Source organism: Streptomyces sp. NPDC051104 (assembly GCF_040682835.1).
Taxonomy (GTDB): Bacteria; Actinomycetota; Actinomycetes; order Streptomycetales; family Streptomycetaceae; genus Streptomyces; species Streptomyces cynarae.
Genome location: NZ_JBFBBS010000001.1, coordinates 920,035 through 965,624, shown reverse-complemented (window position 1 = coordinate 965,624; position 45,590 = coordinate 920,035). Strand labels below are relative to the sequence as shown.

Genomic DNA, 45,590 nt, shown 5'->3' with positions numbered 1-45,590 from the left:
TGGACGGCGTACCGCCGTTCGTCTGGCACGGCTCCATCCGCTCCCCGGAGATCGCCGAGCAGGCCGCCTTCTACGGCGACGGCTTCTTCCACAACAACATCTTCTGGCCCGCCGACCACACCAAGCGCATGGTCGAGTTCTATCGGGAGCGCTTCGCCCACTACGGGCACGGCACCCCCGAGCAGGCGATCGTCGGCCTGGGCGGGCAGGTGTTCATGCGGAAGAACTCCCAGGACGCGGTGCGCGAGTTCCGGCCGTACTTCGACAACGCGCCGGTGTACGGGCACGGGCCGTCCCTCGAGGACTTCACCGAGCAGACCCCGCTGACCGTCGGGTCGCCGCAGCAGGTGATCGAGAAGACGCTGGGCTTCCGCGAGTACGCCGGGGACTACCAGCGGCAGCTGTTCCTGATGGACCACGCGGGACTGCCCCTGAAGACCGTGCTGGAGCAGCTCGACATGCTCGGCGAGGAGGTCGTGCCGGTCCTGCGGAAGGAGCTCGCTGAAGACCGGCCGGCCGGGGTGCCGGACGCGCCGACGCACGCGTCGCTGCTGGCCGCCAAGGAGGCCGGGGAGAGCGCGCAGGAGACCACCGCGGAAGGGGTGAGCGCCGTATGAAAAAGCTGGTCGTCGTCTCGGCCGGGCTGAGCGTGCCGTCGTCGACGCGGCTGCTCGCGGACCGGCTGGCCGCCGCGGTGGAGCGCAGGGCACCGGTGTCGGTGCGGGTCGTGGAGCTGCGGGACCTCGCCGTGGAGATCGCGCACAACTTCACGAACGGCTTTCCGGGCCGGGCGCTGGCCGCCGCGCTCGAGGCCGTGACGGAGGCGGACGGGCTGATCGTCGTCACGCCGGTGTTCTCGGCGTCGTACAGCGGGCTGTTCAAGTCGTTCTTCGACGTGGTGGACAAGGACGCGCTGGTGGGCAAGCCGGTCCTGATCGCCGCCACCGGCGGCTCGGCCCGTCACTCCCTGGTCCTGGACCACGCGCTGCGTCCGCTCTTCTCCCACCTGCGCGCGGTGGTCGCCCCGACGGGCGTCTACGCCGCGTCGGAGGACTGGGGCGCGGAGGGCCTGCCGGAACGGATCGAACGGGCGGCGGGGGAGCTGGCCGGGCTGATGCGAGCGGGGTCCCTCCGGGAGGAGCCGGATCGGGCGGTGACGGTCCCTGCCCCTTCCGCACCCGAGCCGCGCGGGTCCCTTTCCGAGCCCGCCGGGTCCCTGACGGAGCCCGCCGGTGCCCTGCGGGAGCCCGCGGGAGCGGGGAGCGCGGCCGGGGCGGCGGACGGCGACGGTACGTCCCCCGGGGACGGCCGTGGCGCGACCGTCTCGCACGGCTTCCGGGTGGTCCCGTTCGAGGAGCAGCTGGCCGCCCTGCGCGGCTAGGTGTAGTGACCCGCGTGAACAACCCCGCGGGTCCATACACCTGGGGCCTCTCGTCCGGATCATGCCGTGGGTGTGGATGTGGGTGTCGGTGTGGGCCGCCGCCGTCGTGCCGTGCCGGCCCACCCTTCCGCGTCGGCCGGTCTCCGGACCGGGGGGAGGATCCGGGACCGGCCGGGCGGACCCCCACTCGGCCTCGCCCCGGACCGGCGGGCCGGGCGGGCTCGGGGGTTCGGCGGGGCCGGTGGCTCGGCACGGGGTGTCCGGCGGCGGGACCCGTCGACAGGCACCCGCTGCCGCTGCGTCGCGGCCCGCCTCGATGGCTCTCCGCGTCCCCTCTCCGGAGGGTCACGCGGTGAAGTGACTCAGCCGACACAGTGGCCCGACCAGGTAAGTCACCGCAGCCGAGGCGGTGAGAGGCGGGTAAGAAGCCCCTTCCTCGCTCCACCACCCGCTGGTGCACCGCCGTGACCTTGGCAGACTGGGGGCGTGACCCAGACAGTGCTGCTCGCCGAGGACGACCGCGCCATCCGTCATGCCCTGGAACGCGCGCTGACACTGGAGGGGTACCAGGTGACCGCCGTGGCTGACGGCGTGGAGGCCCTCGCGCAGGCCCACCGCTGCCGCCCCGACGTGCTCGTCCTCGATGTGATGATGCCCGGCATCGACGGCCTCCAGGTGTGCCGCGTGCTGCGCGCCGAGGGCGACCGCACGCCCATCCTGATGCTCACCGCACTGGTCGAGACGGCCGACCGCATCGCCGGCCTGGACGCGGGCGCCGACGACTACGTCGTCAAGCCGTTCGACGTCGAGGAGGTCTTCGCCCGGCTCCGGGCGCTGCTGCGCCGCAGCAATGGAGGCTCCTTCGAGGCACTCAAGGAAGAGGACAAGACCCCCACCGGCCAGGTGTCCGTCGCCGGGCTGCGCATGGACGTGCAGGCGCGCCGGGCGTGGCGCGGCGAGCGCGAGCTGGAACTGACCCGCACCGAGTTCGACCTGCTGGAACTGCTCGCCCGCAACGCGGGCATCGTGCTGGACCACGCCACGATCTACGACCGCATCTGGGGTTACGACTTCGGCCCCGGATCCAAGAACCTCGCCGTCTACGTGGGCTATCTGCGGCGCAAGCTCGACGAGCCGGGCGCACCGGCGCTCATCCACACGGTTCGCGGCGTGGGGTACGTACTGAGGGAGGATTAGGTGCCTCCACCACGCCGTTCCGGCGCCGACGTGGGCGTCGGGTTCTGGATGCGCCTGTGGCATCGGCTGCCGCCCGGACTGCGCGGCCGGCTGCGGCTGCGGGCCCGGCTGCGCAAGGTGTCCTCGCTGCGGACGACCTTCACGGTGTCGTTCGCGGCCGTCGCCGCCGGCGTCACCGTCCTCGTCGGCTTCCTGAGCTACGACGCCGCCGCCCGCCTGGTGCGCGTGGACCAGCAGACCGTGTTCACCCAGGTCGTCGCCGACCTGCGGGACCAGGTCGGCCAGAAGCAGCTGATGCCGGACGACTTCGCCATCTCCGACAAGGACCACGAGACCCCGCGCGACGACATCATCCGGCCCGCCCGCACGGTCGTGCAGGTGCTCGGCCCCGGCGGCGCGGTCGTCGACCACTCCAACCCGCCGCTGCCCGTGGGCGCCGACGACCGCAAGATCGCCGCCAGTGCCAAGGCCGCCAAGCTGCTGGAGCACAAGAACGTCGACGTCGGCGGCGACGTCTACCGGGTCGCGACCGTGGCGCTCGGCCACGGCCAGGGCGGAGTGCAGGTCGCCCAGGAGCTCAGCTCCACCGAAGACCTGCTGCGCAGCCTCCAGCAGCGCACGGCCCTGCTGATGGGAGCGGTCGTGATCGCGGCCGGCCTGTTCGGCTGGTGGCTGGCCCGGCGGATCACCCGGCGACTGGTCGTCCTGGCCGGGGCCGCCGAGGACGTGGCGCGCACCCGGCGGCTCGGCATCCAGGTGCCGGTCACCGGGAACGACGAGGTGGGCCGTCTCGGCCGCTCCTTCGACCGCATGCTCGGGCGTCTCGCCCAGTCGGAGGACGACCAGCGACGCCTGGTGCAGGACGCGGGTCATGAGCTGCGCACGCCGCTCACCTCGCTGCGGACGAACATCTCCCTGCTGCGCCGGATAGACGAGCTGCCGCCCGCCGCCCGCGAGGAGCTGGTCGCCGACCTCGCGGAGGAGTCCCGCGAGCTGACCGACCTGGTGAACGAACTGGTCGCGCTGGCGGCCGGGCAGTCGGACACCGAGCCGGTGCAACGGCTGACGCTGGCCGACGTCGCGGAGGACGCGGCGACGATCGCCCGGCGGCGTACGGGGCGTGAGATCGTCGTCCGGGCCGGTGGGGACACGACGGTCGACGGCCGTACCACGGCTTTGCAGCGGGCGGTGTCGAACCTGCTGGAGAACGCGGCGAAGTTCGACCGGGACGCCGAGGCGCCGATCGAGATCGTCGTGACCGGTCCCGAGCATCCGTTCCGGCTGGAGGACACGGACGAGCCGGAGAGCGGGACTCCGCTGGGGATCGTACGGGTGGAGGTGCTGGACCGGGGGCCCGGGATCGAGGAGGCGGATCTCATGCGGATCTTCGACCGGTTCTACCGGGCCGCGGACGCGCGGAGTCTGCCGGGGTCGGGACTGGGGTTGTCGATCGTGCGGGAGGTGGCCACCTCGCACGGGGGCGCGTCGTTCGCGTACCCGCGTGAGGGGGGCGGGGCGGTCATCGGGTTCACGGTGGGCGGGGGAGCCAGGGCCGGGGGCGACTGACGGGGTCACCCGACGTGCACGCGTGGCCGGCGCGCGCGGTTCGGTTCCGCTTCGCGCAGGACCTCCCGGGTGACCGGGGCCACCTCGCCCTGGCCGAAGAGGAAGAAGCGCAGGAAGTTGGCGAACGGGTTGCCCTCGGTCCACTCGAAGTAGATGTGCGGGATGCAGCCGGTGCTCTCCCGGACGTGCAGCATCAGGGCCGCGAGGGCGTTGGGGATCGAGGACGACTCCAGGGTGAGCACCCGGTAGCGGCCGTGCATGACCTCTCCGCGGACCGTCATGCTCGACTCGAACTCCGAGGGGTCGCGGACGGTCACCTCCACGAAGACGAAGTCCTCCTGCGGCGGGAGGTCGTTGTCGTTGCGGATCTGCTCGATCTTGTCCCGGTACTCGACGAGGTCCCGGTTGTCGGGCTCGTTGGCGATGAAGCGGATACGGCGGCTGGCGATGTCTCTAACGAAACGTTCCGCCATGGCGTCGAGCGTCACGCTGGTCACACGCAGCTCGAAGGCACGGGCGAGCCGCGACAGCAGCGAGACCAGGATGATCCCGGCGATGAAGCAGGCGCCGATCTTCACACCGTCCGGCCGCTCGATGACGTTCACGACCGTCGTGTACAGGAACACCGCGGAGATCGCCGCGAAGACGACCACCAGGCGGCGCTGGCGGGCCTTGTGGGTGGCGATGGTCACCGCGATCGCGGCGGAGCTGATCAGCACCAGGACGCCGGTGGCGTAGGCGCCGCCCTGGGCGTCGACGTTGGCGTCGAAGATCCAGGTGACCAGGAAGGCGATCAGGATGAAGACGATGACCATGGGGCGCACCGCACGGGCCCACTGCGGGGCCATGCCGTAGCGGGGCAGGTAGCGGGGCATCAGGTTGAGCAGCCCGGCCATGGCGGACGCGCCCGCGAACCACAGGATCGCGATCGTCGAGATGTCGTAGACCGAGCCGAAGGCGCCCCCCAGGTGCTCGTGCGCGAGGTAGGCCAGCGCGCGCCCGTTGGCGGGGCCGCCCAGCTTGAACGCGGGTGCCGGGATCAGCAGCGTCGTGATGAAGCTGGTCGTGATCAGGAAGACGCTCATGATGACCGCGGCCGTGGTCAGCAGTTTCTTGGTGTCCCGGATCCGGCCGGTGGGCCTGTCCTCGCTGTCGCCGGGGTCGCCCTGGACGTGGGGCATGACGGCGACACCGGTCTCGAAGCCGGACAGGCCGAGCGCCAGTTTCGGGAAGACGATCAGGGCCAGCCCGACCATGACGAACACGTTGCCGTGCTGGGCGGTCAGGGCGCCGGTCCAGTCGGTCACCACGTGCTCGGCGGTCAGGACGTGCCACAGGCCCACCACCACGACGACGGCGTTCAGCGCCAGGTACACGCCGACCAGGGCGACCGCGACGCCGATGGCCTCCAGGAAGCCCTTGAGGAAGACGGCACCGAGGAGGGCGATCAGAAGCAGGGTGATCAGTATCTGGTGGCCCTGCAGGGCGTTGGTGAGGTGGGGGTTCTGGACCAGGTGGGTGGAGGCGTCGGCGGCGGAGAGGGTGATGGTGATCAGGAAGTCGGTGGCGGCGAAGCCGAGCAGGGTGAGGACGAACAGCTTGCCCTGCCAGAAGGAGAGCAGGCGCTCCAGCATGGCGATGGAGCCTTCGCCGTGCGGGCTCTCCTCGGCGACGCGGCGGTAGACGGGCAGGGCGCCGGCCAGGGTGATGGCGACGAGGACGACGGTGGCGACGGGGGAGAGCAGGCCGGCGGCGAGGGCGGCGATGCCGGGCTGGTAGCCGAGGGTGGAGAAGTAGTCGACGCCGGTCAGGCACATCACCCGCCACCAGCGCTGGCCCTTGTGCGGGGGCTCGGGCGGGGCGTGCGGGCCCTGCAGGGTGCCCTTGCCCATGTCGGACAGGCCCTGCAGCATCCACGCCCGCAACCGGCTCGGACGAGCGTGCTCCGTGGCGGCCATCGGCGTGCTCCTGCCATACGGCTCTACGAACGGTCCCGGCCACCTACGGCACATCCATCCCGTACGTGGCCATAGAGGATGCCGCGCTACCAGCGTAGGCAGAGGGAGGGGCGGGGGCCTGCGCACGGTGGCGGGCGGGGGCCTGCGCACGGTGGCGGGCGGGGGCCTGCGTACGGCGGCGGGAGACGGGCGGCGCGGATCGGCGGGAGACGGGCGGCGCGGATCGGCGGCGGGGACGGGCGGCGCGGATCGGCGGCGGGGACGCGAAGCGGAACAAGGTAAGAAATAGCTCGCCGAGGTGACCCGATCCACCTGCTCTGATTACAAGAGGTAACCGGTTTGGGGGCGTAGGCGTTACTGCAATGCGGTGACATCCGGGTCGCCGCCGGATCGGTTACATGGAAGCCTCAAGAGTGCGCGCGCTGGGGGGAGTCCGTCCGTGGGGGATCTGTCGAAGCACAGGAGACAAACGTGAAATCCTCACTTCGCACCCGCTCCACCCGTGCGCTTGCCGCCGGTGCCCTCTCTGTTGCGCTGCTGACGTCCGCGGCGGCCGCCGCGTTCGCCGCCGGCCCGGTCGCACCCAACCCGGTCGCGCCCGACCCGGCGAACAGCACGTCGGCGAAGTCGCCGGACCCCCTGGCGACAAAGCCGGACCAGCCCAACCTCAAGCCGGCCGTGCCCGCGGCCTCGATCACCATCCGCGCCGACAGGACCGAGGTGAAGTCCGGCCAGTCGGTGACGCTCACGGGTCAGACCAAGGGCCTGAAGGCGGGCGACAGGCTCGACCTCCAGCGCTACGACGGCAGGAAGTGGACCACCGTGAAGACCGTCACGGTCAAGCGGGGCAGCAGCTACACCTATGCCGTGGCCACCAAGCTGACCGGGATGGGCAAGGAGAAGCTTCGCGTGGTCCACGCGAAGACGATGTCGCCGACGGTGACCATCACCGTGAAGTGACGCCGTGAGAGCGGGGGCGTCCCGGACCGGGGCGCCCCCGCTTTCACATGCCTGCCCCTCGGCACGGGACCGCGTCCGTCCCCTTGGGCGCGGGGAGGACGGGCGCGCCCGTAGTTGAATCGGGCCATGATCTATCACGTCGTACCGCTCGCCGACTGGAACGCGGCTCCCGACCGCCCGTACGCCCCCGCCTCCCTCGCGGAGGACGGCTTCGTCCACTGCTCTCCCGACGAGGAGACGACGCTGGCCGTCGTGAACGCGTTCTACCGCGGCGCGCCGAGGCCGTTGCTGGCGCTGCTCCTCGACGAGAGCCGGCTCACCGCACGGTGCGAGTGGGAGCGGGCGGTCCCCGCGCCGCCGCCGGGCGTGGCCGAAGGCACCCTGTTCCCCCATGTGTTCGGCCCGGTCGACCGCGACGCCGTCACGCGGATCCTGGAGGTCGAGTGGGACGAGGAGGGCCGGGCGGCCGGGCTGAAGGACGCGGACTGATCCGCGCGTCGATCAGCGCCTGCCGCTGCGCGGCCTCGGGACCGGGCCGAGGCCCTGGGAGCCGACAGCGGCAGCACGGGCCGTAAGAGCCCCGTCAAAGGCGCGGGGACCGCCGTATGAGGGCCGTCAATGGACGACCGGATCCGGGCGGAGAGGAGTTCTCCTCTAAACGTCCGTTTCTGCCGCACCTCATTCCAGGAGTTCGCGATGGCCGATGTGGCCTTCGTCGTCGTCACGCTCGCGGTCTTCGCGCTGGTGGCCCTCGTCGCCAAGGGGGTGACGAAGCTGTGACCGCCGGGGCTGCATCCGATTTCGAGATGGGCGTCGGCCTGGTCGTGGCCGTCGCCCTGCTGGGCTACCTCGTCCTCGCCCTGCTCTTCCCGGAGAGGTTCTGACGGTGACATCGACTGCCACCGCAACGGGCGACATGGGCCCCGTCCTTGCCGGCTTTCTCCAACTGCTCGCTCTGATGGGCGCTCTGGCGCTCGCCTACGTTCCCCTTGGCACCTACATGGCGAGGGTCTTCTCCTCCGACAAGCACCTGCGCGTCGAGAGGTGGATCTACAAGGGCATCGGCGCCGACCCCGACGCGGAGATGCGCTGGCCCGCGTACCTGCGCGGTGTCCTCGCCTTCTCCGCGGTCGGTGTCCTCTTCCTGTACCTGCTGCAGCGGATCCAGGGCGTCCTGCCGCACTCGCTGGGCTTCAAGTCGATCGACCCGGCGCAGGCGTTCAACACGGCGGCGTCCTTCGTGACCAACACCGACTGGCAGTCGTACTACGGCGAGCAGGCCATGGGCCACGTCGTGCAGACCGCCGGGCTGGCCGTGCAGAACTTCGTGTCGGCCGCGGTGGGTATCGCGGTGGCAGTGGCGCTGGTGCGCGGCTTCGCCCGGTCCCGTACCGGTGAGCTGGGCAACTTCTGGGCCGACCTGGTGCGCGGCACGATCCGCATCCTGCTGCCGGGCGCGGCGATCGCCGCCGTCGTGCTGGTGGCGTGCGGTGCGATCCAGAACTTCTCCGGCATCCACGAGGTCGGGCAATTTTTCAATGGGCACGGCATGGGCGGCTCGCAGCAGTGGAACGGCGGTGCGGTCGCCTCGCAGGAGGCCATCAAGGAGTTGGGCACCAACGGCGGCGGCTATTTCAACGCCAACAGCGCCCACCCCTTCGAGAACCCGACCCCGTTCACCAACCTGTTCGAGATCTTCCTGCTGCTGGTGATCCCCTTCTCGCTGACGCGCACGTTCGGCGTGATGGTCGGCTCGGTCAAGCAGGGCTACGCGATCCTCGCGACGATGGCCACCATCTGGGTCGGCTTCGTCGTCCTGATGATGTGGACGGAGTTCGCCCACCACGGCCCGGCCCTGCAGCTCGCGGGCGGTGCGATGGAGGGCAAGGAGGTCCGCTTCGGGGTGGGCTCCTCGTCGATCTTCGCGGTGTCGACCACGCTCACCTCGACCGGTGCGGTGGACTCCTTCCACTCCTCCTTCACCGGCCTCGGCGGCGGCATCGCCATGCTCGGCATGATGCTGGGCGAGATCGCGCCCGGCGGTACGGGCTCCGGCCTCTACGGCATCCTGGTCATGGCCGTGATCGCGGTGTTCATCGCGGGGCTCATGGTCGGCCGCACGCCCGAGTACCTGGGCAAGAAGATCGGCTCCCGCGAGATCAAGCTGGCGGCGATCTACATCCTGGTCACCCCGGCGCTGGTGCTGGTCTTCACCGCCGTCTCGACGGTGCTGCCGACCCCGCCGCACTCGATGGTCAACCCGGGCGCGCACGGGTTCTCCGAGGTGCTGTACGCCTTCACGTCCGCGTCGAACAACAACGGCTCGGCCTTCGCCGGCCTGAACGCGAACACGGACTGGTTCAACACCATGACGGGGCTGGCGATGCTGCTCGGCCGCTTCCTGCCCATCGTGTTCGTCCTCGCCCTGGCCGGCTCGCTCGGCGAGCAGAAGCCGGTCCCGGTCACCGCGGGCACCCTGAGCACCGAAAAGCCGCTGTTCACCGGCCTGCTCGTGGGCGCGATCCTGATCATCACCGGTCTGACCTACTTCCCGGCCCTCGCGTTGGGCCCGCTCGCCGAAGGGCTGGCGTCATGACCACCGACACCCAGAAGCACGAGGGCTCCATGTCCACAGCGACACCCACCAGGGCGCCGCACAGCGACGTCACCACCGGGCACAAGCCCGCCGAGGGCCGTGTCGGCGCGGGCCTGTTCGACCCCAAGCAGCTGCTCGAGTCGTTGCCGGACGCCTTCCGCAAGCTCGACCCGCGGGTGATGGTCAAGTCTCCTGTGATGTTCGTGGTGTGGATCGGCTCCGTCCTGACGACCGTCTTCTCCTTCAAGGACCCGGGGGACTGGTTCGGCTGGGCGATCAGCGCCTGGCTGTGGCTGACCGTCGTCTTCGCCAACCTCGCGGAGGCGGTCGCCGAGGGCCGCGGCAAGGCCCAGGCGGACACGCTGCGCAAAGCCAAGACCGACACGGTCGCCCGCCGGCTGCAGGCCGACGGCACGACGGAGGAGCGGGTCCCCGGCATCGACCTGAAGATCGGTGACCTGGTGGTGTGCGAGGCGGGCGACATCATCCCCGGCGACGGTGACGTCGTCGAGGGCGTTGCGAGCGTCGACGAGTCGGCCATCACCGGCGAGTCCGCTCCGGTCATCCGCGAGTCCGGCGGCGACCGCTCCGCGGTCACCGGCGGAACGAAGGTCCTCTCCGACCGCATCGTCATCAAGATCACTACGAAGCCGGGCGAGACCTTCATCGATCGCATGATCAACCTGGTCGAGGGGGCGGCCCGCCAGAAGACGCCCAACGAGATCGCACTGAACATCCTGCTGGCCTCGCTGACGATCGTCTTCCTCCTCGCATGCGCCACGCTGCCGCCCTTCGCGAACTACGCGGGCACACACCTGACGCTGGTCGTCCTGGTGGCGCTCCTCGTCTGTCTCATCCCGACCACCATCGGCGCGCTGCTCTCCGCGATCGGCATCGCCGGCATGGATCGCCTGGTCCAGCGCAACGTCCTCGCCATGTCCGGACGAGCGGTTGAGGCCGCCGGCGACGTCTCCACGCTGCTGCTCGACAAGACCGGCACCATCACCCTCGGCAACCGTCAGGCGTCCGAGTTCGTACCGGTGCGTGGCACCGCCGAGGCCGAGGTCGCCGATGCCGCCCAGCTCTCCTCGTCGGCCGACGAGACGCCGGAGGGCCGCTCGATCGTCGTCCTGGCGAAGGAGAAGTACGGCCTGCGCGAACGCCACCTGGGTCAACCGGCCGGTGCCGAGTGGATCGCCTTCACCGCCCAGACCCGCATGTCCGGTGTGGACGTCGACGGCAGGAAGATCCGCAAGGGCGCGGCCGGTTCGATCATCGCGTGGGTCGAGGAGCAGGGCGGCACCGTCGCCGGTGACGCGGGCGAGATCACCAACCGGATCTCCGAGGCGGGCGGCACGCCGCTGCTCGTCGCCGTGCACGACGACAGGGGCGCGCGCGTGCTGGGGGTCATCCACCTCAAGGACGTCGTCAAGGAGGGCATGCGGGAACGGTTCGACGAACTGCGCCGCATGGGCATCAGGACCGTCATGATCACCGGCGACAACCCACTGACCGCCAAGGCCATCGCCGAGGAGGCGGGTGTCGACGACTTCCTCGCCGAGGCCACCCCCGAGGACAAGATGGCCCTCATCAAGCGGGAGCAGGCGGGCGGCAGGCTGGTCGCGATGACCGGCGACGGCACGAACGACGCGCCCGCCCTGGCGCAGGCGGATGTCGGCGTGGCCATGAACACCGGGACGTCGGCCGCCAAGGAGGCCGGCAACATGGTCGACCTCGACTCCAACCCGACCAAGCTCATCGAGATCGTCGAGATCGGCAAACAGCTCCTGATCACTCGCGGTGCGTTGACGACGTTCTCCATCGCCAACGACGTCGCGAAGTACTTCGCGATCATCCCGGCGCTGTTCGCGGCGGTCTACCCGGGCCTGGACAAGCTGAACATCATGCGCCTGGCCTCGCCGGACTCCGCGATCCTGTCCGCGGTGATCTTCAACGCGCTGATCATCATCGCCCTGGTGCCGCTCGCCCTGAAGGGCGTGCGCTACCGGCCCATGAGCGCGGACAGGATGCTGCGCCGCAACCTCGGCATCTACGGCATCGGCGGCCTGATCGCCCCCTTCATCGGCATCAAGATCATCGACATGCTCATCTCCCTCATCCCCGGGCTGCACTGAACCGAAAGCGTGCTGATCGTCATGAACAACTCGGTCACGAACACCGCCCGGTTGCTCGGGGCGGGCCTGCGCGCCCTTCTCGCGCTGACCCTGGTGACGGGCGTCATCTACCCGCTGGTGATCACCGGGATCGCCCAAGGCCTGTTCCCTGGCAAGGCGAACGGCTCGGAGATCAAGGCGGACGGCAGGGTCGTCGGCTCCTCCCTGATCGGGCAGTCGTACGACCTGCCGCTGCAGAAGGGACAGCAGACCCCCGAGCCCGACCTGAAGTGGTTCCAGGGCCGCCCGGCGAACGGGCTCGGCACCAACAGCGTCAACACCCAGTACAAGCTGATCCTGTCCGGCGCCACCAACCTCGCGGCCGACAACGAGGTGCTCGTCCAGCAGGTGAAGGCGGCCCAGGCCGCGGTCATCAGGGACAACTCGGTGCCCGACTACACGGTCAAGCCTTCCGGCATCCCCGCCGACGCGGTGACCTCCTCCGGCTCGGGCCTGGACCCGGACATCTCCCCGCAGTACGCCGAGCTCCAGGTCCACCGGGTCGCCGAGAGGAACGGCCTGTCGGTCGCCCAGGTGGAGAAGCTGGTCGAGGACCACACGCAGGGGCGCACCCTCGGTTTCATGGGCGAGCCCCGCGTGAACGTCCTCGAGCTCAACATCGCGCTCAAGGAGCTTGTGGGCGGGCACTGACGGCGACCTGACCGGGCTGAGCAGGTCTCGTCCGGGCCCTCCGGAAGGTCATGAGGGTGCTTCTCAGAGGCTGCGGGCGGCGATGTCGCCGTAGGCGGTGGTCGCGTGGATGTTCAGGCCGGCGGCGCCGCCCTCGGTGTTCTTGAGCGTGTTGCGGATCCGGCCGTAGGCGGTGCCGGCGTCCAGGGAGGCGGAGACTCCGTGGGCGGCGCCGACCGAGATCTCGCCGTGCTCGGTGCGCAGCGTGACCGTGCCGCGCACGGCCTCGGCGATCCGGATGTCGCCCTTTTGAGTGCTGATCTCCGCGGGGCCACCCAGGCGGCCGACGGAGACCTCACCGGCGAGGACGGTGAGCCGGGCGCCCGCGGCCTCGTCGATCTCGACCGTGGCCTGCCGGCCCTCGAAGGCCACGTCGCCGAGCCGTCCGACGCTCCGGAATTCGGCGCCGGCCGACTTCGCCTCGACGCGGGAGCCGGGCGGGCAGCTGGATGGTCACCTCGAGGGCTCCGGAAGCGCCGAGGATCTGGTTCCTCGCCGCCGGGGCCTCGATCCGCAGGACGCCGTCGTCGTATGCGACCTTGGTCTGCTCCGCCGCCTTCACGTCGCGGCTCTTGGAGGCGTCCGCGGGCAGGACTTCGACCGCGGTGTCGGCCCGTCGAGGACGGCGGTCACCGGGGTGGGGGTGTCGAACTTCTGCATCGTGCGCTCCTTCGACTCGTTATTTCTTATAATGGAAACGCTACGTTGCATTCATTAAAATGGCCACAGGTTTGTTGCGCGATGCGAGGCATCGGCACACTGTAAATGCCTGAGATTCATTGCGATGGCCTCAAGGGTAATGCAACAGCACTCACCTTGTTCGTTGCAATGAATGGGGGCTGAACGCTACACTGGAGAACACCGGGCGCCGACGAAGACCGCGAAGGAGACCGCGATGCCGGGAGGCAGGCTCACCCAGCAGGAACGCCGGCAGATCGCGCTGGGCCTGGCCGACGGGCTCGCCTACGCGGAGATCGCCAGACGCCTGGACCGCCCCACCTCGACGATCACGCGTGAGGTGATGCGCAACGGCGGCCCCACCGCCTACCGCGCCGACCTCGCCCACCGCGCCGCCGAACGCCGCGCCCATCGGCGCAGGCAGGCCGCGCCCCGCGGGTCGCAAGGGCCCGAGCGGGCCCACGGATTCGACGCCGAGGCCGTGCGTGAGTACGAGGAGGTGTTCACCACCGGCCTCATGCAATCGGGCATGCCCAAGATGATGGCCCGGGTGATGGCGTGCCTCTGCATCAGCGACACGGGCAGCCTCACCGCGGCCGAACTCGTCCAGCGCCTCCAGGTCAGCCCGGCGTCCGTCTCCAAGGCGATCGCGTACCTCGAGAGCCAGGACCTCGTCCGCCGGGAACGCGACGAACGCCGCCGTGAGCGCTACGTCGTCGACGACGACGTCTGGTACCAGTCCACGATGGCCAGCGCCCGCGGCACCGCCCAGATCGCCGAAACCGCACGACAGGGCGTCGGCGTCCTGGGCCCCGGAACCCCGGCCGCCGCCCGCCTCGAGAACATCGCCCGCTTCGTCGACTTCGTCTCCGAGAGCATCACCCGCGCCGCGGACCAGGCCCGCGAAGTCCTCCGCACGAAACCCGAATCGACGACGGGGACGACGAGGACCTCATGACGTTCCAGCGAGCACTTGGACCGACGGCTACTGGCGCGGCCCCGTTCGAACGACGAGGGGGGGCCAGAAACCCCGCCCGAACGACGCGAAACCCTGGATCACGGCCACACCAGGCAATAAGGCTGATGCCCCGCCTCATGCAACCGGTGCGAGAAGTCCTGCCACTCGTGCAGCAACTGGTACACGTTGAACGCGTCCCGCGGGCCGCCCCGGTCCGGCACCGTCGACCAGATGAAGGCCGCCGCGCCGACCTGTTCCTCGCCGATGCCGCGCAGCGGGTCCACGACCGTCATGGGGAGTTTGACGACCGCGTAGTCGGGGTGCAGGACCACCAGTTCCAGCGGTGGGACCTTGTGGAGCGGGACGCCCTCGATGCCCGTGAGCACCATCGCCGCCATCGTCTCCGGCTTGATCTTGGTGAACATGCCGCCCATGCCGAGCTCGTCGCCGCCGAGCTCCTCGGGACGCATCGAGATCGGGACACGGGCGGCCGTGGCACCATCCGGCGCGCCGAAGTACTTGTACGTCACCCCCACCCGACCACCATTCCCGCTTCCTGCCCCGAGCCGATCCCGCCTACGGTTCACATGGTCCATGCCATCCATACGCGTCAGCCGGTCGATTCGCTCAGGACCGCCGGGACCGACAGGACCACCCTGTGAACCCTGCGTCTGACGTGTCTCGCTCGTTTCCTCCGCGTCGCGCCGGTGCCTTCCCCGCCGGGCACGCCGAGGACCCAGGTCATCGGTCCCCTCGCCCAGTCCGCCACCGCGATGCATATCTCCACCCGACTGCTTTTCTAGGACGCGTGGCACCCGCCGCGCAACCCGATCATCGTGTCAGTGACCTCCCCCGCGGCCGCCCGCCGAAACGTGCGTTCAACCACCTGTCGGCAGGATCGTCGAGGCCTCTGACACCATGGCTAGTGTGAGCTATCCGTACGAAGCCCCAGTTTCGCAGACTCTTTTCGAGCGCGCGGCGGTCGTCACGCCCGGCGGCGTGAACTCTCCGGTGCGCGCCTTCCGCGCCGTGGGCGGTACGCCCCGGTTCATGGTGTCCGGTAATGGTCCGTATTTGACTGACGCCGATGGACGCGAATATGTCGATCTCGTGTGTTCCTGGGGGCCGATGATCCTCGGGCACTCCCACCCGGACGTGATCGCCGCGGTCCAGGAGGCCGTCGCCCGCGGTACCTCCTTCGGTACGCCCGGTGAGGGCGAGGTCGCTCTCGCCGAGGAGATCGTCGCCCGGGTCGCGCCCGTCGAGCAGGTCCGGCTCGTCTCCAGCGGCACCGAGGCCACCATGTCCGCCATCCGGCTCGCCCGCGGGTTCACGCAGCGGTCGAAGGTGATCAAGTTCGCCGGTTGCTATCACGGGCACGTCGATTCGCTGCTGGCCGCCGCGGGCAGTGGTGTGGCCACCTTCGCGCTGCCCGACACCCCGGGTGTCACCGGCGCCCAGGCCGGCGACACCATCGTCCTGCCCTACAACGACCTCGAGGCCGTCCGCGCCGCCTTCGCCGCGCACCCCGGCGAGATCGCCTGCGTGATCACCGAGGCGTCCCCGGGGAACATGGGCGTCGTCCCGCCGCTGCCCGGGTTCAACCAGGGGCTCAAGGACCTGTGCCGGGACAACGGCGCCCTTTACATCTCCGACGAGGTCATGACCGGGTTCCGCACCAGCAGGGCCGGCTGGTACGGCATCGACGGGGTCGAGCCCGACCTGATGACCTTCGGCAAGGTCATGGGCGGCGGTTTCCCCGCTGCCGCGTTCGGTGGCCGCAAGGACGTCATGGCGCGCCTCGCGCCGGCCGGGCCCGTCTACCAGGCCGGCACCCTCTCCGGGAACCCGGTGGCCACCGCCGCCGGCCTCGCGCAGCTGAGGCTGCTCGACGACGCCGCGTACGACAAGGTCGACGCCGTCTCGGCCGAGATCCGTACGCTCGTCACGGAGGCGCTGAGCAAGGAGGGCGTGGCGCACCAGCTGCAGAACGCCTCCAACATGTTCTCCGTGTTCTTCACCGACCGGCCGGTGCGCGACTACGAGGATGCCAAGGCGCAGGAGTCCTTCCGGTTCACCGCTTTCTTCCACTCCCTCCTCTCCCAGGGCGTCTACCTGCCGCCCTCCTCGTTCGAGTCCTGGTTCGTCTCCACCGCGCACGACGAGCGGGCCATCCAGCGGATCGCCGACGCCCTTCCGGCGGCGGCCCGGGCAGCAGCGGAGGCAGCTGCGGCATGAGCGATATCACAGTCGTCCACCTGATGCGGCACGGCGAGGTCGCCAACCCGGACGGGATCCTGTACGGGAGACTGCCCGGCTACCACCTCTCCGAGCTCGGCCGGCAGATGGCCGAGCGGGTCGCCGAGCATCTGGCCTCCCGGGACATCACCCACGTCGTCTCCTCCCCGCTGGAGCGTGCGCAGGAGACGGCCACCCCGATCGCCAAGGCGCACGGTCTCGATCTGGCGACCGACGAGCGGCTCATCGAGGCCGAGAACGTGTTCCAGGGGAAGACCTTCGGGGTCGGCGACGGGGCGCTGCGGCGGCCCGAGAACTGGAAGCACCTGGTGAACCCGTTCAAGCCGTCCTGGGGCGAGCCGTACGTGGAGCAGGTCGTCCGGATGATGGCGGCGCTGAACGCCGCCAAGGACGCCGCGCGCGGGCACGAGGCCGTGTGCGTGAGCCACCAGCTGCCGATCTGGATCGTGCGCAGCTTCGTGGAGCGGCGGCGGCTGTGGCACGATCCGCGCAAGCGGCAGTGCACGCTCGCCTCCCTCACCACGTTCACGTACCAGGGCGACAAGATCGTGTCGGTGGGTTACACCGAGCCGGCCCGCGACCTGGTGCCACCGCATCTGCGCGCGGGCGCCAAGCCGGCGAAGGGGAAGTCCGCTCCCGGGAACAGCAAGGCGTTCGGGGCCTGAGAGCCTGTGTGACACAGGGTCTGACGGCGCGACACAACGCCTGTGCGACACAGGATCTGACGGCGGGACACGGGATCTGACTGCGGAAGAGGGGAAACGTTTCACGCCCTACAGCTGACGGCCCGGCGCACGCTTCGGCGCAAGACGTACCCAGTCCTGGTATCAGGCAGTATCTTCGTAAAATCCGCGACAGGTATGCGGTTTCAGCGGAACCTGCCTCTCCATCGCGCCCTCTCACTGTGCGACCACTGAGAGGGCGCTATGAGATGGGGACGGAATGCGGGACATCAGCCGACGGGGACTGATAGGACTCGGCGCGGGTGCGGCGGCCGCCATGGGACTCGCCGCGTGCGGTACCCAGCACGACGGTGCGAGTCCCGCCCACGGTTCCGGCAAGGGGGGATCCGACGGTTCCGGCGGTCCCAGCAACAGCCCCACGGCCACCGCGCGTCCGCTGGGTGACGGCTCCACCGCCGACACAGGCAAGCAGTCGTTCCAGCCGGACAAGCCGGTGCCGCTGGAGCCGGGCCAGACTCCTCCGCAGTTCGTGGTCTTCTCCTGGGACGGCGCCGGAGAGGTCGGCAACGGTCTCTTCCCGCGCTTCCTGGACCTCGCCAAGGAACACGGCGCGCACATGACGTTCTTCCTCTCCGGGCTCTACCTGCTGCCGGAGTCGAAGAAGCGCAAGTACCTGCCGCCGAACAACGCGCCGGGCGCCTCCGACATCGGCTACCTCAGCGACGAGCACATCAAGGCCACGCTGACCAACGTCCGCCGGGCCTGGCTCGAAGGCCACGAGATAGGCACCCACTTCAACGGCCACTTCTGTGGCGAAGCTCACGGCTCGGTCAAGTGGTGGACGCCCAAGCAGTGGCGCAGCGAGATCGACCAGGCCAAGGCCTTCGTCAAGGAGTGGAAGACCAACACCGGCTGGCACGACCTGCCGCCCCTGCCCTTCGACTACGACAAGGAGCTGGTCGGCGGCCGTACGCCCTGTCTGCTGGGCCAGGACAGGCTGCTGCCCACCGCCCGCGAGCTCGGCTGGCGCTACGACGCCTCCTCGCCCGGCGGCATCCAGGTGTGGCCGACGAAGCGACACGGGCTGTGGGATCTGCCGCTGCAGCAGGTGCCCTTCCCGGGGCGCAGCTTCGAGGTGCTGTCGATGGACTACAACATGATGGCCAACCAGTCGCAGAACTCCACCAAGGCGCCCGCCCACCACTACCCCGCCTGGCGTCAGCAGTCCGCCGGAGCGTACATAGCCGGATTCCAGCGTGCATATGAGACAAACCGGGCGCCGTTCTTCATAGGCAACCACTTCGAGCACTGGAACGGCGGCATCTACATGGACTCCGTCGAGGAGGCCCTCAAGCGCATCGCACGGGAGAAGGAGAAAGGCGCCGATGTGCGCATGGTCTCCTTCCGGCAGTTCGTCGACTGGCTCGACGTCCAGAAGCCCGAGGTGCTCGCCAAGCTGCGCACGCTCGGGGTCGGGCAGCGGCCGGTCGGCGGCTGGAAGGCGTTCCTCTCCAGCACCACCGGCACCGGCAAGAGCACCTCGGGGAGCCCCTCGAACCCCGCCTGAAATGCGGGTTTCCGCCCACAAGGGGGGGCGGGCAAGATCCCCGGAACGGACATGCGAAACTTTTCACATGAGTGCCGCCTGCCGCGCCCCCCAGCGCCTGAACCGCACCCGTAGCCGCAGCCGCCGACGCGCCGTCCTGGCCACCGCCGGGGCCGCCGTCGCGGCGCTCGTCCTGTCCGCCTGCGGATCCGGCGGCACCTCGGGGGGCTCCGGCAACACCAACTTCATCACCGGCAAGGACGGCATCGCGACCGTCGAGAAGGGCGAGCGGGCCGACGCCCCCGACCTGTCCGGCACCACCGTCGACGGCAAGAAGCTCGATGTCGCCGACTACAAGGGCAAGGTCGTCGTCATCAACGTCTGGGGCTCCTGGTGCCCGCCCTGCCGCGCCGAGGCGCCCAACTTCGTCAAGGTCGCAAAGGAGACGGCGAGCAAGGGCGTCCAGTTCGTCGGCATCAACACCCGCGACACCAGCACCGGTCCGGCCCGCGCCTTCGAGCAGCAGTACGGGGTCACGTACCCGAGCCTGTACGACCCGACCGGCAAGCTGATGCTCCGCTTCAAGAAGGGCACGCTCAACCCGCAGGCGATCCCGTCCACGCTGATCATCGACCGGGACGGGAAGATCGCCGCGCGCACACTGCAGGCCCTCACCGAGGACAAGCTGCGCGAGATGCTCGACCCGGTCGTCGCGGAGAAGTGACAAGTGAGTCCTCTGACCACGCTCGCCGCCGAGGGATACAACGGCACGGTGCTCAACGGAGCCCTGCTGGTCGCCCTCCCCGTCGCCCTGCTCGGCGGTCTCGTCTCCTTCTTCTCCCCGTGCGTTCTGCCGCTGGTGCCCGGCTATCTGTCGTATGTGACCGGGGTCACCGGCACCGACCTGGCCGAGGCCCGGCGCGGGCGGATGGTCGCGGGTGCCTCCCTGTTCGTGCTCGGCTTCACCGCCGTGTTCGTCTCCAGCGGGGCGCTGTTCGGGTTCTTCGGCTCGACGCTGCAGGAACACAAGGACGTTCTGTCCAAGGTGCTGGGCGTCTTCATGATCCTCATGGGTCTGTTCTTCATGGGGGCGATGCCCTGGTTCACCCAGCGGGAGTTCCGCTTCCACAAGCGGCCCGTGGCGGGTCTGGTCAGCGCACCCCTGCTGGGCGCGCTGTTCGGCATCGGCTGGACCCCGTGCATCGGCCCGACCCTGTCCTCGGTGCTGATGCTCTCCTCCGACCAGGGCAGCGCAGGCCGCGGCGCCCTCCTCACCGTCGCCTACTGCCTCGGCCTCGGCGTGCCCTTCGTGCTCGCCGCCGTCGCCTTCCGCAAGGCGCTCGGCGCGTTCGGCTGGGTCAAGCGGCACTACCAGTGGGTGATGCGCGTCGGCGGCGGCATGATGATCGCGACCGGGCTGCTGCTGGTCACCGGCGCCTGGGACGGCATCGTGGAGCAGATGCAGAGCTGGTCCGACGGCTTCACGGTGGGGGTCTGATCCATGAGCGACACACGGAGCACCGACGTGCACAGTGAAGAGGCCCCCGAGAACCTGGCGCAGGGCAGTGAGGCCGACCTCGCCGAGGCCGGTTCGCAACTGTCCACCGCCCCCGTCGAGACGGCCGTGCCCGGCTCCTTCGGCGGCTCCCGCGCCCCCGGAGCCAAGGGCTGGATCACCTGGACCGCGCGCGAGATCATCGGCTGGGCCCGCTGGTTCTGGCGGCAGCTGACCTCCATGCGGGTCGCGCTGATCCTGCTGTTCCTGCTCTCGCTCGCCGCGGTCCCCGGCTCGCTGATCCCGCAGACCGGCCAGAACGCGCTGAAGGTCCAGGACTTCAAGGACTCGCACAAGACGCTCGGCGAGATCTACGACAAGCTCGGGCTGTTCCACGTCTACAGCTCGGTGTGGTTCTCCGCGATCTACATCCTGCTGTTCATCTCGCTCATCGGGTGCATCGTGCCGCGCACCTGGCAGTTCACCGGCCAGCTCAGGGGCCGCCCGCCGGCCGCCCCCAAGCGGCTGACCCGGCTGCCCGCTTACGCGACCTGGCGCACCGACGCCGACCCCGAGCAGATCCGCGAGTTTGCGCTGGCGGTTCTGAAGCGCCGCCGCTTCCGCGCGCATGTCGCCGGGGACGCGGTGGCCGCCGAGAAGGGCTATGTGCGCGAGGCGGGCAACCTGGTCTTCCACATCGCTCTTGTCGTGATGCTGGTCGCCTTCGCCTGGGGCCAGCTGTACAAGACGGAGGGCAACAAGCTGATCGTCGAGGGCGACGGCTTCTCCAACACCCTCACCCAGTACGACGACTTCAAGTCCGGCAACCTCTTCAGCGACGACAACCTGGTGCCGTTCAGCTTCACCCTGAACAAGTTCACCGGCACCTACGAGCGCAACGGCCCCAACAAGGGCACGCCGCGCACCTACCAGGCGAACATCACCTACAGCGTGGGCGCCTACGGCAAGGACAAGAAGACCACCATCAAGGTCAACGAGCCGTTGGTGATCGGCGACGCCAAGGTGTACCTGGTCAGCCACGGCTACGCGCCCGTCGTCACCGTCCGCGACGGCAAGGGGAACGTCGTCTTCCATGACGCCGTGCCGCTGCTGCCGATCGACTCCAACGTGACCTCCCAGGGCGCCGTCAAGGTCCTCGACGGCTACAAGAACGCCCAGGGCCAGCCCGAGCAGCTCGGCTTCCCGGCGTTCTTCGTGCCGACCTTCGCGGGCGCCGGCCAGGGCACGATGTTCTCCCAGTTCCCGGCCCTCGACTACCCGGTGCTCGCGGTGTCCGCGTACCACGGCGACCTGGGCGTCAACGCGGGCATCCCGCAGAACGTGTACCAGCTGGACACCAAGGCAAGGGGCCTGAAGCCGTTCAAGGACGCCAAGGGCGACATCGCCAAGGCCCGTCTGCTGCCCGGCGAGACCATGAAGCTGCCGGGCGGGAACGGCTCGATCACCTTCGACAAGCAGATCAAGTCGTGGGCCGGCTTCCAGGTGGTGCAGCAGCCGGGCACCGGCTGGGCGCTCGGCGGCGCGATCGCCGCGATCTTCGGCCTGGCCGCCTCGCTGTTCATCCAGCGCCGCCGCGTGTGGGTGCGCGCGACGACCGGAGCCGACGGCGTCACCGTCGTGGAGATGGCGGGCCTCGGCCGCAGCGAGTCCGCGAAGGTGCCCGAGGAACTGGGCGACCTGGCCGCGCTCGTCCACGAGCAGGCACCCACGAAGACCGACGAGAGCGACGAGTCCGCCCAGAGCGACGAGGCCGCCGACGACACGACCCCCGACGCCGACCCCGAACAGGAGCCGGACGCCGCAACCCCCGTACCTGCCGCTGAAGGGGCTCAGAAAAAGTGACCCTCGCCACCGCCACCAACGAACACCTCGCGAACATCAGCAACACGCTGATCTACTCCGCGATGGCCGTCTACACCCTGGCCTTCTTCGCGTACATCGCCGAATGGCTCTTCGGCAGCCGCAGCAAGGTCGCCCGCACTGCCAACGCGCTCACCACCGAGGCCGGACGGAAGGCCGCCGGGCCCGCGGTCACGGTCAAAAAGGCCGGGGGCACCGCGGTCCTGGAGCGGCCCAAGGTCGTCACCCGGGCCGTGGCCGGCGCCCGTGACGTGCCGGACGGCCCCGGCGCCCACGGCGGTGACGAGCAGGGCGACCTCTACGGGCGCATCGCCATCTCCCTCACCGCGCTCGCCTTCCTCGTGGAGCTGGGCGGCGTGGTCGCCCGCGCGGTCTCCGTGGAGCGGGCGCCGTGGGGCAACATGTACGAGTTCAACATCACGTTCTCCACGGTCGCCGTCGGCGTCTACCTCACGCTGCTCGCGCTGAAGAAGAACGTGCGCTGGCTCGGCCTCTTCCTGACCACCACGGTCCTGCTCGACCTCGGCCTCGCCGTCACCGTCCTGTACACGGCGAGCGACCAGCTGGTCCCGGCCCTGCACTCGTACTGGCTGTACATCCACGTCTCCACCGCGATCGTCTGCGGCGCGTTCTTCTACGTCGGTGCGGTCGGCACGATCCTGTACCTCTTCAAGGACTCCTACGAGAACAAGCTGGCGAGCGGCGGCAAGCCCGGCACCTTCGCCACGTCCGTCCTGGAGCGGCTGCCGTCCTCGGCGTCCCTCGACAAGTTCTCCTACCGCGTGAACGCCGCCGTCTTCCCGCTGTGGACGTTCACGATCATCGCGGGCGCCATCTGGGCGGAGTCCGCCTGGGGCCGCTACTGGGGCTGGGACCCCAAGGAGACCTGGGCGTTCATCACCTGGGTCGCCTACGCCTGCTACCTGCACGCCCGCTCCACGGCCGGCTGGAAGGGCCGCAAGGCGGCGTACATCGCGCTCATCGCCTTCGGCTGCTGGCTGTTCAACTACTACGGCGTGAACATCTTCGTGGGCGGCAAGCACTCGTACGCGGGCGTGTAAGTCCGTTACCGCGAAGGCCGGTTCCTGTGACGCGGGTCACGTGAACCGGCCTTCGGCGTACGACGAGTACGGGCCGTGCGAGGATCCGGGCGTCGAGGTGGTCCAGGGCGTCAAGGACCGGGCCGGCCGTGAGGGTGTCGCGATCACGTCGACCACGCGGGGCCAGCGCCCGTAACACGTGCGGAACGCCCCCTAGGGAGCGACGCTGGTGTCATGACCGATCCCATCGAAGAGGGCACCGCCGAGCACCGGGGGGACGCGTACGTACGGCACTACCTGCTGCGCCTGCCCCGCCCCGTGGAGGACGTCTGGCCGGTGCTGGCCTCCGCCGCGGGCCTCGCGGAGTGGCTTGCCCCCGCCGAGCCGTTCGAACCACGGCTCGGCGGCGCGGTGGGCCTGCGGCTCCCGGACGGCCCGGCCGAGGGCCGGATCACGGCCTGGGACGTGGAACGGGTCGCCGAGTACACGGTGGCGGGCCGGGGCCGCATCCGCTTCCACCTGGAGCCGGGCCGCCCGACGGGGACGACGGTGCGGTTCACACACGAGAGCGGGGAGGACAGGGACCCGGGCTGGCGGGAACGGTTCGAACGCCTGCTGGGGTCCTTGGCCCAGGTCCTTGACGACGGTGGCTAGTGCCGCGGCAGGCAACGTTTTGCCCGTCAAGGAGCGGCGTCCGGTGCGTGCTCTGGGGGTACCCCCTGCTCGAAGAGCTTGGGGGTGGGGGTCCCCCTGCTCGAGCGAAGCCGAGAGCTTGGGGGAGTGCCGGGGGTCGCGACGGGGCGAACGTTGCCTGTTGCGGCACTAGGCAGGCGGCAGGCACTCCTTGGCCGGCGGACGGCCCTCGGGCCAGGCGATCCGTACGAACCGCGCACCCCCGTCCGGGGTGAGTTCCACGATCGGTACGGCCTTGTCGTACGGGTTCCCGTGCACGTCGAGGCAGACCCAACCGCTCGCCCCGTCCACCCGGTGCGAGCCCTTCATGAACGCCCACTCGTTCACCACGTCCGTCAGCGCAGGCACCACGTCGCCGGTCGGCGTGGCCTCCCGCATTCCCCTGCACCGCGAGCCGCATGGCGTCGTACGCGATGATCAGCTGCCCGTCGGCGAGATCCACCGGCCCGATCGGCCCCACCGGCTGCTTCGCGCCACGCGCGATCAGGCCGTCCAGCTCCTGTGCGTCCGCGGCGCTGCCACCCGTCCGCGCCGTCTCCTTCTTCCACGCGTCGGGATGCGCGAGCGCGGTGTAGCGCACGGACAGGTTCCGCGTGAGGGCCTTCCAGTCGAGGCGCTTGTCCCCGTTGAGGTACGAGCCCTCGTCGCCCGTGAGCACAGTGAGCCGGTGGTCCATGCAGCCCCGCGCGCCCAGCGCGTTGACGAACTGCCGCAGCTGGGTGTGGCGCCCGGCGAACAGGATCGTGTCCGTGGTCTTCGGGGTGTCGCACACCAGTTGGGTGATCTGCCGGAACTGGTTCGCGGTCGTGCCCTCCTGCGTTCGGTCCACGGGCGGGGTGAACGGCTGTGCCTGGTACGGCGATCCGGCCACCAGCTTCTCGAACGCGCTCTGCAGGGTGCCTGTGTAGGGGTCGCCCGGCTTGTCGTACACCAGCAGCGCCCTGCCCCCGGAGACCCGGGCGAAGGACGCGAGCGCACGGGCCGAGTCGCTGTTGGTGGGGGCGACACGGGCGAGCCCCGGGTAGGGGTCCTTGCCGCCGGCCCCGTTGGCGAGGCTGTCGGCGGTGATGGAGGAGCCGACGACCGGGATGCCGCGGTGGGTCAGCTCCTTGACGGCGGCACGGTTGTTGTCGGTGCTCAGCCCTATCCCGGTCACCGCCCGCAGCCGGTCGGCGCCCTGGGCCATCTGTGCCAGCCGGTCGACCACACGCGGCCAGTAGGACCCGTCCCGGCCGGTGTTGGCGAGCACCAGCCGGATCCGGGGGGTCTCCCCGGTCGCGTCGTGATTGGCCCGGTACTGGGCGAGATAGGCGCCCTGGAGTTCGTGCAGCGTGTCGTCGACACTGTCCGGGTCGCTCGCGGTGAACGGCTCGAAGAGCGCCACGGTGACATAACTGCCGGACTTCAGGCGATCGTTCTCCCGGTACACCGCCTCCACCACGTCGGCGAACCCACGCTGCCCGAAGTCGTACGCCGTTGTCGACACGCCCACACAGTCGCCGCCGTCGAGGCGGGCCACGCCCGGGGCGCAGGAGGGCTGCCGGCCGATGTAGGTGACGACGGCCCACGCGGTGCCGGCCACCAGCACGGCGGCGAGCAGCAGCGCCGCATACCGGCGGAAGCGGATCTCCCAGACGTCCTCGCGCAGCCAGGTCCACCAGCGTGCCGCCATCATCGCCCCCCGTTCTCGTACGGTCCGCACGGACCGCTCCGACCAGCCCGACCGCTCCGACCAGCTCGACCGCTCCGACCAGCCCGACCGCCCCGACCCCACGGACCGCACCGGTCCGCCGTCACGCCGGTCATCCCCGGTCCCCGTCCCCGTCCTGGTCGTCGCCGGGGATGCGCAGGGGCCGTCCGGCCAGCGCGTCCGTCGGCCAGTCCCGCGAGGCCCGCCACAGCAGGGCGGTGCCCGAGGGGCGCAGGTTCGACAGCTGCTCCAGTTCGAAGCGCAGCCGTTCGGCCACCTTCACATCGGGCAGCACCAGCGGATCGGTCAGCTGCCACACCGCGTGCAGCAGCCGCCGCACCCGCAGGTGCAGGACGGGGTCCACGCCCTGCGGCGGCCGCTGTTCGGCGTCCGTACGGCCGAGCGCGACCGCGGCCCGGTGGTCGTGGTCGTGGCCGCCGCCGAAGTCCCGGCCCTCGGGGTCGTGCGCGTGGTAGTAGGGCGCGGACGCGATGAAGACCAGCGCGGACAGCCAGCTGCCGACATCCGTGCCGGTGAAGGTGTCGCGCAGATGGGCCACCGCGAAGTCCGCCTTGCCGAGGGCGAGTTCGTGGTGCAGCCGGTAGCGGGCGGCATCCGCCCCGCCCTGCTCGCCGTAGTGGTCGACGAGCGCGCGGTGCGCCGCCTGCCACTGGGCGTGGCCCGCGTCGAGGTGGTGCAGCCGCAGCAGGAGCAGCGCGCGCAGGAACGGGTCCCCGACGAACTGTCCCGGCGCGCTCGGCGAGCCCTCCGCGGCGAGCCGTTCCTCCAGTCCGAGCACCCCGGCCGCGCCGAAGTCGTCCGGGAGGCGGCCCCGGGCGAGCGCCAGCGCGGACGGGCGGTCGTGGGCGGCGGCGAGCACGGTCAGCTCGTCGAGCCGGCCGCCCGGCACCAGCCGGTCCAGCAGCTCCTGGTAGGCGGGGCGGCCGTCATGGTCGTCGTGGACGGTGACGTCCCCGGTGAGCAGGGCGCCGAGGGACGCGGCCCCGCGCGGCAGGTTCTGCCGGGCCGACTCGGCGAGCAGGGTGATGCCGAGCGGGCTGCCGCCGGTGAGCCGGTGCGTGGCGTGCGGAAGCTGGGGCGGTACGTCGACGCCCCGGCAGACGGCGCCCACGATGTGCAGGGTGTCGTCGGGCTTGAGCGGTGGCAGCGACACGAGCAGCGCCCGGGAGGACGGGGAGGCGCCGGGCTCCCAGCCTGTGGTGCGGGCGACCTCGGTCAGGCTGCGGCGGGCCGCGTTGCGCAGCGCCGGGTGGCTGTAGCCGCGCAGAGCCGAGAAGAAGACGACCTGGTCGCGGATGCCGTCCGCGCGGTCACGCAGGACGCACTCCAGCAGGCCGCGTCCGGCGGGCTCCTGCACGTTGTCGATGAGGATCACCGGGCGGCCGACGCGGCGGGAGCGCTGCACCACACCGGCGTACGCGTCGTCGAGGTCGGCCAGCAGGGCCCGCACGAGATGGCGCTCGGCGTGGGTGCGGGAGTCGCCGCCGGCCCGGAAGTGCCCGGACAGCAGGATGAGCCCCAGCTTGGGGTTGCCGCCCGCGTTCGGGTAGTCGCGGTACCAGGTGGCCGCCCTGCGCAGCCGGCGGTGGGTGGGGGAGACGCCCTCGCTGAAGGACTCCAGGGTCGCCTCGATGATCGGCTCGACGACGGGCCCGGTGTTCGACATGGACGCGATCAGCTTGGCGACCACCTTGCTCACCCAGCGGCCCGCGAAGCCGTCGAGGAAGGACCGGGAGTCGTTCAGCAGGAGGATCCGCTCGGCCTCCTGCCGGATGCGCGGTACGTCCCGGTCGCCCCAGCCGCCCGCCGCGACCGCGAGCAGCCCGGAGGCGAGCCGCGGGAACCCGATCCGCCGGGCGCCCGTGACGGGCTCGGCGAGCTGCTCGGCGACGGTGGTCAGCGCCTGCGCGACCGGCGACCAGACCTCGCCGGGCCGCTCCGGCGGCGGACCGGCGAACTGTGGCTCCTCACCGTCGATGAGCGCGACGGGCGTGTGCCCCTGGTAGGCGGTGCGCACCTCGTCGAGCAGTGCGCTCTTGCCGAGTCCGCGCCCGCCCGCGAACACCACGAACGGCAGGTCGCCGTCGTGCTCGTACGGGCAGGAGCGGAGCTGGTGGGGTCGCAGACCGACGAGCCGCGAGGCGAGCCCGGGCGGCTCGGTGTCGAACAGAGGCTCCCGGCCGTGCAGCCGTCTGTCGTCCACCGCATCTCCCCCCGGCGCGGTCCGCTTCGATGTGCTGCTGTGAGCTGTACCCAGAAGTGAGGTATACCCAGACCACCGTTGAAAAATGGGGAGTTGATTCGTACCGGAGCGCATGATGACCGTCTGGTTGCGAAAGTGTGCGGAATGAGGACGACGATGACCGAGGCCCTGACCGATCCCCGTATCCCCACCATCGACCTGCGGCCGTGGCTGCACGGCGAACCCGCCGCCCGCGCCCGCATCGCCCGCACCGTCGACGAAGCCCTCCAGAGCGCGGGATTCCTGCTGGTCACCGGCCACGGCGTGGACCCGTCCCTACGCACCCGGATCCGCGAGGCCGCGCGGACCTTCTTCACACTGCCGGTGGAGGTCAAGGAGAAGTACGCGGCCCGCGTCGGCGGGCGCGGCTGGCTCGGCCCCGGCACGGAGGCCAACGGCTACGCGGAGGGCACCGAGACACCGCCCGACCTGAAGGAGTCACTGACCTTCGCGACGCAGGAGCCGTTCGAGGACCCGGAGATCGACGCGGAGTGGTACGCGCCGAACGTCTGGCCGGCCGAGGTGCCGGAGCTGCGCGGGCTGTGCGAGGAGTACCTGGCGCGGATGGCGGAGCTGGAGAACCAGCTGCTGTCGCTGCTCGGCGAGGCCCTCGGCCTGGAACCCGACTTCTTCACGCGGCACATGGCCCGCCCCACCTACGGCTTCAACATCAACTGGTACCCGGGTACGGACGTCATCGGCGAGCCGGAGCCGGGCCAGTTCCGCATCGGCCCGCACACCGACTTCGGCACGGTCACGATCCTGGACCGGCAGGCGGGCAGGGGCGGCCTGCAGGTGTGGACGGACGAGGGCGGCTGGGAGGACGCCCCCTACGACCCCGAGGCGTTCACCATCAACATCGGTGACCTGATGGCACGTTGGACGGGTGACCGCTGGCGCTCGGGCCGTCACCGCGTCCTGCCGCCGCCGGTGGACGCGCCCGCCGAGGAGCTGATGTCCCTTGTCTACTTCGGCGAGTGCACCCCGGGGACGGTCCTGGAGTCGGTTCCGGCCCCGGTGGGCAGGGTGGCGTACGAGCCGGTGGACTCGCATGTGTACCTGCGGGAGAAGCTGGACTCGATCACGGTGAAGTGAGGACCACTGAAGCGGCCTGAGTTCCGTCAGTCGGCCGTGGGCCCCTCGCCCCGCTCCCGGCGCCGCAGCTCCTCCTCGCGGCGGCGCAGGTCGGCCTCCCACTCCTTCAGCAGGGCCTCGTCCTTCTTGTTCTCTTCCTTGAGGGACCTCAGGAACTCGGGATTGTCGTCGGGTGCGACGAAGGTGGTGCGGTGGTTGCGGTGCCACTCGGAGGGCGTCGAGCCTCCCCCGGAGGGGGCACCCCCAGCCGGGACGGGCCCGCGGTGCTTGCCCGCCACCAGCCAGGCGATCGGGCCGACCAGCACCTCGCCGAAGAGCAGGATGATGATGACCCAGACCACCTTGGGCAGCCCGCGCACCTGCTCCTCGGGGGTGTTCAGGCAGTCGATGAAGGCGTATATCCACAGCGCCAGGACCAGCAGGAAGGGCAGATACCTGAACATGGTGGTGCGATCCCCCAGGAGACGGCGACGGGGCGTGCGACGGGCCCCGGTGACGGGGTCAGGGTAGCGGGTGGCCGCTGTGCTGTTCCGGGGGCCGCTGCGCCCACAGCCGCTCCGCGGCGGGCCGGACCCCCGGCCGAACCGACGGGGCGCCCGAAGTTCTGAAGCGGCTCTCGGCAATACTGGGACGCATGGCTTATGACGATCTTCGGTCCCTGCTCCGGGCGCTGGAGCGCGAGGGAGACCTCAAGCGCATCAAAGCCGAGGTCGACCCCTATCTGGAGGTCGGGGAGATCGTCGACCGGGTGCAGAAGTCCGGCGGTCCCGCGCTGCTCTTCGAGAACGTGCGCGGGTCGAGCATGCCGCTGGCGATGAACGTCTTCGGCACCGACCGGCGGCTGCTGAAGTCCCTCGGCCTGAAGTCGTACGACGAGATCTCCGAGAAGATCGGCGGCCTGCTGAGGCCCGAGCTGCCGCACGGGTTCGTCGGGGTGCGCGAGGCCTTCGGGAAGCTCGGCGCGATGGCGCACGTGCCGCCCAGGAAGGTCAAGCCCGACAGCGCGCCCGTCCAGGAAGTCGTGCTGCACGGCGACGACGTCGACCTCGACACCCTGCCCGCCTTGTTCACCTGGCCCAAGGACGGCGGCTCCTTCTTCAACCTCGGGCTGACCCACACCAAGGACCCCGAGACCGGGATCCGCAACCTCGGTCTGTACCGCCTCCAGCGCCACGACAGGCGCACCATCGGCATGCACTGGCAGATCCACAAGGACAGCCGCAACCACTACCAGGTGGCGGCCCGGCGCGGGGAGAGGCTGCCGGTCGCCATCGCCTTCGGCTGCCCGCCCGCCGTGACGTACGCCGCCACGGCGCCGCTGCCCGGCGACATCGACGAGTACCTGTTCGCCGGGTTCATCGCGGGCAAGCGGATCGAGATGGTCGACTGCAAGACGGTGCCGCTCCAGGTCCCGGCGAACGCCGAGGTGGTCCTGGAGGGCTGGCTGGAGCCCGGCGAGATGCTGCCGGAGGGGCCGTTCGGCGACCACACCGGCTTCTACACCCCCCAGGAGCCCTTCCCGGCGCTGACGATCGACTGCGTCACCATGCGCCGCCGCCCGCTGCTCCAGTCGATCGTCGTGGGCCGCCCGCCGACGGAGGACGGACCGCTCGGCCGCGCGACGGAGCGGTTCTTCCTCCCACTGCTGAAGATCATCGTGCCGGACATCGTGGACTACCACCTGCCCGAGGCGGGCGGCTTCCACAACTGCGCGATCGTCTCGATCGACAAGAAGTATCCCAAGCACGCCCAGAAGGTGATGCACGCCATCTGGGGCGCACACATGATGTCCCTCACCAAGCTGATCGTGGTCGTCGACTCCGACTGCGACGTCCACGATCTGCACGAGGTCGCCTGGCGCGCCCTCGGCAACACGGACTACGCCCGGGACCTCACCGTCGTCGAAGGTCCCGTCGACCATCTCGACCACGCCTCGTACCAGCAGTTCTGGGGCGGCAAGGCGGGCATCGACGCCACGAAGAAGTGGCCCGAGGAGGGCTACACGAGGGACGGCGGCTGGCCCGACATGGTCCTGTCCGACCCCGATACGGCGGCGAAGGTCACCCGCCGCTGGAAGGAGTACGGCCTGTGAGCAGCGCCTCCGCCGCGATCCCGCAGCCCGGACGCACCAAGGCGTTCCTGCGCCTTGTGATGATCGAGCACTCCGTCTTCGCCCTGCCCTTCGCGTACATCGCCTCGCTGACCGCGATGTACCAGTGGGACCGGAACATTCACTGGGGACGGCTGCTCCTCGTCACGGTCGCCATGGTGGGGCTGCGCACCTTCGCCATGGCCGCGAACCGGATCATCGACCGCGAGATCGACGCCCGCAACCCGCGCACCGCCCAACGCGAGTTGGTGACCGGCGCGATGACGGTGCGGCACGCGTGGACCGGTGCCCTGATCGCACTGGTCTTCTTCCTGGGCGCCGCGGCCCTGCTCAACCCGCTGTGCCTGGCGCTCGCCCCCATCGCGGTGATCCCGATGGTGGTGTACCCGTACGGCAAGCGGTTCACCAACTTCCCGCAGGCCATCCTCGGCCTCGCCCAGGCGATGGGCCCCATCGGCGGCTGGCTGGCGATCAGCGGCAGGTGGGACTGGGACGCGGTGATCCTCGGCCTGGCCGTCGGCATCTGGATCGGCGGCTTCGACCTGATCTACGCCTGCCAGGACGTGGAGACGGACCGCGAGATCGGCGTCCTGTCGGTGCCGGCCCGCTTCGGCATCCCGGCGGCCATCCGGGGCGCCCGCGCCTGTCACGCCGTCACGACGGCACTGTTCGTCTGGTACGCGGTCGTCACCGGCGCCGGCTTCTTCTTCTGGCTGGGCCTGGTGATCGTGGCGGGCGCCTTCCTCTACGAGCACACGATCGTCCGCCCGCACGACCTGACCCGCCTGAACCGGGCCTTCTTCAGCGTCAACGGGTTCATCGGCATCGCCCTGTTCATGTGCGCGCTGCTGGATCTGCTGACGCGCGGGCTGACGCTCTGAAAGCTGTGGAGCTCAAAAGCTGTGCGTCCACTGTGTTATTCATGTGGGCGGAGTACGTACAGGGCTGGTAATGGGCGGCACTTCGCGGATTGAAATGCCGTCCGGTCGGGTCAAAGAATCGTCCTGATTCTGGCGAGAATCTTCTTGAAACGGGCCTCTTCGGTGGGGCGGGCGCGCCCTGTGCCCCAAGACTGCTGTGCATGGCTACGACAGTCCTCACCCCGCCCACCGGTGCCGTTCGCCGCGCGCCGTGGCGTTCGCCGGCGGATCAGCCGGCATACGCGCGCCCGGCGCTGCTGGTCATCATCGTGCTCGCCGCCGTGCTCTACGCATGGGGCATCGACCACAGCCAGTACCACACCTTCTATGCGAACGCCGTCCGCAGCATGACGGAGAGTTGGAAGGCTTTCTTCTACGGCTCTTTCGACCCCGGGAATTCCATCACCCTCGACAAATTGCCGGGATTCCTGTGGCCGCAGGCGCTTTCCGCCCGCATCTTCGGATTCCATCCGTGGGCGCTGATCCTTCCCCAGGTCCTCGAGGGGGTGGCGAGCCTGCTGGTCCTGCACCGGCTGGTACGCCGCTGGGCGGGCGTGAACGCGGCGCTGATCGCCTGCACGGCGTTCCTGCTGACCCCGGTGGCCGTGGGGCTCTTCCGCACCGCCGTCGAGGACCCCGCCTTCACGTTGTGTCTGCTGCTGGCGGCCGAGGCCACCCAGCGTGCCGCCCGGGACGGCCGGCTGGGCCCGCTGGTGCTCGCCGGTGTGTGGGTCGGGCTCGGCTTCCAGGCCAAGATGCTGGAGGCGTGGGCGGTGCTGCCCGCGCTGACGCTGGTCTACCTCCTCTCGGCGCCGATCACGCTGCGGAGGCGGCTGGCGCACCTCGGCGTGTCCGCGGTGGTGATGACCGCCGTGTCGGCGTCCTGGATGCTCGCCGTCACCCTCACCCCCGCCAAGGACCGGCCCTACGTGGATGGCACCACCAACAACTCCGCGTTCAGCATGGTGGTCGGCTACAACTTCCTGAACCGCTTCTCCTCCCTCGGCATCAGCGCGGCCTCCACGGGCAGCGTGAGCGCCACGCAGGGCGGCGGAGGCGGTCGGGGCGGCCCGTGGCAGGGAGCAGGCCTGGGGCAGGGAACCGGCCTGGGGCAGGGAGCAGGCCTGGGGCAGGGAACCGGCCTGGGGCAGGGAGCAGGCCTGGGGCAGGGAACCGGCCTGGGGCAGGGGGCAGGCCGGACGGGCGGCACCTCAGTCGGCGGGGGCACCCAGTACCGCCGTACCGGGACGCGGGACGCCCTGGGAGCCGGGACGAACGCCGTGCACCGGACCGGCGGCCGGGGCGGTGACGAGAACGGCTGGTCGAAGATGTTCGGTACGTCACTCGCCTCACAGACCGGCTGGCTGTACCCGATCGCCGCCGTCGCCGTCGTCTGCGGTCTCTTGTGGTGCCGGGGCAGGCCACGCACCGACCGGACCCGTTCCGGGTTCCTCCTCTGGGGCACGTGGCTGACCACGTACTTCCTGGTGTTCAGCGCGGGCAGCGTCGCCGGCCACACGTACTACATGGGCGTGATCGCCGTACCGCTCGCCGCGCTCACCGGGGGCGGCGTCGCGCTGATGTGGCGCGCCCACCGGGCCGGCGGCCGTCGCGCATGGGCGCTGCCGGGCGCGGTGGCGGCGACGGCGGCGTGGAGTGCGTACCTCGCCGGCCAGTTCCCGTCGTTCCTGCCGTGGCTGGCGCCCGCGGTGGGCGTGCTCGGGCTCGGCGCCGTCGTCCTGCTGGTGTGGGCCCGTCCGGGTCGTACGCCGTCCGGCGGCCGGCTCGCCCTCGCCGGGCTGGCGGCCTCCCTCACGGCGGTGCTGCTCGCGCCGAGCGCGTGGGCGGTGCAGGTGTTCAGCCCCTCCTACAGCAGTTCCGGCATGGGCGCGGTCGGTCCCTCCGCCACGAACCGCGGCCGCGGCTCGGTGATCTCGGCGGCCGGCCGGACGGGCCGACCGGCCTGGGGCGGCGGCGCGACGCGCGGCACGAAGGCGACCCGCGGCGGCATGGGCGGATTCGGTGGCGGCGGATTCGGTGGCGTGGGCGGCTTCGGCGGCTTCGGCGTGGAGGGCGGACTCACCGCGGCCCAGCGGAAGGTGCTCGACTACGCCACCGCCCACCAGGGCTCGGCCGCCTACGTGTTCGCCACCACCAGCTGGAACGGCGCGTCCCCGTACATCCTCGCCACCGGTGCCCACGTCCTGCCGCTCGGCGGCTTCAGCGGCAGGGTGCCGTTCCCGACCGAGGCGCAGTTCCGGGAGCTGGTCGACACCGGCAGGGTGCGGTACGTGCTGCTGGGCGGTGGCCGCGGCACGGGCGCCCTGTCCGGCGGCGGTGGTGGTGGGACGACGGCCACGGCGCGGATCACCGACTGGGTCCGCTCCGCCTGCACCCCCGTCCCGGCCTCGGCGTACGGCGGCACGGACTCCGCCGCCCCGGGCACGTCCGGTGGAGCGGCCTCGGCCCAGACGCTGTACCGGTGCACGCCCGGCCACTGACCGGCCCTCCCGGGACGGCCCCTCCGCTCGCGGGCGGAGGGGCCGTTCGCATGAGCGGGTTCCGGTACCGGGCGAGGAGGCGGCGGGGGCTCCGGTAACGGGCCCCTTGGCCCGTTCCTGCCCCGCGGCGCCGGATAGGCTCGGTGTCGTGAACCCAGTCAAGCCAGGAGAGACGCCGCGTACGCCTTGGATCGTAGGGGTGTCCGGCGCCTCCGGCACCCCGTATGCCGCCGCCGTGCTGCGCGGACTCCTCGCCGCGGGCGAGAGCGTCGATCTCGTCGTCTCCCGTGCCTCGCGGCTCACCCTGCTCGACGAGACCGGGATCGCCTTCCGGGACGCCCACTGGCGGGAGGACCTGCGTGAGTGGCTGGGACGGGGCGCCGACGGAAAGCCCGGGACGTTCGTGGTCGACGTCGACGGAGACCGCGTGCGGCACTGGGGCGCCGGGGACCTGGCCGCCGGGCCGTCCTCCGGGTCGTACCCGGTGAAGGGCATGCTGATCGTGCCCGCGTCCACGGCGTGTGTGGCCGGGGTCGCGCTCGGGCTGTCGAAGGACCTGTTGCAGCGGGCCGCGAGCGTCACGCTCAAGGAGGGGCGGCGCCTGGTCGTCGCGGTACGGGAGACCCCGCTCGCCGGGCAGACCCTCAAGCAGCTGGTGGCGCTGGACGAGGCGGGCGCGGTCGTGCTGCCCGCGTCGCCGGCGTTCTACGCGGGGGCCACGCACATCCAGGACCTCGTGGACTTCGTCGCGGGGCGGGTGCTGGACGCGGCAGGGGTGCCGCACCGGCTGTACCGCCGCTGGGAGGGCGAACTCGGCGGTTCCCGGCCCGTCCGGTGACCGTCGGCACCCAGGAGCACCGGGCAGTAGCAGCACAGCACCACTCATCACTTCAGGAACTCTGCAGATCTCTCATCGGATCTCTTCACCGGAAGGCTTCGATCGCATGGACGCGGTGGACAGGCAGCTCATTCAGGCCCTGAGGGAGAACGGCCGGGCCTCCTACGCGGAGTTGGGGCGCCTCGTCGGCCTGTCGGGACCGAGTGTCACCGACCGCATCAACCGTCTGGAGGCGGCGGGCGTCATCACGGGTTACCGCGCCACGGTGGACGCTGCCTCGCTCGGCCTCGGAGTGACCGCCCTCATCGGCATCTCGCTCTCCGACGCCGCCGACCACGAGGACGTGGCGCGCCGGCTGAAGGACCTGCCCGAGATCGAGGACTGCTGGTTCATCGCCGGCGACGACTCCTTCATGCTCAAGGTGCGGGCGACGGACGTGGACGGCCTGGAGAAGATCATCCGCCGGCTGTCGGGCACCAAGGGCGTCTCCCGGACCCGTACCACGATCGTTCTGTCGACGAAGTGGGAGAACAGGGTCGGGGACCTGCCGGAACAGGCGTAGGGCTACGGTTGACGGAGTCTGTCTCAGAAAGAGGTATCCGCATGGACGTCGGGCTCAAGCGCGAGCTGGAGGACAAGGTCCGCTCCGGTGAGCGGCTGACCCGTGAGGACGGCATCGCGCTGTACGAGTCGGACGACCTGGCCTGGCTGGGCGGCCTCGCGCACGAGGTGCGGACGCGTAAGAACGGCGACGTCGTGCACTTCAACGTCAACCGTCACCTCAACATGACGAACGTGTGCACCGCGTCGTGCGCCTACTGCTCCTTCCAGCGCAAGCCGGGTGAGAAGGACGCGTACACGATGCGCATCGAGGAGGCGGTGAACCTCGCCAAGGCGATGGAGTCGGAGAACCTCACCGAGCTGCACATCGTCAACGGCCTGCACCCGAACCTGCCGTGGCGCTACTACCCGCGGTCGCTGCGCGAGCTGAAGAAGGCGCTGCCGAACGTGTCGCTGAAGGCGTTCACGGCGACGGAGATCCACCACTTCGAGACGATCTCCGGTCTTTCGGCCTCCGAGATCCTGGACGAGCTGATCGACGCCGGTCTGGAGTCGCTGACCGGTGGCGGCGCGGAGATCTTCGACTGGGAGGTCCGGCAGCACATCGTCGACCACCGGACCCACTGGGAGGATTGGTCGCGCATCCACCGCCTGGCGCACGAGAAGGGTCTGAAGACCCCGTGCACCATGCTGTACGGGCACATCGAGGAGCCGCGCCACCGCGTGGACCACGTGCTGCGCCTGCGTGAGCTCCAGGACGAGACCGGTGGCTTCCAGGTCTTCATCCCGCTGCGCTACCAGCACGACTTCGTGGACATGAAGGACGGCAAGGTCCGCAACCGTCTCCAGGCCCACACGCAGATGGCGACGGGCGCGGAGGCCCTGAAGACGTTCGCCGTCTCGCGCCTGCTCTTCGACAACGTCCCGCACGTCAAGGTCTTCTGGGTGATGCACGGCGTCCAGACCGCGCAACTGGCCCTCCAGCACGGTGCGGACGACATGGACGGCTCGGTCGTCGAGTACAAGATCACGCACGACGCGGACAGCTTCGGCACGCCGAACAAGCTGACCCGTGAGGACCTGCTGGAGCTGATCCGCGACGCCGGGTTCCGGCCGGTGGAGCGGAACACCCGGTACGAGATCATCCGGGAGTACGAGGGCCCGGACCCGGCGCGCCGGGAGCAGCCGCAGCCGATGAGGGTGTGACCCGGCCGGTGGCTCTCGATTTCACGCTCGACCCCGCCATGACCCCCGCCCTCCGCGACGGGATCCTCGACCTCTGGGTCGATGTGACCAACGCGGGGGGAGCCGTGGGGTTCGTGGCGCCGGTCACCCCGGACGCGATACGCCCCGAGCTGCTGAAGCACCTGATGGCCATGAGCGAGGGGCGCAGCCGGCTGCTCGTCGGGCAGGACGAGGACGGGCGGGTGGCCGCGACCGCGTTCCTCACCTTCAACACGCACCGCCTGATGACCCACTGGATCTGGCTCTACACGGTCATGGTCCACCCGCGGCACCAGGGCAGGGGCTACGGGCGTGACCTGCTGGCCGCCGCCGCGGACGCGGCCCGCGACCTCGAGGGCATAGAGGCCATACGGCTCACCTGCCGCGGCGGCCTCGGCCTGGAGCGGTTCTACGGCTCCTGCGGCTACAAGGAGGTCGGCCGGGTCCCCGGGGCGATCCGGGTGGCCCCCGGGGACGATCGCGACGACATCACCATGCTGCTGCCGCTGGGGTGAGCAGGGTCGCGCGCACCCCGCTGCAAGATCGGGTCCCCGGCGTGCTTCACTGGACGGTGCCCTTTGGGAACGTTCGGAACGGATCGGAACGGAAGAGTGGATTGAGATGCTCCGATACACGCTGATGCGCCTCGGTATCCTCGTGGGCTGCCTCGTGGTCGTCTGGGGCCTCGTCTACTCGGGTATCGCCCCGCGCGGCCTCGGCGACTCCAACGGCCTGTGGATCATCCTGCTGGCCCTGGTGATCTCGGCGCCGATCAGCTTCGTGGTGCTGCGCAAGGAGCGGGACCGGGCGTCGATGCAGATCGTGCAGCGGGTGGACCGCATGAAGGAGAACCTCGAGGCGAACCGCAGCCAGGAGGACGTGGCCGACGACACGGCACGGGCGCAGGGGCAGACTTCCTGAAAGGCCGTGGCACCGCGGGCTGACCGTAGTCTTGCCCGCATGGGTTCCGTGAAGACCAAGCGGATGCCGCGGGCCGTGCGGGAGCAGCAGATGCTCGACGCCGCCGTGAAGACCTTCGGGCAGCGCGGCTACATGGCCGCCTCGATGGACGAGATCGCCGAACTCGCCGGTGTGTCCAAGCCGTTGGTGTACCTGTACCTGAACTCCAAGGAATCTCTCTTCAGCGCCTGCATCCGCCGCGAGGCCGCCACCCTCATCGAGGCGGTCCGCTCCGGAGTCCGGCCCGGGACCGGCGCCGACCGCCAGCTCCGGGAAGGGCTCCAGGCCTTTTTCACGCATACCGCGCGGAACCCGGACGGCTGGGCCATCCTGCACCTCCAGGCCCGTACGCACGGTGAGCCCTTCGCCGCCGAGGTGACCGCGATGCGCGAGGAGATCGTCGCGTTCGTCACCCAGCTCATCGCCGTCGCGGCACGTGATGGGGGTACCCCCTGCTCGAACGGAGGTGAGAGCTTGGGGGACCACCGCGACCGTGACCTGCCCGAGAACGAGGTCGCCGGGCTCGCCGAGGCCCTGGTCGGGGCCGCCGAGTCGCTCGCGGCCTGGGCCAACGTCACTCCCGGTGTCTCCGCCCGGCAGGCCGCGGCGACCCTGATGAACTTCGCCTGGGCGGGGCTGGGCAACCTGATGGAAGGGCGGCCCTGGACACCACCGATCACGGTTTCGTAAAGGATCGACTCGGTTTTCGTGTGTTTTCCGCGGGGGCCGCGTAAGAAATCGGTGCCTGATCGGTTACCGCTTGTCCGGATTGCCTACGGCGATTGCCTGAGCGACTCACAGTTCGGCGGGTCATGAACAGGTCAAGTCCTTTGTGAACAAGGGACTTGAGCGAAACCTGAGGGCGGATTCGCCCTGGTCAGCGGGGCCTCGTTCACCTGGATGACAACTGACTCCCTTTACCTCACTCCCCACTCGGGGGTGCGTCCGCATCCCTGACAGGTTGTTGGAGGGGTGTTGAAGAGACACAGCCTGTGGCGGGTGGGGTCGCCGCGCAGAGTGAGCCGCCTCAGACGGACCGCCCTCGCGGTGGCCGCGGTGCTGGCGGCGGAGACGGCGCTGGTGTCACTGGGCACGGGGGCGGCCTTCGCGACCGATTCCGGTCCGAGGGAGGCGGTCACGGCGTCGAAGCCCAAGCCGGCCGCCTCGTCGGCGGACTCGGTGGCGTCGGCCATGCTGACGGCCCGGACGCAGAAGCGGAAGATCGAGGTGCTGTCGGCGCGCACCACGGACACGACGACGTACGCGCTGCCCAGCGGGGAACTACAGACGGAGGCGTACGCCGGACCCGTCCGGGTGAAGCAGGACGGGCAGTGGAGGGACATCGACACCTCGCTGTCCGACACCGGCGCCGATCTCACGCCGGACGCCGCGGCGGCGGCCATCGCGGTGTCCGACGGCGGGGACAAGCAGCTGGCGTCGGTGACCAAGGGCAAGGAGTCCTTCGGGCTGGGCTGGGAGGACAGGCTGCCCGCGCCGAAGGTGAAGAACAGCACCGCCTCCTACGATCTGGGCAGCGGCCGGACTCTGTCGGTCACCGCGCTGGCGCAGGGCTTCTCGGAGAACCTGACGCTCACTCAGCAGCCGGAGGGTCCCGCTCAGTACCGCATCCCGCTGGACCTGGACGGACTGAAGCTGTCCCAGGCCCGCTCCGGCCACCTGCTGCTCAAGGACACGAGCGGCAAGCTGGTCGCCGAGGCGCCGGCGCCGATGATGTGGGACTCCAGCAAGGACGCGGCGTCCGGCGAGTCCGCCCACCAGGAGCGGGTCGCGACCAGGGTGGAGACCGCGCCCGACGGCTCGCAGACGCTGGTGCTCACCCCGGACAAGCACTTCCTGGCCACCGCGACCTACCCGGTGACGGTCGACCCGACCACCACGCTCGCCGTCACCACCGACACCTGGCTGCAGAACCCGGACTACACCGACTCGCAGATCTCCTCGCAGGAGCTGAAGTCGGGTACGTACGACTCCGGCACGGACACGGCCCGTTCGTATCTGAAGTTCGACACTTCGGCGTTCAAGGGCAAGCACATCACGTCGGCGCTGATGTCGCTGTACAACTACTACTCGGCGACCTGCTCCACCTCCGGCGCCGCCACCCAGGCCCGCCGGATCACCTCCACCTGGTCGTCGACGTCGATCACCTGGGGCTCGCAGCCGTCGACCACCACGACCGGCGCGGCGAACAACACCGGCCACTGGGGCTACTCCTCGTCCTGCCCGGCGAACTGGTCGAACTGGAATCTGCAGAGCATCGTGCAGGCGTGGGCAGACGGCTCCGCCAACTACGGCCTGCAGATCCGCAGTGCGGACGAGACCGACTCCACCACCTGGCGGCGCTTCCGCTCGGCGAACTACACCACCGCCGGGTACGCGCCGAAGATGGTGGTGACCTACAACTCCTACCCGTCCGTGCCCAGTTCGCTGGCGATCTCCCCCTCGCAGGTCAACGCCTACAACGGCAACCGGTACGTCACCTCGCTCACCCCGAGCCTGTCGGCGAAGGTGACCGACCCGGACGGGTCCACCACCAAGGCCCAGTTCGAGGTCACGGCGGATCCGGCGTACGCGGACACCACCTACTCGTACACCGGCACGTCCTCGTCGGTGGCCTCCGGCTCGACGGCCAAGCTGACGATCCCGTCCGCCTCGGCCCTCCCGGCGGGCGCGCACCTGCGCTACCGGGTCCGAGCCTACGACGGCACCGACTACGGCTCCTGGTCGGGCTACACGACGTTCGTGCTGAACACGGCCGCGCCCGCCGCTCCGACCGTCTCCTGCGCCACGTACGTCGAGAACGGCTGGACGGCCAAGGCGGACTCCGCCGTCTCCTGCACGCTCGACACCTCCTCGTCGGACGGCGCCGGCTACTACTGGGGTCTGGACGACAGCACCCTGCCGAACAAGAAGCTGGACACCACCGACGGCAACGGCGGTGACGCGCTCACCGTCTCCATCGACCCCGCCAACGGCTGGCACACGCTCTACGCCCGCACGATCGACTCCGGCGGCAACCTCTCCACCGCCACCACCAAGTACTCGTTCGGCGTGGGTGCGGACGGCGCGGCGATCCTCGCCCCGCAGGACGGCGACACCACCGCCCGCCGGCTGACCCTGTCGGCGAAGGGCATGACCTTCTACACCGGGGTCACCTGGCAGTACCGGCGCGGCGAGACCGACGGCTGGCACACCGTACCCGTGGGTGACGTCACCGCTTCCGGCAACGCCGTGTCCTCCTGGCCGGTCCCCGTCACCGACGGCAGCGCGACCAAGCTGGTGTGGAACACCGTCAACTCGCTGGCCGAGGACGGTGTGATCCAGCTGCGGGCCGAGTTCACCGACGGCATCAGCACCGGGCACTCGCAGACCGTCGACGTCACCCTCGACCGCGACGCCGGCACCGCCCCGACCGCCGAGGCCGGCCCCGGCACGGTGAACGAACTCACGGGCGACTACACCCTGTCGGCCACCGACGCCTCGGCCTTCATGGCCGACGTGGAGCGCACCTACTCCTCGCGTGCCAACGCCAACGACAGCGAGGGCCAGGCGCAGATCTTCGGCCCCGGCTGGACCTCCGCCGTCGACGCCGCCGACAGCGAGTTCACGCAGATCCGCAAGACCTCCGCCACCTCGGTGGAACTGCTCAGGGCGGACGGCAGCTCGGTCGCCTTCACCGCGACCAGCTCGGGCGGCTGGCAGCCGGAGACCGGCGCCGAGGGCCTGACCCTGGCGGGCACGCTGTCCGGCACGAAGTTCACGCTCACCGACACCGACGCCAACACCACCGTGTTCGCGAAGCCGGCGGCCGCCACGCCGACCTGGACGCTGTCCTCCTCCGCCACCCCGGTGAGCGACTCGACCGTCACCACCGTCTCGGAGACCGTCACCTCCGGCAGCCAGACCCTGGCCCGCCCGAAGTACGTGATCTCCCCGACGACCGGGGTCACCGCGACCACCTGCCAGACCGCCCCGTCCACCAAGGGCTGCCGGGTCCTGGAGTTCGTCTATGCCGACACCACCACGGCCACCGGCTCGTCGTTCGGCGACTACGCGGGCCAGGTCAAGGCGATCAAGCTGTGGGCCACCGACCCGGGTGCCTCGGCCGCCACCGCCGAGACCGTCACCGACTACGCGTACGACTCCTCCGGCAAGCTCCGTCAGGTCTGGGACCCGCGCATCAGCCCCGCGCTGAAGACGCAGTACACCTACGACTCCGACGGCCACGTCGCCACCCTCACCAAGCCCGGTGAGCTGCCGTGGACCTTCACCTACGGCAAGGCCGGCTCGGCCCTGACCGCGGGCTCCGGCATGCTGCTCAGCGCCTCCCGCCCGGCCCTGGCCGAGGGCAGCGCGAGCACCACGTCGGGTACGGCGACCACCACGGTCGTCTACGACGTGCCGCTGTCGGGCAGCTCCGCGCCGAACCAGATGGACGCGAACACGGTCGCCACCTGGGCCCAGGAGGAGGCACCGACCGACGCCACCGCCGTCTTCCCGGCGGACAGCGTCCCGTCCTCCAGCACCGGCAGCGACCTCGCGTCGTCCGCCTACGGCCGCGCCACCATCACCTATATCAACGCCGACGGCGAGGAGACCAACTCCGCCACACCCGGCGGCTCCATCACCGCCACCGACCACGACGAGTTCGGCCACGAGGTCAGCAGCCTCACGGCCGCCAACCGCGCGCTGGCGCTGGGCGGGGACGCCGACGAGCTGGCCGAACTCGGCCTGACCGACCTGTCCACCGCGGACCGCGCACGGCAGCTCGCCACCGTCTCGGAGTACTCCACCGACGGCAAGCGGCTCCTGGACGAGTACGGTCCGCTGCACCAGATCACCCTGTCCGGCGAACTCAAGGGAACCAGCGGCACCCTGGCCGCAGGCACCCTCGTACCGGCCCGCTCGCACACCGCGTACACCTACGACGAGAACCGGCCCAGCGACGCTGCGGTCTCCGACCTGGTCACCAGCACGGTGACCGGAGCCACGGTCGCCGGCTACGCAACGGACGGCGACACCCTCACCGTCACCAACACCTACGACTGGTCGACCGGCCGACAGAAGTCCCAGCAGGGCGGTACCACCACCGACACGGTGACGTCGTACGACACCTCCGGCCGGGTCGCCACGACCCGCACCGCAGGCTCCTCCGGCTCCGACGCGGACACCCTGACGTACACCTACTACACCGCCGACGGCTCGGGCACCTGCGGCGCCCGTCCCGAATGGGCCGGACTGCTCTGCACGACCGCGCCCGCGGCCGCCATCACCAACGGCGGCAGCAACCCGACCGACGCGGTCGCCACCACCTACACCTACGGCCGCTGGGGCCAGACGGCCACCAAGGCCGAGACCGCGAACGGCGTGACCCGCACCACCACTGTCACCACGGACAGTGCGGGCCGCACCGTCAAGAGCGCCATCACCGGCGGCATCGGAACGGCGATCCCCGCCACCACCCTCACCTACGACCAGAACAACGGGCAGATCGCCACCCAGTCCTCGGGCAGCCAGACCGTCGCCTACACCTACGACCAGCTCGGCCGGCTCCTGACCTACAACGACGGCGCGGGCAACACCACCACCAGGGCCTACGACGTCCTCGACCGGACCGTGAAGACCGCCGACTCGGCGCCCTCCACCGTGACGTACGCCTACGACACGGCGGGCAACGTGAAGAGCCTGACCGACTCGGTCGCCGGCACCTTCACGGGCACGTACGACGCCGACGGCATCCTCAATTCCGAGAGCCTGCCCGGTGGTTACAACCTGGCCATCACCACCGACACGGCCGGCAACCAGACGGGCCGGGAGTACACCACCTCCGACGGCACCAGCGTCGCCGCCGACACGGCCGAGTACTCGGCCATCGGGCAGCAGCTCGGTCACACCCAGACCGACGGCCCGAGCATCGACTCCGCCTACGCCTACGACAGTGCCGGACGCCTCACCCAGGCCACCGACAGCAGCGGCACCGGATGCACCACCCGTGCCTACGGCTTCGACGGCAACAGCAACCGCAGCTCGCTGAAGACGACGTCGGACGACTGCGACAGCAGCACCGACGACGCCACCACGGTCACCACGTCGTACGCCTACGACTCGGCCGACCGCCTGGTGAACAGCGGCTACGCGTACGACGCCTTCGGCCGCACCACCACCAGCGGCAGCACGGCCCTGTCGTACTACACCAACGACCTGGTCGCCTCGGAGACCGTCGGCTCCACCCGCAACACCTGGAGCCTCGACGCCGCCTACCGGCCGGGCCTTCAGACCACCTTGACCCAGGGCACGGACGGCACCTGGACCGACAGCACGAAGGTCACCAACCACTACGGCTGCGGCTGTGACAGCCCCACGTGGAACGCGACCGGCAGCGGCATCAGCCGCGACGTCCGGGACCTCATGGGCGACCTGGGCGCCATCACGTCGGCGAGCGGGGACGTAGTCCTGCAGCTCTCCGACATACACGGTGACGTCACGGTCCAGCAGCCCCTGGACACCACCAAGTCCAGCACGGTCCAGTACTACGACGAGTACGGCAACGCGCTGGACACCACCGTCGGCGGTACCTACGGATGGCTCGGCGGGTACCAGCGCTCGTCCAACACGCTCAGCAGCGTGGTCATGATGGGCGTCCGCCTCTACTCCCCGGCCACCGGCCGCTTCCTCACCACGGACCCGGTCTACGGCGGCAACTCCGACGCCTACACCTACCCGGGTGATCCGGTGAACGACCTCGACCTGACCGGGCAGCTGAAGTTCTCGGCACACTGGTGGGGCGTGCGCATCCGGCTCAACAAGAGCGAGACGAAGCACGCCGAGAACTACGCCTGGTGGGCACAGAAGGCGGCCACCATCGCCGCGTTCCTCGGAGCCGGCACCAACGCCGTCGCCGACTGGCTACTGATCGACATCGCCGTGATCGAACGCAGGGCGAAGTGGGCCATCAAGGTCCACCACTGCCTCGAACTGCACTGGCCCTGGGCGTACCCGGGCTTCATTCCCTACACCTACTGGGGCAAGAAGAACGGCTGTAAGTAAGCCGGACGAACACTGAGCGGGTGGCGGAACGGGGCTTTCCCGTCCCGCCACCCGCGTCACACATGAGAGGTACCGATGCTGATCATCCAAATACTGCAGGCGGTGTTCGTCGTGGCCCTGCTCCTCGCGGCGGGGACGCGCCCGACGAGCCGCCTCCTCCTGTGGGCCGCCGTGGGATTCGCGGCGAGCCAGATCCTCACCTCGGGGAACGTCTCGCCGGCCGACACGTTCTTCAGACTCTTCATCGCGGTGTCCGCCGTGGCAGCGCTCGACAGCTGGAAGGCCGAACGCGAGTGGCCGATCTGGACGGCCGGTCCCGCCGCCCTGCTGAGCGGCTTCCTCGTCGGCTGGGTGGCCTGACGCCTCAGGTGGTGAGCGGGAGCACCCGTCCCTCGAGGTGCACCCTCCCCCGCTCTCGGCTTCGCTCGAGCGGGGGCACCCCCGTCCCGCTCCGCAGCTCGAACCGCCCATGCCCGTCCGCCGCGTAGGTCACCGTCCCGGGCAGCAGCACCGGAGCCCGGAACTCGGCCCGCACCCGCACCGCCTCCGGCGCCCCGTGCGCGGCGAGGCAGCGGGCCACCGTCCACATGCCGTGCGCGATGGGCCGC

General features: G+C 70.2%; 38 protein-coding genes and 2 pseudogenes (1 of these 40 running past the window's edge). 33 read left to right on the top strand and 7 right to left on the bottom strand.

Annotated elements, in window-relative coordinates; translation table 11 throughout:
- From AB0N14_RS04680 to AB0N14_RS04665, 4 genes are all read left to right on the top strand, one after another.
- Window positions 1-617: LLM class flavin-dependent oxidoreductase (locus tag AB0N14_RS04680; RefSeq protein ID WP_366024216.1), on the top strand; the 617-nt coding region annotated here is incomplete at its 5' end.
- Complete coding sequence (locus AB0N14_RS04675; RefSeq protein WP_366024215.1) at window positions 614-1,381, top strand: FMN reductase; 768 nt, start codon at window positions 614-616, stop codon at window positions 1,379-1,381. The genes AB0N14_RS04680 and AB0N14_RS04675, both read left to right, overlap by 4 nt.
- Window positions 1,382-1,879: 498 nt before the next feature.
- On the top strand, window positions 1,880-2,578 hold the full coding sequence (locus AB0N14_RS04670) for a response regulator transcription factor (protein ID WP_366024262.1): 699 nt from the start codon (window positions 1,880-1,882) through the stop codon (window positions 2,576-2,578).
- A 48-nt stretch (window positions 2,579-2,626) separates the two neighbouring features.
- Window positions 2,627-4,144 (top strand): HAMP domain-containing sensor histidine kinase, encoded by a 1,518-nt coding sequence (locus tag AB0N14_RS04665; RefSeq protein ID WP_366024261.1) that lies wholly within the window; start codon window positions 2,627-2,629, stop codon window positions 4,142-4,144.
- Window positions 4,145-4,149: 5 nt separating this feature from the next.
- Here the strand turns inward: AB0N14_RS04665 and AB0N14_RS04660 are convergent, their stop codons facing one another.
- The gene (locus AB0N14_RS04660; protein WP_366024214.1) at window positions 4,150-6,102 is read right to left on the bottom strand and encodes an amino acid transporter; all 1,953 of its coding nucleotides are present in this window, start codon (window positions 6,100-6,102) and stop codon (window positions 4,150-4,152) included.
- 471 nt (window positions 6,103-6,573) lie between these two features.
- Here AB0N14_RS04660 and AB0N14_RS04655 point away from each other — a divergent pair, with 471 nt between their 5' ends.
- From AB0N14_RS04655 to AB0N14_RS04625, 7 genes are all read left to right on the top strand, one after another.
- On the top strand, window positions 6,574-7,062 hold the full coding sequence (locus AB0N14_RS04655; RefSeq protein ID WP_366024213.1) for a hypothetical protein: 489 nt from the start codon (window positions 6,574-6,576) through the stop codon (window positions 7,060-7,062).
- Between the two features lie 126 nt (window positions 7,063-7,188).
- A complete protein-coding gene (locus AB0N14_RS04650; protein WP_366024212.1) occupies window positions 7,189-7,551 on the top strand; it encodes a DUF952 domain-containing protein in 363 nt (120 codons plus the stop codon).
- Window positions 7,552-7,680: 129 nt separating this feature from the next.
- Window positions 7,681-7,842, top strand: coding sequence for a hypothetical protein (locus AB0N14_RS04645; protein ID WP_366024211.1), 162 nt, complete (start codon window positions 7,681-7,683; stop codon window positions 7,840-7,842).
- Complete coding sequence (gene kdpF / locus AB0N14_RS04640) at window positions 7,839-7,946, top strand: K(+)-transporting ATPase subunit F (RefSeq protein ID WP_366024210.1); 108 nt, start codon at window positions 7,839-7,841, stop codon at window positions 7,944-7,946. Before AB0N14_RS04645 ends, kdpF begins: the two co-directional genes overlap by 4 nt.
- Window positions 7,947-7,978: 32 nt before the next feature.
- A complete protein-coding gene (gene kdpA, locus AB0N14_RS04635) occupies window positions 7,979-9,658 on the top strand; it encodes a potassium-transporting ATPase subunit KdpA (protein ID WP_366024260.1) in 1,680 nt (559 codons plus the stop codon).
- Entirely contained in the window at window positions 9,655-11,793 is a 2,139-nt protein-coding gene (gene kdpB / locus AB0N14_RS04630; RefSeq protein ID WP_366024209.1) for a potassium-transporting ATPase subunit KdpB, read from the top strand. The genes kdpA and kdpB overlap by 4 nt, the downstream gene beginning before the upstream one ends.
- 21 nt (window positions 11,794-11,814) lie before the next feature.
- The gene (locus AB0N14_RS04625; RefSeq protein WP_366024208.1) at window positions 11,815-12,483 is read left to right on the top strand and encodes a potassium-transporting ATPase subunit C; all 669 of its coding nucleotides are present in this window, start codon (window positions 11,815-11,817) and stop codon (window positions 12,481-12,483) included.
- Window positions 12,484-12,546: 63 nt separating this feature from the next.
- On the opposite strand, the pseudogene AB0N14_RS04620 reads toward AB0N14_RS04625, so the two are convergent.
- Window positions 12,547-13,182 (bottom strand): annotated as a pseudogene (locus AB0N14_RS04620) (DUF4097 family beta strand repeat-containing protein).
- Window positions 13,183-13,417: 235 nt separating this feature from the next.
- Here AB0N14_RS04620 and AB0N14_RS04615 point away from each other — a divergent pair.
- Entirely contained in the window at window positions 13,418-14,158 is a 741-nt protein-coding gene (locus AB0N14_RS04615; protein ID WP_366024207.1) for a helix-turn-helix domain-containing protein, read from the top strand.
- A 98-nt stretch (window positions 14,159-14,256) separates the two neighbouring features.
- On the opposite strand, the gene AB0N14_RS04610 is transcribed toward AB0N14_RS04615, so the two are convergent.
- On the bottom strand, window positions 14,257-14,937 hold the full coding sequence (locus AB0N14_RS04610) for a hypothetical protein (RefSeq protein ID WP_200418704.1): 681 nt from the start codon (window positions 14,935-14,937) through the stop codon (window positions 14,257-14,259).
- Window positions 14,938-15,076: 139 nt separating this feature from the next.
- Here AB0N14_RS04610 and hemL point away from each other — a divergent pair, with 139 nt between their 5' ends.
- The 9 genes from hemL to AB0N14_RS04565 all read left to right on the top strand — a co-directional run bounded on the left by hemL (window position 15,077) and on the right by AB0N14_RS04565 (window position 23,716).
- The gene (gene hemL, locus AB0N14_RS04605; protein ID WP_366024206.1) at window positions 15,077-16,396 is read left to right on the top strand and encodes a glutamate-1-semialdehyde 2,1-aminomutase; all 1,320 of its coding nucleotides are present in this window, start codon (window positions 15,077-15,079) and stop codon (window positions 16,394-16,396) included.
- A complete protein-coding gene (locus tag AB0N14_RS04600; RefSeq protein WP_366024205.1) occupies window positions 16,393-17,082 on the top strand; it encodes a histidine phosphatase family protein in 690 nt (229 codons plus the stop codon). The genes hemL and AB0N14_RS04600 overlap by 4 nt, the downstream gene beginning before the upstream one ends.
- 277 nt (window positions 17,083-17,359) lie before the next feature.
- Window positions 17,360-18,667 (top strand): hypothetical protein, encoded by a 1,308-nt coding sequence (locus AB0N14_RS04595; protein ID WP_366024204.1) that lies wholly within the window; start codon window positions 17,360-17,362, stop codon window positions 18,665-18,667.
- Window positions 18,668-18,734: 67 nt separating this feature from the next.
- Window positions 18,735-19,370 carry a TlpA disulfide reductase family protein gene (locus AB0N14_RS04590; protein WP_366024203.1) on the top strand — a complete coding sequence of 212 codons (636 nt, stop codon included), beginning with the start codon at window positions 18,735-18,737 and terminating at the stop codon, window positions 19,368-19,370.
- A gap of 3 nt (window positions 19,371-19,373) precedes the next feature.
- Window positions 19,374-20,144 carry a cytochrome c biogenesis protein CcdA gene (locus AB0N14_RS04585; RefSeq protein ID WP_366024202.1) on the top strand — a complete coding sequence of 257 codons (771 nt, stop codon included), beginning with the start codon at window positions 19,374-19,376 and terminating at the stop codon, window positions 20,142-20,144.
- Between the two features lie 3 nt (window positions 20,145-20,147).
- Window positions 20,148-22,004 carry a cytochrome c biogenesis protein ResB gene (locus AB0N14_RS04580; protein ID WP_366024201.1) on the top strand — a complete coding sequence of 619 codons (1,857 nt, stop codon included), beginning with the start codon at window positions 20,148-20,150 and terminating at the stop codon, window positions 22,002-22,004.
- Complete coding sequence (ccsB, locus tag AB0N14_RS04575; protein WP_366024200.1) at window positions 22,001-23,083, top strand: c-type cytochrome biogenesis protein CcsB; 1,083 nt, start codon at window positions 22,001-22,003, stop codon at window positions 23,081-23,083. Before AB0N14_RS04580 ends, ccsB begins: the two co-directional genes overlap by 4 nt.
- 40 nt (window positions 23,084-23,123) lie before the next feature.
- Window positions 23,124-23,258 carry a hypothetical protein gene (locus AB0N14_RS04570; protein ID WP_366024199.1) on the top strand — a complete coding sequence of 45 codons (135 nt, stop codon included), beginning with the start codon at window positions 23,124-23,126 and terminating at the stop codon, window positions 23,256-23,258.
- A gap of 38 nt (window positions 23,259-23,296) precedes the next feature.
- The gene (locus AB0N14_RS04565; protein WP_366024198.1) at window positions 23,297-23,716 is read left to right on the top strand and encodes an SRPBCC domain-containing protein; all 420 of its coding nucleotides are present in this window, start codon (window positions 23,297-23,299) and stop codon (window positions 23,714-23,716) included.
- A gap of 168 nt (window positions 23,717-23,884) precedes the next feature.
- On the opposite strand, the pseudogene AB0N14_RS04560 reads toward AB0N14_RS04565, so the two are convergent.
- A pseudogene (locus AB0N14_RS04560) lies at window positions 23,885-25,427 on the bottom strand (hypothetical protein).
- A 130-nt stretch (window positions 25,428-25,557) separates the two neighbouring features.
- The gene (locus tag AB0N14_RS04555) at window positions 25,558-27,669 is read right to left on the bottom strand and encodes a hypothetical protein (protein ID WP_366024197.1); all 2,112 of its coding nucleotides are present in this window, start codon (window positions 27,667-27,669) and stop codon (window positions 25,558-25,560) included.
- A 156-nt stretch (window positions 27,670-27,825) separates the two neighbouring features.
- Here AB0N14_RS04555 and AB0N14_RS04550 point away from each other — a divergent pair, with 156 nt between their 5' ends.
- Window positions 27,826-28,803, top strand: a complete 978-nt coding sequence (locus tag AB0N14_RS04550) for a 2-oxoglutarate and iron-dependent oxygenase domain-containing protein (RefSeq protein WP_366024196.1) — start codon at window positions 27,826-27,828, stop codon at window positions 28,801-28,803.
- A 26-nt stretch (window positions 28,804-28,829) separates the two neighbouring features.
- Here AB0N14_RS04550 and AB0N14_RS04545 read toward each other — a convergent pair whose 3' ends face one another.
- Entirely contained in the window at window positions 28,830-29,246 is a 417-nt protein-coding gene (locus tag AB0N14_RS04545) for a PLD nuclease N-terminal domain-containing protein (RefSeq protein WP_366024195.1), read from the bottom strand.
- 191 nt (window positions 29,247-29,437) lie between these two features.
- Between AB0N14_RS04545 and AB0N14_RS04540 the strand changes: the two genes are divergently transcribed.
- The 11 genes from AB0N14_RS04540 to AB0N14_RS04490 all read left to right on the top strand — a co-directional run bounded on the left by AB0N14_RS04540 (window position 29,438) and on the right by AB0N14_RS04490 (window position 45,342).
- A complete protein-coding gene (locus tag AB0N14_RS04540; protein WP_366024194.1) occupies window positions 29,438-30,895 on the top strand; it encodes a menaquinone biosynthesis decarboxylase in 1,458 nt (485 codons plus the stop codon).
- Window positions 30,892-31,794, top strand: coding sequence for a menaquinone biosynthesis prenyltransferase MqnP (mqnP, locus tag AB0N14_RS04535; RefSeq protein WP_366024193.1), 903 nt, complete (start codon window positions 30,892-30,894; stop codon window positions 31,792-31,794). Before AB0N14_RS04540 ends, mqnP begins: the two co-directional genes overlap by 4 nt.
- 200 nt (window positions 31,795-31,994) lie before the next feature.
- Window positions 31,995-34,334, top strand: coding sequence for a glycosyltransferase family 39 protein (locus tag AB0N14_RS04530; RefSeq protein WP_366024192.1), 2,340 nt, complete (start codon window positions 31,995-31,997; stop codon window positions 34,332-34,334).
- A 148-nt stretch (window positions 34,335-34,482) separates the two neighbouring features.
- Entirely contained in the window at window positions 34,483-35,172 is a 690-nt protein-coding gene (locus AB0N14_RS04525; RefSeq protein ID WP_366024191.1) for a UbiX family flavin prenyltransferase, read from the top strand.
- 106 nt (window positions 35,173-35,278) lie between these two features.
- Window positions 35,279-35,734, top strand: a complete 456-nt coding sequence (locus tag AB0N14_RS04520) for an Lrp/AsnC family transcriptional regulator (RefSeq protein WP_200418719.1) — start codon at window positions 35,279-35,281, stop codon at window positions 35,732-35,734.
- Window positions 35,735-35,775: 41 nt separating this feature from the next.
- Window positions 35,776-36,939 carry an aminofutalosine synthase MqnE gene (gene mqnE, locus AB0N14_RS04515; RefSeq protein ID WP_366024190.1) on the top strand — a complete coding sequence of 388 codons (1,164 nt, stop codon included), beginning with the start codon at window positions 35,776-35,778 and terminating at the stop codon, window positions 36,937-36,939.
- An 8-nt stretch (window positions 36,940-36,947) separates the two neighbouring features.
- Window positions 36,948-37,472, top strand: a complete 525-nt coding sequence (locus AB0N14_RS04510) for a GNAT family N-acetyltransferase (RefSeq protein ID WP_366024189.1) — start codon at window positions 36,948-36,950, stop codon at window positions 37,470-37,472.
- A 106-nt stretch (window positions 37,473-37,578) separates the two neighbouring features.
- A complete protein-coding gene (locus tag AB0N14_RS04505) occupies window positions 37,579-37,878 on the top strand; it encodes a DUF4229 domain-containing protein (RefSeq protein ID WP_366024188.1) in 300 nt (99 codons plus the stop codon).
- A 39-nt stretch (window positions 37,879-37,917) separates the two neighbouring features.
- Window positions 37,918-38,607, top strand: coding sequence for a TetR/AcrR family transcriptional regulator (locus AB0N14_RS04500; RefSeq protein ID WP_366024187.1), 690 nt, complete (start codon window positions 37,918-37,920; stop codon window positions 38,605-38,607).
- A 327-nt stretch (window positions 38,608-38,934) separates the two neighbouring features.
- Window positions 38,935-44,982 (top strand): DNRLRE domain-containing protein, encoded by a 6,048-nt coding sequence (locus AB0N14_RS04495; RefSeq protein ID WP_366024186.1) that lies wholly within the window; start codon window positions 38,935-38,937, stop codon window positions 44,980-44,982.
- 75 nt (window positions 44,983-45,057) lie between these two features.
- Window positions 45,058-45,342 carry a hypothetical protein gene (locus tag AB0N14_RS04490; RefSeq protein ID WP_366024185.1) on the top strand — a complete coding sequence of 95 codons (285 nt, stop codon included), beginning with the start codon at window positions 45,058-45,060 and terminating at the stop codon, window positions 45,340-45,342.
- A gap of 4 nt (window positions 45,343-45,346) precedes the next feature.
- On the opposite strand, the gene AB0N14_RS04485 is transcribed toward AB0N14_RS04490, so the two are convergent.
- Window positions 45,347-45,590 carry the 3' end of a MaoC/PaaZ C-terminal domain-containing protein gene (locus AB0N14_RS04485; protein WP_366024259.1) on the bottom strand. 629 nt of this gene lie beyond the right edge of the window, so the window shows 244 of its 873 coding nt (coding positions 630-873); its start codon lies off the right edge, out of view — the gene reads right to left on this strand; it ends in the stop codon at window positions 45,347-45,349.

Bases quoted from the DNA above. Each gene is read 5' to 3' on its own strand.
- AB0N14_RS04675 (WP_366024215.1), top strand. From the start codon at position 614: ATGAAAAAGCTGGTCGTCGTCTCGGCCGGGCTGAGCGTGCCGTCGTCG.
- AB0N14_RS04665 (WP_366024261.1), top strand. From the start codon at position 2,627: ATGCGCCTGTGGCATCGGCTGCCGCCCGGACTGCGCGGCCGGCTGCGG.
- AB0N14_RS04660 (WP_366024214.1), bottom strand. From the start codon at position 6,102: ATGGCCGCCACGGAGCACGCTCGTCCGAGCCGGTTGCGGGCGTGGATG.
- AB0N14_RS04650 (WP_366024212.1), top strand. From the start codon at position 7,189: ATGATCTATCACGTCGTACCGCTCGCCGACTGGAACGCGGCTCCCGAC.
- AB0N14_RS04645 (WP_366024211.1), top strand. From the start codon at position 7,681: ATGGACGACCGGATCCGGGCGGAGAGGAGTTCTCCTCTAAACGTCCGT.
- kdpA (WP_366024260.1), top strand. From the start codon at position 7,979: ATGGGCCCCGTCCTTGCCGGCTTTCTCCAACTGCTCGCTCTGATGGGC.
- kdpB (WP_366024209.1), top strand. From the start codon at position 9,655: ATGACCACCGACACCCAGAAGCACGAGGGCTCCATGTCCACAGCGACA.
- AB0N14_RS04625 (WP_366024208.1), top strand. From the start codon at position 11,815: ATGAACAACTCGGTCACGAACACCGCCCGGTTGCTCGGGGCGGGCCTG.
- AB0N14_RS04615 (WP_366024207.1), top strand. From the start codon at position 13,418: ATGCCGGGAGGCAGGCTCACCCAGCAGGAACGCCGGCAGATCGCGCTG.
- AB0N14_RS04610 (WP_200418704.1), bottom strand. From the start codon at position 14,937: ATGCATCGCGGTGGCGGACTGGGCGAGGGGACCGATGACCTGGGTCCT.
- hemL (WP_366024206.1), top strand. From the start codon at position 15,077: ATGGCTAGTGTGAGCTATCCGTACGAAGCCCCAGTTTCGCAGACTCTT.
- AB0N14_RS04600 (WP_366024205.1), top strand. From the start codon at position 16,393: ATGAGCGATATCACAGTCGTCCACCTGATGCGGCACGGCGAGGTCGCC.
- AB0N14_RS04595 (WP_366024204.1), top strand. From the start codon at position 17,360: ATGCGGGACATCAGCCGACGGGGACTGATAGGACTCGGCGCGGGTGCG.
- AB0N14_RS04590 (WP_366024203.1), top strand. From the start codon at position 18,735: ATGAGTGCCGCCTGCCGCGCCCCCCAGCGCCTGAACCGCACCCGTAGC.
- AB0N14_RS04580 (WP_366024201.1), top strand. From the start codon at position 20,148: ATGAGCGACACACGGAGCACCGACGTGCACAGTGAAGAGGCCCCCGAG.
- AB0N14_RS04565 (WP_366024198.1), top strand. From the start codon at position 23,297: ATGACCGATCCCATCGAAGAGGGCACCGCCGAGCACCGGGGGGACGCG.
- AB0N14_RS04550 (WP_366024196.1), top strand. From the start codon at position 27,826: ATGACCGAGGCCCTGACCGATCCCCGTATCCCCACCATCGACCTGCGG.
- AB0N14_RS04545 (WP_366024195.1), bottom strand. From the start codon at position 29,246: ATGTTCAGGTATCTGCCCTTCCTGCTGGTCCTGGCGCTGTGGATATAC.
- AB0N14_RS04540 (WP_366024194.1), top strand. From the start codon at position 29,438: ATGGCTTATGACGATCTTCGGTCCCTGCTCCGGGCGCTGGAGCGCGAG.
- AB0N14_RS04530 (WP_366024192.1), top strand. From the start codon at position 31,995: ATGGCTACGACAGTCCTCACCCCGCCCACCGGTGCCGTTCGCCGCGCG.
- AB0N14_RS04520 (WP_200418719.1), top strand. From the start codon at position 35,279: ATGGACGCGGTGGACAGGCAGCTCATTCAGGCCCTGAGGGAGAACGGC.
- mqnE (WP_366024190.1), top strand. From the start codon at position 35,776: ATGGACGTCGGGCTCAAGCGCGAGCTGGAGGACAAGGTCCGCTCCGGT.
- AB0N14_RS04505 (WP_366024188.1), top strand. From the start codon at position 37,579: ATGCTCCGATACACGCTGATGCGCCTCGGTATCCTCGTGGGCTGCCTC.
- AB0N14_RS04500 (WP_366024187.1), top strand. From the start codon at position 37,918: ATGGGTTCCGTGAAGACCAAGCGGATGCCGCGGGCCGTGCGGGAGCAG.
- AB0N14_RS04490 (WP_366024185.1), top strand. From the start codon at position 45,058: ATGCTGATCATCCAAATACTGCAGGCGGTGTTCGTCGTGGCCCTGCTC.